At 54.7% G+C, this 57,671-nt stretch carries 45 protein-coding genes and 1 pseudogene; 27 read left to right on the forward strand and 19 right to left on the reverse strand.

The window, feature by feature from the left end:
• Positions 1-103: 103 nt before the first annotated feature.
• Together IAE39_RS00005 and IAE39_RS00010 are read right to left on the reverse strand one after the other, a co-directional pair.
• Positions 104-3,211 carry an autotransporter domain-containing protein gene (locus IAE39_RS00005; protein WP_236548331.1) on the reverse strand — a complete coding sequence of 1,036 codons (3,108 nt, stop codon included), beginning with the start codon at positions 3,209-3,211 and terminating at the stop codon, positions 104-106.
• Positions 3,212-3,651: 440 nt separating this feature from the next.
• Entirely contained in the window at positions 3,652-4,602 is a 951-nt protein-coding gene (locus IAE39_RS00010; RefSeq protein WP_201198282.1) for a LysR family transcriptional regulator, read from the reverse strand.
• Positions 4,603-4,739: 137 nt separating this feature from the next.
• On the opposite strand from IAE39_RS00010, the gene IAE39_RS00015 reads away from it, so the two are divergent.
• Both IAE39_RS00015 and IAE39_RS00020 read left to right on the forward strand, forming a co-directional pair.
• Positions 4,740-5,564: a phytanoyl-CoA dioxygenase family protein gene (locus tag IAE39_RS00015; protein WP_201198284.1), complete on the forward strand. Its 825-nt coding sequence runs from the start codon at positions 4,740-4,742 to the stop codon at positions 5,562-5,564.
• 79 nt (positions 5,565-5,643) lie between these two features.
• The gene (locus tag IAE39_RS00020) at positions 5,644-7,035 is read left to right on the forward strand and encodes an amino acid permease (protein ID WP_201198286.1); all 1,392 of its coding nucleotides are present in this window, start codon (positions 5,644-5,646) and stop codon (positions 7,033-7,035) included.
• Positions 7,036-7,184: 149 nt separating this feature from the next.
• Here the strand turns inward: IAE39_RS00020 and ppnN are convergent, their stop codons facing one another.
• Both ppnN and IAE39_RS00030 read right to left on the reverse strand, forming a co-directional pair.
• On the reverse strand, positions 7,185-8,558 hold the full coding sequence (gene ppnN / locus IAE39_RS00025) for a nucleotide 5'-monophosphate nucleosidase PpnN (RefSeq protein ID WP_201198288.1): 1,374 nt from the start codon (positions 8,556-8,558) through the stop codon (positions 7,185-7,187).
• Between the two features lie 210 nt (positions 8,559-8,768).
• Positions 8,769-9,830 carry a YeiH family protein gene (locus IAE39_RS00030; protein WP_201198290.1) on the reverse strand — a complete coding sequence of 354 codons (1,062 nt, stop codon included), beginning with the start codon at positions 9,828-9,830 and terminating at the stop codon, positions 8,769-8,771.
• A gap of 111 nt (positions 9,831-9,941) precedes the next feature.
• On the opposite strand from IAE39_RS00030, the gene IAE39_RS00035 reads away from it, so the two are divergent.
• Positions 9,942-10,829 carry a LysR family transcriptional regulator gene (locus IAE39_RS00035; RefSeq protein ID WP_201198292.1) on the forward strand — a complete coding sequence of 296 codons (888 nt, stop codon included), beginning with the start codon at positions 9,942-9,944 and terminating at the stop codon, positions 10,827-10,829.
• A 114-nt stretch (positions 10,830-10,943) separates the two neighbouring features.
• On the opposite strand, the gene pncB is transcribed toward IAE39_RS00035, so the two are convergent.
• The 3 genes and pseudogenes from pncB to IAE39_RS00050 all read right to left on the reverse strand — a co-directional run bounded on the left by pncB (position 10,944) and on the right by IAE39_RS00050 (position 15,042).
• On the reverse strand, positions 10,944-12,143 hold the full coding sequence (pncB, locus tag IAE39_RS00040) for a nicotinate phosphoribosyltransferase (RefSeq protein ID WP_201198294.1): 1,200 nt from the start codon (positions 12,141-12,143) through the stop codon (positions 10,944-10,946).
• Positions 12,140-12,478: pseudogene (locus IAE39_RS00045) on the reverse strand (isochorismatase family protein); the annotation flags it as partial. The gene pncB and the pseudogene IAE39_RS00045, both read right to left, overlap by 4 nt.
• A 296-nt stretch (positions 12,479-12,774) precedes the next feature.
• Complete coding sequence (locus IAE39_RS00050) at positions 12,775-15,042, reverse strand: restriction endonuclease (RefSeq protein ID WP_201198296.1); 2,268 nt, start codon at positions 15,040-15,042, stop codon at positions 12,775-12,777.
• Positions 15,043-15,727: 685 nt separating this feature from the next.
• Between IAE39_RS00050 and IAE39_RS00055 the strand changes: the two genes are divergently transcribed.
• On the forward strand, positions 15,728-15,952 hold the full coding sequence (locus tag IAE39_RS00055; RefSeq protein WP_201198298.1) for a hypothetical protein: 225 nt from the start codon (positions 15,728-15,730) through the stop codon (positions 15,950-15,952).
• A gap of 5 nt (positions 15,953-15,957) precedes the next feature.
• On the forward strand, positions 15,958-16,104 hold the full coding sequence (locus tag IAE39_RS00060) for a hypothetical protein (protein ID WP_201198299.1): 147 nt from the start codon (positions 15,958-15,960) through the stop codon (positions 16,102-16,104).
• A 178-nt stretch (positions 16,105-16,282) separates the two neighbouring features.
• Here the strand turns inward: IAE39_RS00060 and IAE39_RS30020 are convergent, their stop codons facing one another.
• The gene (locus IAE39_RS30020; RefSeq protein ID WP_201210073.1) at positions 16,283-17,173 is read right to left on the reverse strand and encodes a tyrosine-type recombinase/integrase; all 891 of its coding nucleotides are present in this window, start codon (positions 17,171-17,173) and stop codon (positions 16,283-16,285) included.
• Positions 17,174-17,958: 785 nt separating this feature from the next.
• Between IAE39_RS30020 and IAE39_RS00070 the strand changes: the two genes are divergently transcribed.
• Together IAE39_RS00070 and IAE39_RS00075 are read left to right on the forward strand one after the other, a co-directional pair.
• Positions 17,959-18,768 (forward strand): hypothetical protein, encoded by an 810-nt coding sequence (locus IAE39_RS00070; RefSeq protein WP_201198303.1) that lies wholly within the window; start codon positions 17,959-17,961, stop codon positions 18,766-18,768.
• Between the two features lie 102 nt (positions 18,769-18,870).
• The gene (locus IAE39_RS00075) at positions 18,871-20,628 is read left to right on the forward strand and encodes a prenyltransferase/squalene oxidase repeat-containing protein (RefSeq protein ID WP_201198305.1); all 1,758 of its coding nucleotides are present in this window, start codon (positions 18,871-18,873) and stop codon (positions 20,626-20,628) included.
• Positions 20,629-20,732: 104 nt separating this feature from the next.
• Here IAE39_RS00075 and IAE39_RS00080 read toward each other — a convergent pair whose 3' ends face one another.
• Together IAE39_RS00080 and IAE39_RS00085 are read right to left on the reverse strand one after the other, a co-directional pair.
• Positions 20,733-21,584: a hypothetical protein gene (locus IAE39_RS00080; RefSeq protein WP_201198307.1), complete on the reverse strand. Its 852-nt coding sequence runs from the start codon at positions 21,582-21,584 to the stop codon at positions 20,733-20,735.
• A 279-nt stretch (positions 21,585-21,863) separates the two neighbouring features.
• Positions 21,864-22,766 carry an FRG domain-containing protein gene (locus tag IAE39_RS00085; RefSeq protein WP_201198309.1) on the reverse strand — a complete coding sequence of 301 codons (903 nt, stop codon included), beginning with the start codon at positions 22,764-22,766 and terminating at the stop codon, positions 21,864-21,866.
• Positions 22,767-23,440: 674 nt separating this feature from the next.
• On the opposite strand from IAE39_RS00085, the gene IAE39_RS00090 reads away from it, so the two are divergent.
• Positions 23,441-24,169 carry a metallophosphoesterase gene (locus IAE39_RS00090; protein WP_201198311.1) on the forward strand — a complete coding sequence of 243 codons (729 nt, stop codon included), beginning with the start codon at positions 23,441-23,443 and terminating at the stop codon, positions 24,167-24,169.
• 138 nt (positions 24,170-24,307) lie between these two features.
• On the opposite strand, the gene IAE39_RS00095 is transcribed toward IAE39_RS00090, so the two are convergent.
• Positions 24,308-24,562, reverse strand: a complete 255-nt coding sequence (locus IAE39_RS00095; RefSeq protein ID WP_201198313.1) for a type B 50S ribosomal protein L31 — start codon at positions 24,560-24,562, stop codon at positions 24,308-24,310.
• 535 nt (positions 24,563-25,097) lie between these two features.
• Between IAE39_RS00095 and IAE39_RS00100 the strand changes: the two genes are divergently transcribed.
• From IAE39_RS00100 to IAE39_RS00110, 3 genes are read left to right on the forward strand one after another with little or no spacing between them, the layout of a single operon-like run.
• On the forward strand, positions 25,098-25,838 hold the full coding sequence (locus IAE39_RS00100) for a metal ABC transporter ATP-binding protein (protein ID WP_201198315.1): 741 nt from the start codon (positions 25,098-25,100) through the stop codon (positions 25,836-25,838).
• The gene (locus tag IAE39_RS00105; RefSeq protein ID WP_201162873.1) at positions 25,835-26,707 is read left to right on the forward strand and encodes a metal ABC transporter permease; all 873 of its coding nucleotides are present in this window, start codon (positions 25,835-25,837) and stop codon (positions 26,705-26,707) included. The genes IAE39_RS00100 and IAE39_RS00105 overlap by 4 nt, the downstream gene beginning before the upstream one ends.
• A gap of 15 nt (positions 26,708-26,722) precedes the next feature.
• Complete coding sequence (locus IAE39_RS00110) at positions 26,723-27,616, forward strand: metal ABC transporter solute-binding protein, Zn/Mn family (RefSeq protein ID WP_201198317.1); 894 nt, start codon at positions 26,723-26,725, stop codon at positions 27,614-27,616.
• 905 nt (positions 27,617-28,521) lie between these two features.
• Here IAE39_RS00110 and IAE39_RS00115 read toward each other — a convergent pair.
• A complete protein-coding gene (locus IAE39_RS00115) occupies positions 28,522-28,998 on the reverse strand; it encodes an XRE family transcriptional regulator (protein ID WP_201162875.1) in 477 nt (158 codons plus the stop codon).
• Between the two features lie 248 nt (positions 28,999-29,246).
• On the opposite strand from IAE39_RS00115, the gene IAE39_RS00120 reads away from it, so the two are divergent.
• Complete coding sequence (locus IAE39_RS00120) at positions 29,247-29,735, forward strand: hypothetical protein (RefSeq protein WP_201162876.1); 489 nt, start codon at positions 29,247-29,249, stop codon at positions 29,733-29,735.
• A 180-nt stretch (positions 29,736-29,915) separates the two neighbouring features.
• Here IAE39_RS00120 and IAE39_RS00125 read toward each other — a convergent pair whose 3' ends face one another.
• Positions 29,916-30,398 carry a helix-turn-helix domain-containing protein gene (locus IAE39_RS00125; RefSeq protein WP_201198319.1) on the reverse strand — a complete coding sequence of 161 codons (483 nt, stop codon included), beginning with the start codon at positions 30,396-30,398 and terminating at the stop codon, positions 29,916-29,918.
• Between the two features lie 299 nt (positions 30,399-30,697).
• On the opposite strand from IAE39_RS00125, the gene IAE39_RS00130 reads away from it, so the two are divergent.
• Complete coding sequence (locus IAE39_RS00130; protein WP_201198321.1) at positions 30,698-31,423, forward strand: metallophosphoesterase; 726 nt, start codon at positions 30,698-30,700, stop codon at positions 31,421-31,423.
• A gap of 723 nt (positions 31,424-32,146) precedes the next feature.
• Entirely contained in the window at positions 32,147-32,584 is a 438-nt protein-coding gene (locus IAE39_RS30025; RefSeq protein WP_442968412.1) for a DUF6957 family protein, read from the forward strand.
• Here the strand turns inward: IAE39_RS30025 and IAE39_RS00135 are convergent.
• Positions 32,494-33,656 (reverse strand): IS3 family transposase gene (locus tag IAE39_RS00135; protein ID WP_201198323.1). Its coding sequence is split into 2 segments (ribosomal slippage): positions 32,494-33,401 and positions 33,401-33,656, totalling 1,164 coding nucleotides; the frame shifts between segments, so codons are not numbered across the junction. The two genes, IAE39_RS30025 and IAE39_RS00135, sit on opposite strands and share 91 nt — an antisense overlap.
• A 1,688-nt stretch (positions 33,657-35,344) precedes the next feature.
• Here IAE39_RS00135 and IAE39_RS00140 point away from each other — a divergent pair.
• The 4 genes from IAE39_RS00140 to IAE39_RS30030 all read left to right on the forward strand — a co-directional run bounded on the left by IAE39_RS00140 (position 35,345) and on the right by IAE39_RS30030 (position 40,163).
• Positions 35,345-35,647 carry a hypothetical protein gene (locus tag IAE39_RS00140; protein ID WP_201198325.1) on the forward strand — a complete coding sequence of 101 codons (303 nt, stop codon included), beginning with the start codon at positions 35,345-35,347 and terminating at the stop codon, positions 35,645-35,647.
• A gap of 253 nt (positions 35,648-35,900) precedes the next feature.
• A complete protein-coding gene (locus IAE39_RS00145; protein WP_201198327.1) occupies positions 35,901-36,926 on the forward strand; it encodes a LacI family DNA-binding transcriptional regulator in 1,026 nt (341 codons plus the stop codon).
• 400 nt (positions 36,927-37,326) lie between these two features.
• Entirely contained in the window at positions 37,327-39,729 is a 2,403-nt protein-coding gene (locus IAE39_RS00150; RefSeq protein ID WP_201198329.1) for a membrane-bound PQQ-dependent dehydrogenase, glucose/quinate/shikimate family, read from the forward strand.
• 89 nt (positions 39,730-39,818) lie between these two features.
• Positions 39,819-40,163 carry a winged helix-turn-helix domain-containing protein gene (locus IAE39_RS30030; RefSeq protein ID WP_201162882.1) on the forward strand — a complete coding sequence of 115 codons (345 nt, stop codon included), beginning with the start codon at positions 39,819-39,821 and terminating at the stop codon, positions 40,161-40,163.
• A gap of 70 nt (positions 40,164-40,233) precedes the next feature.
• On the opposite strand, the gene IAE39_RS00160 is transcribed toward IAE39_RS30030, so the two are convergent.
• Positions 40,234-41,571, reverse strand: coding sequence for a carbohydrate porin (locus IAE39_RS00160; RefSeq protein ID WP_201198331.1), 1,338 nt, complete (start codon positions 41,569-41,571; stop codon positions 40,234-40,236).
• A gap of 913 nt (positions 41,572-42,484) precedes the next feature.
• Here IAE39_RS00160 and IAE39_RS00165 point away from each other — a divergent pair.
• The 4 genes from IAE39_RS00165 to IAE39_RS00180 are packed head-to-tail and all read left to right on the forward strand — an operon-like array spanning position 42,485 to position 47,409.
• The gene (locus tag IAE39_RS00165; RefSeq protein ID WP_442968411.1) at positions 42,485-44,641 is read left to right on the forward strand and encodes a TonB-dependent receptor; all 2,157 of its coding nucleotides are present in this window, start codon (positions 42,485-42,487) and stop codon (positions 44,639-44,641) included.
• 1 nt (position 44,642) lies between these two features.
• Entirely contained in the window at positions 44,643-45,434 is a 792-nt protein-coding gene (locus tag IAE39_RS00170) for an ABC transporter ATP-binding protein (protein ID WP_201198333.1), read from the forward strand.
• Positions 45,435-45,448: 14 nt separating this feature from the next.
• Complete coding sequence (locus IAE39_RS00175; protein WP_201162935.1) at positions 45,449-46,384, forward strand: ABC transporter substrate-binding protein; 936 nt, start codon at positions 45,449-45,451, stop codon at positions 46,382-46,384.
• Positions 46,385-46,386: 2 nt separating this feature from the next.
• Positions 46,387-47,409 carry a FecCD family ABC transporter permease gene (locus IAE39_RS00180; RefSeq protein ID WP_201198335.1) on the forward strand — a complete coding sequence of 341 codons (1,023 nt, stop codon included), beginning with the start codon at positions 46,387-46,389 and terminating at the stop codon, positions 47,407-47,409.
• A 141-nt stretch (positions 47,410-47,550) separates the two neighbouring features.
• Here the strand turns inward: IAE39_RS00180 and IAE39_RS00185 are convergent, their stop codons facing one another.
• Positions 47,551-48,540 carry a GlxA family transcriptional regulator gene (locus IAE39_RS00185; protein ID WP_201162887.1) on the reverse strand — a complete coding sequence of 330 codons (990 nt, stop codon included), beginning with the start codon at positions 48,538-48,540 and terminating at the stop codon, positions 47,551-47,553.
• 129 nt (positions 48,541-48,669) lie between these two features.
• Between IAE39_RS00185 and IAE39_RS00190 the strand changes: the two genes are divergently transcribed.
• Complete coding sequence (locus IAE39_RS00190; RefSeq protein WP_201162888.1) at positions 48,670-49,875, forward strand: S-(hydroxymethyl)glutathione dehydrogenase/class III alcohol dehydrogenase; 1,206 nt, start codon at positions 48,670-48,672, stop codon at positions 49,873-49,875.
• Between the two features lie 865 nt (positions 49,876-50,740).
• Positions 50,741-51,634, forward strand: a complete 894-nt coding sequence (locus IAE39_RS00195; protein ID WP_236404041.1) for a metal ABC transporter solute-binding protein, Zn/Mn family — start codon at positions 50,741-50,743, stop codon at positions 51,632-51,634.
• A gap of 86 nt (positions 51,635-51,720) precedes the next feature.
• Here the strand turns inward: IAE39_RS00195 and IAE39_RS00200 are convergent, their stop codons facing one another.
• Complete coding sequence (locus IAE39_RS00200) at positions 51,721-52,710, reverse strand: GlxA family transcriptional regulator (protein ID WP_201198337.1); 990 nt, start codon at positions 52,708-52,710, stop codon at positions 51,721-51,723.
• Between the two features lie 126 nt (positions 52,711-52,836).
• Here IAE39_RS00200 and IAE39_RS00205 point away from each other — a divergent pair, with 126 nt between their 5' ends.
• Both IAE39_RS00205 and IAE39_RS00210 read left to right on the forward strand, forming a co-directional pair.
• A complete protein-coding gene (locus IAE39_RS00205; protein WP_201162890.1) occupies positions 52,837-53,949 on the forward strand; it encodes an S-(hydroxymethyl)glutathione dehydrogenase/class III alcohol dehydrogenase in 1,113 nt (370 codons plus the stop codon).
• 21 nt (positions 53,950-53,970) lie between these two features.
• Positions 53,971-54,354 (forward strand): VOC family protein, encoded by a 384-nt coding sequence (locus IAE39_RS00210; protein ID WP_201162891.1) that lies wholly within the window; start codon positions 53,971-53,973, stop codon positions 54,352-54,354.
• 93 nt (positions 54,355-54,447) lie between these two features.
• Here the strand turns inward: IAE39_RS00210 and IAE39_RS00215 are convergent, their stop codons facing one another.
• Entirely contained in the window at positions 54,448-55,503 is a 1,056-nt protein-coding gene (locus IAE39_RS00215; protein ID WP_201162892.1) for an aromatic ring-hydroxylating oxygenase subunit alpha, read from the reverse strand.
• Positions 55,504-56,168: 665 nt separating this feature from the next.
• Here IAE39_RS00215 and IAE39_RS00220 point away from each other — a divergent pair.
• Positions 56,169-56,957, forward strand: a complete 789-nt coding sequence (locus IAE39_RS00220; RefSeq protein WP_328822848.1) for an outer membrane protein OmpK — start codon at positions 56,169-56,171, stop codon at positions 56,955-56,957.
• Positions 56,958-56,986: 29 nt separating this feature from the next.
• On the opposite strand, the gene IAE39_RS00225 is transcribed toward IAE39_RS00220, so the two are convergent.
• Positions 56,987-57,649 carry a GntR family transcriptional regulator gene (locus IAE39_RS00225; RefSeq protein ID WP_201162893.1) on the reverse strand — a complete coding sequence of 221 codons (663 nt, stop codon included), beginning with the start codon at positions 57,647-57,649 and terminating at the stop codon, positions 56,987-56,989.
• Positions 57,650-57,671 lie beyond the last annotated feature (22 nt).

The following is a 57,671-nucleotide window of genomic DNA, read 5'->3' on the forward strand; positions in this document are numbered from 1 at the left end:
CTGCACGTTGTAGGAGCGGCTTTAGCCGCGAACACCGGCAAAGCCGGTGCCCTCGATTACACCGCCTGGCGCCGTCAACCGGCACCAGGCCCACTGCAACGGCTCAGAAGCGAACCGTGATACCCGCGTTCACCGAATGGAACCGGGCGTCCGAACCAAACTGCCCCTGATACGACAGCCCCACATCAGTCTGGCGGTTCAGTTGCACCTTCGCGCCCACCTCGGTCATCGCCACGTTACGCGTCTGCGCAATGCCCTGCACCGCGAAGTCCGGGCCACCGGCGAACGACTGAGTGCTGTTCGGGTCCAGGTCACCATAGGCACGACGCCAGCCCAGCGAGCCGAAGAACTGGGTGTCGTGATCGGCCACGCGGGTGCGCGTCGAGGCGCGCATGCCCACGGTGGAGAACCAGGTGTCCTGCTTCTCGCTGGATACGTTCAGCGCCGCAGCACCGCCTTTTTCACGGAAGCTGTCGGCGTCGTACTTCACGTACGAAACGCCCACGAACGGCTCCAGCGCCACTGCACCCAGGCCGATGCGGTACGCCGCTTCGGTACTGGCCTGCAAGGTGTTGGCGTCGCGCTTGCCCTTCAGGTGGTCGTTGAACCCGGCAAAGGCCACGTTGCGTTTGCTGTCCAGCTTGTGCCAGGTGTAGCCGACGTCTGCGCTCAAACGCAGGGCGTCGAGTTGCGCGCCGGTGTACAGGCCCAGGTGATAGTTGTCGCTGTGGCCCTTGGCATCGCGGTCGTCGGCATCGAACTTGGTGCGGCTGTAGCCACCGTACACGCCGGCGCGCCAGTCCGGGTTGATGCTGCCGTCGGCGCCAATCAGCACACCGCCGGTGCGCTGGTGCAAGCCGCTGGAACCGTTGTTGCCGTCCAGTTTCGACCAGTTGCCGAAGGTTTGCGCCCAGGCGCCGCCCTGCGCTTCAGGGGTGGTTGGCATCAGGTTCGAGGCACCCAGCGGCATGCGCACGCTGCTGCTGTCGAACAGGTCGCGCAGGCGGTTACCCAGCACGCCGGACACCACCTGGCTGTTGGCGATCAGCGCGGTGCCGGTGCTGGCGTGGTAGTCGCCGGACAGCTGGTCGATGGCATCGCGGGCGCTATCGGCGTCCAGCACCAGCAGGTTGTTGTACAGGCGCAGCGGTTCGCCGCTTTGCTGCAGCACGCTGAGTGCGCCGGCGGTGTTCCACTGGTTCTCGGTAAGCGCCACGGTCTGGAAGATGCCCGGCGTGCCTGGCCCGCCGGTTTCTGGTGGCTGGACCGGTGGTTGTACCGGGGGCTGCACGGGTGGCTCAACCGGTGGCTGTACCGGTGGCTCGACTGGCGGCTCAACCGGAGGCTGTACCGGTGGCTGGACAGGCGGCTCCACCGGAGGCGTAACCGGCGGTTCTACAGGTGGCTCCACAGGTGGCGTAACCGGTGGCTCCACAGGCGGCTCTACGGGTGGTTCGACCGGTGGCTCAACAGGTGGCTCAACTGGCGGCGTGGTCTTTTGCGCGATGGTCAGGTTCAGTTCGTTGGCCGTGCGCTGCAGGCTGACGTTGAGGAACGCCGAGTTGGTAAACGCTTCGGCATAGGCCGTACCGGCGGCAGCGCCGTCCACCACGCCGCCCTGGGCGGCCAGCAGGGTGTAGGTTTGCCCGGTCTGGTAGCTTTGTGCGTCGTTCAGTGTGGTGACATCGACCCGTGTGCCACGCAGGGTCGCGGTGCCGCTGACATTGACGCGGTCCGAGCCGCCATCGCCGGCAATGTCGGCGGCGTAGCGCGAGCCGGCTGCCATGTCCAGGTCGCCGTTGATCGACAGGGTGCCCAGCGCGCCTTCACCCGGCGACAGGGTACCGCCCGAGGCCACCTGGGTGCTGCCGACCTGGCCGATACCGGCCAGCACACCGCCGTCCAGCACCTGGGCGCGGTTGCTGTAGTTGCCGGAAGCGTCTGTGTGGCCGACGGTGCCGTTGACCACCAGGGTGCCGTTGCCGACGCTCAGCAGCGAGCTGCCGCGCGGGTTGGTCTGGTCGACATCGCCGGCCAGCACCAGGCGCCCGCCACGCACTACCGTACTGCCAGACATCCCGGTCAGGTCGCCGCTCAGGGTGGTGTTGCCGCTGAAGGCATACACACGGCCTGCACCACTGATGGTGTTGCTCAGTTGCAGGTCGCTATCGGTGTGGTTGAAGGCCAGCGCACCGCCGCTGGCGCCGAAGCGGATTGCCGTTTGTGGGTCGAGGCGGCCGGCGGCTTGTACTTCGCCGGCAGTGATGGCGTCGATATCGGTGCGGCTTTCGTCCCTGACCACGCCACCCCCGATGCTGAGGGTACCGCGCCCAGCCGAGTTGACGTTGTCGAGCACGCTGATGTCGATGCCGTCGGTGCTGCTAAGCTCGCCACCGTTGGCCAACACCAGGTTGGTGGTCCTGGTGGTGGTGCCCAAGGTCAGCGCGCGCGTGGCCAGGCGCGTGCCCTCGCCAGACACGCTCACCACGGTATTGCGGCTAAGGTTGACCGAGCCCAGTTCCATCGTGTCGCTGGTCAGCACTGCGCCATCGCTCAGGCTGAGGTCGTAGCGGTTGACGAAGCGGCCGGTATTGTCCCAGCGCGTGTTGGCCCCGGACAGCTCGCTGGTCGAGTTGATGTTCACGCGTTCGCTGGCAAGCTGCCCGCCATCTTTCAAGGTGATGCGCGAGTCGTACCGGAAGGTGCCGGTGGCAGTCACGTTGACCGCATCCACTTTCGAGCCTTCACCGCTTACCAGCAGGTTTGCCCGGGACAGGCTATTGCCGACATTGCCGTTGTCGCTCATCTGCAGGTCGCGCACGAACACTTCGGCGCCGTCGAGCACGTTGAGCGTACCCTGACCGGCGCCACCGACGACGATGGTGTTACCCAGCACGGCATTGGTACGCGGCACCAGCCAGCGGGTGCCTGGGCCCTGGACCGTGACCGTTGCCATGGCTGTAGCGGCTTCGCTGTTGGTAGCCGAGCCACCGATCCGCCCACCTCTGCTGGTCAGTTCGGCGCCGTTGTTGAGGGTGAGGGTGGCGGGGACGCCGTTGCTGGGGCGTAAGGCTACCGTGCCATCGTAGGCGCGATCACTGCTGATGGTGTCTTCACCGCTGTCGAGGATGTAGTCCGCTGCGTGGGCACCCGGCAGCATGGCGAGCGAGATTGCGAACGTGAGTGGGGAAAGTCGGAAAAGGGGATTCATAGCAACTCCAGATACTCCATTAGATGCCACGCAAGTGGCGGCCAGCGCCGGGGGCGATGGCGTTCCATATGTGCAACGGATTAACGCTGGGAGTATCCGGGAGGGCTTTCTGTGATGAGAATAGTACGCATGTGCTAGCTGTTTGCAGAACGTGACGTGGTGCACAGAGTGCGGCGGGCATGGACGGCGGTGCATGGCACCGGCTGCGCCGGTGTTCGCGGCTAAAGCCGCTCCTACAAGAGATCGCGTGAACCGCAGGCTGTGGGGTACTTGTAGGAGCGGGTTTACCCGCGAAGCAGGCGACGCGGTGTATGGCACCGGCTTTGCCGGTGTTCGCGGCTAAAGCCGCTCCTACAAGAGACCGCGTGAACCTGAAGGCTGTGGGGTATGTGTAGGAGCGGGTTTACCCGCGAAGCAGGCGACGCGGTACATGGCACCGGCTACGCCGGTGCTCGCGAAAACCGTGGCCCTGCAGGTAAATTCAGCGGCCCCCCCCCAGCAAGCTCCCGGGCAACCCAACCCTTGAACGCCTCCGCTACCGGCGAGGGATGCATCGCACCTGACTGCGCCAGCACCACCTTCTGCGGCGACACTTCTTCCAGCAAGGGCCGGCACAGCAGCGGGGTACCGTCATAGCAATGGTCCCCAGCAGGCCGGGTACACGACAGGGCTACCCCGTACCCATGCGCAACCAGCCCCCGTTGCATCTCGAAGGTCTGGGTAAATTGCTGCGTACGCGGCTGCAGGTTGTGCGCCCAGAACAGCGACAGAAAATACTCGCGGGTTTGTGCGATGTCCTCAAGTATCAAGCACTCTTGCGCCAGCTCATGCAGCGGTATCACAGCCAGTTGGGCCAGCCGGTGGTCGGTGGCAATCAGCGCGTAAGGCTTCAACTCAGCCAGCACCTGGCGCGGCAGCGAGGGATCAAGGCCGATGTCATACGTCAGCGCCAGCTCGGCTTTACCGGCGCTCAGCTGGCGGTGCACGCCTGCCAGGTCTGTCTCGAACAGCGTGACCTCAACCTCGGGGTACTGCTTGCGAAAGCTTGATAGCAGCCGAGGCGCGTAATAGGGGCCCAGGTCCTGGAAGCAGATAAGCGACAGGTTGCCGCGCAGCGGGCCACGTGGGGTGTCCGCCTGTTGGTTCATGGCAATGGCCAACCCGATGATGTCACGCGCCTGCGCCAACAACCGCGTACCCGCCGATGTCAACTCGAGCCCGCGGCTGACCTGGCGCCGGAACAGCCGCTCGTTCAGTGCCTCTTCCAGCTGTGCAATCGCCACCGATACCGAAGGCTGGGAAACATGCCGGGCCCTCGCGGCAGCACTGATGCTGCCATGCTCGGCCACGGCGACGAAGTACTCCAGTTGCCTGAACGAGAAACCTATCATGTTTTCCTATACTCGGAATTAGGAAATATATTCTTTTCCTATTGGTGCCAGAACGCAATACTCGCTGCGCACCTGCTTGTTCTGCCTGATACCTGGCAGCGGTGCTGTTGCCCAATAAAGAGACTAAAGGGTGCTTTATGAAACAGTCCGTCGAATTCCACTTAAGCGATGAAACCATCGAAGCCTTCCAGCGTGAGGGTGCCGTTTGCGTTCGCGGTTTATTCACGCCAGACGAAGTTGCATTGCTCGAAACCGGTATCGAACAAAATCTCAAAACCCCCAGCGAGCGCGCCAAAGTGGCCAGCCGGCCAGACGACCCAGGCTGGTTCTTCGAAGACTTCTGCAACTGGAGCGATATTTCGGCCTATCGCCAGTTCATCTTCGAAAGCCGCGTGGGTAGCGTTGCCGCGCAACTGATGCACAGCGAAACCGCCCGGCTTTATCACGACCACTTGCTGGTCAAGGAGCCCAACACCCGGCAACGCACGCCCTGGCATCAGGACCAGCCCTACTACAACATCGACGGGCGCCAGAACTGCAGCATGTGGATGCCCATCGACCCCGTTGCCCGTGCGTCCACCCTTGAGTTCGTCGCAGGCTCGCACCTTGGGCCGTGGCTGATGCCGCGCACGTTCCTGGACAGCCAGGCCAAATGGTTCCCGGAAGGCAGCCTGGCCGACTTGCCGGATATCGAGGCCGACCGCAGCGCCTGGAACATCCTTGGCTGGGAACTTTCCCCAGGCGACGCCGTGTTCTTCCACATGCTGACCTTGCACGCCTCTGGCGGCGTCGGTGGCAACCGTCGGCGGCGGGCGTTTTCGGTACGCTTCCTCGGCGACGACATTACCCACGCACCGCGCCAGTGGAACACTTCGCCGCAGTTCCCCGGGCTGGAAACACAGCTGGCCAAGGGTGCCCCCATGAACCACGAACTGTTCCCGGTGCTGTGGCCCCGGGCTTGATGATTGAAAGCATGCGTGCCTGGTAAACCGCACGGCATCGGCGTTGTGCGGACCTGATAATAAGATCAAGAAGGTATCTATGAACGCTCAATCCTCTCACCAGCTCAAGCGTGGTTTGTCTACCCGGCACATTCGTTTCATGGCGTTGGGTTCTGCTATCGGCACCGGGCTGTTCTACGGCTCGGCCTCGGCGATAAAACTGGCCGGGCCTTCGGTGTTGCTGGCCTACCTGATCGGCGGCGCGGCCATCTACATGATGATGCGCGCCCTTGGCGAAATGGCGGTGCATAACCCGGTGTCCGGTTCGTTCGGCCACTATGCCAGCCAATACCTGGGCCGCTACTTCGGCTTTCTGACCGGCTGGAGTTATGCCTTCTCGATGTTGGTGGTGTGCCTTGCAGATGTGACGGCGTTTGGCGTTTACATGGGGCTGTGGTTCCCCGAAACACCGGCATGGATCTGGGTGCTGGGGATCGTGTGCTTTATCGGTGCGCTGAACCTGTGCAGCGTGAAAGTGTTTGGCGAAATGGAGTTCTGGCTGTCATTGCTCAAGGTGACTGCGATCGTTGCGATGATTGTGGCGGGCGCGGCGGTGCTGCTTTTGGGGATCCAGCTGGACAGCGATGCAGGCACCGTTGCCGCGGTTTCCAGCCTGTGGAGCCATGGCGGGTTCTTCCCCAATGGCATCGGCGGAATGATTGCTTCGTTCACCGTGGTCATGTTCGCCTTTGGCGGGGTCGAAATGATCGGCATCACCGCAGGCGAGGCGAAGGACCCCAAGCGCGTGTTGCCCAAGGCGATCAACTCGGTGCCGCTGCGCATCCTGCTGTTCTACATCCTGACCCTGTTCGTGCTCATGGCCATCTACCCGTGGACCGGCATTGGCAGCCACGGTAGCCCGTTCGTGCAGATCTTCAGTGGCCTGGGCATCAGTTCAGCGGCAACCGTGCTGAACATCGTGGTCATTTCTGCCGCGGTGTCGGCCATCAACAGCGATATCTTCAGCGCCGGGCGCATGATGTACGGCATGGCGCAAAACGGCCAGGCGCCTGCGGGCTTCGCCTCACTGTCGCGCTTCGGTGTGCCTTGGATGACGGTTGCCGTGATGGGTGTGGCGCTGCTGTTGGGCGTGGTATTGAACTACCTGGTGCCGGACGATCTGTTCCTGGTGCTGGCGGCTGTCGTTACGTTCTCGATTGTGTGGGTCTGGTTGATGATCCTGTTGTCGCAGGTGGCCATGCGTCGCAGCATGACCAGGGAGGCGGCGGCTGCGCTGGATTATCGTGTGCCACTGTGGCCGGTAGGGCCGGCGTGCGCGATTGCCTTCATGGTGTTCATCTTTGGCGTGCTCGGCTGGTTCCCGGCCAGTCGCACGGCCTTGTATGTCGGGGTGGGCTGGTTGCTGTTGCTTTCCCTGGGGTACTGGTTGTGGGTCCTGCGTGCGCCACGGCAAGTGTCTGCCAGTGCTTGAGGTAGTGAACGGCTAGTGGGTGAACCCGCTCTCATGGCGCTGCACATAACGCCTTGTCAAACCCCTGTAGACCAGCCATCGCGGCACTCAGGCTAACGATGGCCAACCCACAGGGGCATGACGGCGAACTTACATTCGGCAAGGCGCGGTCAGGTTGCTACCTGGTAACAAGGCACGTATGCGGCGCCGCCGGGCAGTTTCATCCGGTGCTGGTCGACGAACGCCTGCAGCAGCCGGCCCAACGGGTCGAGGACGGCGCTGTCGCCGTGGATCTGGTACGGGCCATGTTCTTCGATCAGGCGGATGCCCTTGTCCTTGACGTTGCCGGCGACAATGCCGGAAAACGCCCGTCGCAGGTTGGCCGCCAGTTCATGCGGTGGCAGGTCGCGGCGCAGGTCCAGCTCGGCCATGGCCTGGTGGGTCGGATCGAACGGGCGCTGGAAGCTCTCCTCAATCTTCATCAGCCAGTTGAAGTGGAAGGCATCGTTGCGCTCGCGGCGGAACTGCTTCACTTCCTTCAGCCCTTCGACCATGTGCCGGGCAACTTCGGCCGGGTCGTCGATGATGATTTCGTACAGGCGGTGCGCCGCCTCGCCCAGGGTGGCGCCGACAAAGGCGTGCAGCTGTTGCAGGTACGGCTCGGCACTGCGCGGTCCGGTGAGTACCACCGGGAAGGGCAGGTCGTGGTTGTCCGGGTGCATGAGGATGCCCAGCAGGTAGAGGAATTCCTCTGCCGTACCGGCCCCACCGGGGAAGATGATGATACCGTGGCCGACCCGCACGAAGGCTTCCAGGCGCTTCTCGATGTCCGGCAGGATCACCAGTTCGTTGACGATCGGGTTGGGCGCTTCGGCGGCGATGATGCCCGGCTCGGTCAGGCCCAGGTAGCGGCTGCCATGCATCCGCTGCTTGGCGTGGGCGATGGTGGCGCCTTTCATCGGGCCCTTCATTACGCCCGGGCCGCAGCCGGTACACACGTCCAGCTTGCGCAGGCCCAGCTCGTGGCCGACCTTCTTGGTGTACTGGTACTCTTCGCTGCTGATCGAGTGGCCGCCCCAACACACCACCATTTTCGGCTCCACGCCCGGGCGCAGGGTGCGAGCGTTGCGCAGCAGGTGGAAGACGTAGTCGGTGATGCCCTGGGAGCTTTCCAGGTCGATGCGCTGGCTGGCCAGCTCGCTTTCGGTGTAGACGATGTCGCGCAGGGCGCTGAACAGCATTTCACGGGTGCTGGCGATCATTTCGCCATCGACGAAGGCGTCGGCCGGGGCATTCAGCAGCTCCAGACGTACGCCGCGGTCCTGTTGGTGGATGCGTACCTCGAAGTCCTGATAGGCCTCGAGGATGGTCTTGGCATTGTCGACATGGGCGCCGGTATTGAGGATGGCCAGGGCGCACTGGCGGAACAGGGTGTAGAGGCTACCGGTACCGACTTCACTCAGTTGCTGCACTTCACGTTGTGACAGCGTTTCCAGGCTGCCTTTGGGGCTGACGGATGCATTGATGACATGGCGTTGAGGCATCTAAGTCTTTCCTGTGCGGGTAAAACATCCTTCTTTGACAACACCATACCTAGAAATGTGGACGGCAACGAGGGGGGTGGTGAAAAAGCTTGAGACCGAGTTGGCTGCTTCGCGGGTGAACCCGCTCCTACAAGGACCGCGCTGCCCTCAGGGCTTGCGCTGTACGTGTAGAAGCGGGTTCACCCGCGAAGCAGGCAACTCGGTCTCAAATCATCCCAAAAGGTTTTGCACACCAAGGGTAATCGCCAATCCCCCCCCAACCAGCCACAGGTTGAGAACCGCCCCGGTAGCCAGCGCCCGTGGCCCGGCCTGGCGAATCTGGCTGAAGCGGGTTTCCATGCCCAGTGCGGTCATGGCCATGGTCAGGGCAAAGGTGTCCAGGCTGTTGACCGCCTGGGTCACGCTGCCGGGCAGCACCTGCAGCGAGTTCACCAGCACCAGCGCCAGGAAGCCGAAGGCGAACCAGGGCATGGCAATGCGCCCGTTGCCCTGCGCCTGGCCAGCCTGGCGCGAGCGGCTGATCCACAGGCCCACCACCAGCAGCACCGGCACCAGCAGCATGACCCGGGTCATCTTGACGATGGTGGCGATATGCGTGGCCTCGGGGCTGACGTTGCTGGCCGCGCCGACCACCTGCGCCACTTCGTGGATGGTGCCGCCCAGCAACAGCCCGGCGCCCATGGTGTCCAGGTGCAGCCAGCCGGCGTTGATCGCCAGCGGGTAGAGGAACATCGACAAGGTGCCGAACAGCACCACGCTACCTACCGCCATGGCGCTCTTGTGCGGCGCGCTGCGCAGTGCCGACTCGAACGCCAGCACGGCTGCGGCGCCGCAGATGGCGCTACCGGCGGCAGTCAACAAGGCGGTGTCGCGGTCCAGCTTGAACACTTTCATGCCGCACCACAGGCCGATCAGCAGGGTACTGCCGACTACCAGCAGCGAAACGATGAGGCCTGACCAGCCGACTTCGGCAATTTCCTGCAGGCTGACCCGCAGGCCAAAGAACGCCACGGCAATACGCAATAGGCCGCGAGCAGAAAAGTTGATGCCTGCCGCCCAGCTTGCCGGTACGCCGTCGCGCAGTGCATTGCCATACAGTGCACCGGCGACGATACCGACAATCAGCGGGCTGATGCCGAGGTTGGCGATGGCGGGCATGGCCGCCAGTTGCGTGACCGCCAGCGCGAACAGCGCGACGAACAAGATGCCATTGAGCCGCCCTTTGGTGGAAAGGGTAGGGGCAAAAGCAGGGTTGGACGGAACCGTGGCCATGTGAGTCCTCCGGAAAGGTGTTTCGACAAGACCTACGTTAATCCGGTTATAAGCTTATAAAAAATCGTAATTTAAAATGGCAAATATCCGAATAGCTGATATTTTTCAATCATGACCCCAGAACAGCTGATAACGTTCGCCACGGTTGCCGAGCATGGCAACATCAGCCATGCGGCCCAGGCCCTGCATTTGTCGCAGCCGGCGGTATCCGGCCAGCTCAAGCTGCTGCAGGAGGCGTTTGGCGAGCCCCTTTACCAACGCGCCGGCCGCGGTGTGCGGCTGACGGCGGCTGGCGAGCAATTGCTGGCGCATGCCGAGCGCCTGCGTGAAACCTTCCGCCAGGCCCAGGCGCTGCGCCAGGCCATGCACGGGCTGGAGCGCGGTACCTTGCGTATCGGCGCCAGCACCACGCCGGCCAGCTACCTGTTGCCGTACCTGATCGCCGATTTTCATGGGCGTTATCCGGACGTGGTGGTGACGACCTCGCATGGCAACACGGCGGAGATCGTCGCCGCCCTGGACAGTGTGGATATCGCCCTCATCGAGGGCCCGCCCGGGCAGGAGTTGCCGTTGGGTACCGAGGTGACGGCGTGGCGCGAGGACGAGATCGTGGCGATTGTCCCGTGCGGGCACCCCCTGGCAGGCAGTGAACAGCAGACGCTGGCGTCGCTCGGGGCCTACCCGCTGGTCCTGCGGGAGAGCGGCTCGGGCGTGCGGCAGATCGTCGAGCGGGCGTTTGCCCGGGATGGCGTGGCGATGCGTGTGGCGCTGGAAATTGCCGGGGTGGAGGGGGTGAAGGAGGCGGTGCGGGCCGGGATGGGCATCGGCTTTGTGTCAGCGATGTCGATCCGCCATGAGGACGGGGCGTTGCACCGGTTGCAGGTGGGGCCGCAGGCGTTGGTCAGGCGGTTTTCCATATTGATGCCGCATGCAGCCACGCCGTCGCGGGCGGCGGCGCGGTTTCTTGAATTGTGTGTTGGTATGAAAGAGGTGGGTTGATTGTGCGGGCCTCTTCGCGGGTAAACCCGCTCCCACAGGGATATCACCCCACTTGAAACCTGTGCTGTCCCTGTGGGAGCGGGTTCACCCGCGAAAAGGCCAGCACAGCCACCATCAATGCAACTGAAACACATGCTTCATATAGGCAACAAAGTTCTCATCCCGGCACTGCGTCTTGCCCGGGCTGTCGGAAATCTTCGCCACCGGTGCCCCATTGCAGCCGGTCATCTTGATCACGATGTTCATCGGCTCCACCCCCGGGATATCGCAGGTTAGCCGGGTGCCAATGCCAAAGCTCACGTTGATCCGCTCATGCAGCGCCCGGTACAGCCCCAGCGCCTTGGCAAAATCCAGCCCATCAGAAAAAATCAGGGTTTTGCTCTTCGGGTCGATCCCCAGCCGCTCGTAGTGCGCAATGGCCTTTTCCGCCCAGGCCAGCGGGTCGCCCGAGTCATGCCGCAAACCGTCGAACAGCTTGGCGAAGTACAGGTCGAAATCGCCGAGGAAGGCATTCATGGTGATGCAGTCGGTCAGGGCGATGCCCAGCAGCCCGCGATACTCCCGCACCCAGCATTCAAGTGCGGCGGCCTGGCTATCGACCAGGCGTGGGCCCAGCTGCTGGTGGGCCATGAACCATTCGTGGGCCATGGTGCCGAGCGGCTTGAGCTCGAATTCGCGGGCCAGGTGCACATTGCTGGTGCCGACGAAGCGGCCCGGGAAGTCGTGCTTGAGAATGTGTACCACCTCTTCCTGCACCCGGTAGGAGAAGCGCCGCCGCGTGCCGAAGTCGGCCAGCTGAAAACCGGCCAGTTCATCGGCACTGGCCTGGGCCTTCAGCCAGTCGAGCTTCTGGTACAACCGTTCGCCGACTTGCTCGATCACCACTTCACGGTAGCGGTAGCGGTTACGCACCTCGCTGATGATCGCTAGCAACGGGATTTCGTAGAGAATCACGTGCAACCACGGCCCGCGCACACGGATTGCCAGTTGCCCGGCATCGTCCAGGCCCACCTGCACATAGCGCAGGTTGAAACGGAACAGGCTGAGAAAGCGGATGAAGTCCGGTTTCAGGAACGGGATTTTCTCCAGATAGGCCAACTGGTCATGGGTGACCGTGACCTCAGCCAGTTGCTCTATCTGATAGCGGATTTCTGCCAGGTAAGGGGACAGGTCTTCACCATTGCGGCAACGAAACTCCCATTCCACTTCGGCGTTGGGGTAGTTGTGCAGCACCGCCTGCATCATGGTGATTTTGTAGAAGTCAGTGTCCAGCAGGTTCTGGATGATGCGTGGGCCGAAAACACTTTCGCTCATGGGCGGTCTTCCTTGATCAGGGCAAGCTGGTGGTCGAGCGCGGCTTCGTCGCCGCAGAGGATCACGCCCTCGGCGGCCAAGGCACCACACGCCTCGATGGCACCGGCCTGGGTCAGCGCGCGGCAGGCCGGCAGGTACAGCAGCACCTTAAAGCCAGCCTGGCGCAACTGGCGGGCAGTGGTCTTGACGCAGTAATCCAGGGCCAGGCCGCCGACGATCACCGCGGCTACCTGTTGCACCTTGAGGTACTCGATCACCCCGGTGGAGCGCCGTTCGGCCAGGTCGTGGTAGCAGGCGCCGTAGGGGTGCAGGTCGGGCTCGACGCCTTTCCACACGTTTTGTGGAATGCACCAGGATCAGGCAAATCTCGTCAACGAGTGTGACATCGCCCATTGTACCTCCAGACCCCCGGATTGAAAGGCCTGCAGCCTTTTTCCTGCAATCAGATCGCCGGAGGCTAGCTCCAATCTGTTCTTGCTGGCCAGCCTATGGCATCACCTGGTGCTTGTCTCAAATCCCACCGCCGGTAGGTGCCACGGTCTTGAATCTACCACCTGGCGTTCGTCGAAAATCTGTCCTTCCCGAACAACCTGAAGCTGATCTTGAACCAGCCAAATCTCCCCTTGGTATCTCAACCGTCCCTTGAGAACAACTGATCGATGGTCATCGTTTCCTCCCAGTGCTGAGCCGCTCTTGGAGAGACATATTCTTGCTCGTCGGCTTCAAAGTAGTACATCTGCCGCTCAGGAATATTAAATGCCCCAATTATCTCTTCGATCATGGCGTCTGTCGGCTCAAGCTGCCAGCTTGTATATGTCTCTTTTATGAGGATTGTCAGATTGCTACGCGCAGTGGAGTAGTTGTCACCACCCACAAAAACATCACCGTCATCAAATGCATCCGGAGTCGCGTCGAGCAGTAACTGATGAGCGTAATTTAAGAGGGGGTCACTGGCATCATAGATATCGTTCGCTTCCAGCGTAGCTACTAGCTTACCAAGCTCCTGAAGTTCCTCCCTTCCCATCCCGAATCCGATAACCTTCATGGTGAAAGTGAGAAGGGAGTCAGGGCAAATTAGACTGAGATTTGCGGCCTTTACGACAAGCTCTAGGCACTCTAAGTAATTTTCCGATATCGGGCTGCTCATGATTGAATGTATAACATTCAGGAATTGTTCGGTGTCCTCGTCCGTGATTGTGATGCTTGTTGTCCACCAAGTAGAGCGCGCTCTGTTAGCGTGAAGGTAGAGTCTGGAGATGTATTCCGGGTGGCTCGCCTTGAATTCCAGGCTCTCTTCGTGCGCAAACAAGGAGGTGATCATTTCATCTTTGGCATTGCGCGTGATGAGATCGTTGAGAGACATGTCATTAATTACTTCAATAGCGCTCCGGCTGCGCAGGCTTTTAAATATGTTCGCCAGGTGTCCAAAATTTTTGGCATAACGCTTGATCAAGAAGTCGCCTAGCGATGGGTTGAAGAGCTTGTAATAGACCCTTTCTTTGCTAAGAACCCTAATGATCATAGAGTTTGATAAGTGCTTTACTGCATAAAAAAAATCTCGTTTTCCTTCAAAGCTCGCATGTGCGGGCATATCCAGGCCCCTAGCATACGCGGAGGCAAGATCATCCTCATCTATGCTTGAGTCATTGAAAGCTATGAGTAGCACTAGGAAGCGCCCAAAGTCGTCTAGCTGCGCATCGAAAGGATGTTGCCAAATTTCTTCAGGGTTGGCTAGCATACCCTGTACATAGCTCCAATAGCCTTCAGGAGCTATATCTTCTGAACGCTGAGGGTCAGTGATGAACTGGATAAGCCTAGGGTTAAAATTTCTATGGTGAATAATTTTCCAGTAGCGTTTCTTCATGTAGTATTGATCAATACGTGACGTCGAAAGTCCCGAGTGCCAGATGTGGTTGTACAACATTCTGGCCTTGTCAATGTTAGAGAGGGAATCAATTTTGATTTCCATCTCATTCCTATCAATATGGTTGTGTGTCAGCGTGTCGTTGAGTAACCGCCCTTGGTTCAAAATCGTAGACCTGGACGTGAGTACGAATTTCTTCGTAGCTCTGTCACGGGCGATCCGCTTAATAAATCGGACGATTTGGGTGCCCTCATGGCCCTTCAGTGCGTACAGATAATTTCGACCTAGAAAGTCGTCGAAATAGAAAATTTGTTTTTTCGAAGGGTTGTAAGCCTGCTCAGCTTCTTCGATATCTTTGCTGATACAAACAAGCTCAAAGCCATCGCTCGCGAAAAGCAGAGTCAGCTGTTCTGCCAATGTGGTTTTACCAATGCCCGCTTGGCCTGTGATGATTACCGTGCCAAGCGTCTCCATTAACTCGACCGCTAACTCGAAGTTTTTCGTCTGCACGAAGAGTTTAGATTGCTCGGCGATGTCGTAAAGTATAGCTTCGCTGCGGCCATTGATAGCATTATTGAGCATGCTCTCTAAGACATTTGCGCTGCTGATCCACAGCTTGAAATGCCGACGCTCTACCGCAGGGTGATCTGCAAGAAAATCGTTAAGGTCTTCTCTACCATATACCTCAATCGGGCATGTAGCGCAGCTTTTCAGAGCCTCGATCAGTTCGTCCTTGTTCAACCTCGTTAGTCCATGGGAAACCACGAGAATGTAGCGCTCGGGGTTGAGTGTGGCCACTTTGGGTGCTTCTGAGTTACGAATATGCGTTACAAGCTGAGGCAAAGTTGAGCCAGGGCGGTGCTTGGCCTGAAGAATCCACTCAGCCCCGGAGTCAGTAACGTAGCGTGCGTCAACCCCACCATCCCGGCCAGGCTTGAATCGCTCAAATTTCACACCTTTCTTAGCACTCAGTAGGTCAGCGCAGAGCACTTCGAATTCTTTGTCGTTAAGGCGGGAAAAATCGTGATCGTTCACTCGGGTACTCACTCCATGGTAGAGGGGTAAGATACCACCGCAGAATGAGGTCAGGGGGATGGCTGGATGTCGGGATGAGGCGCAACACCGAAGCTTGGGCTCATCGATAGACCCGGTAGTGTTGATCGGTTTGCCTCACGGGCTAGGCGTGTAGAGGAACTGATTTCAGACGCCCAACAGCTGTCCTGCGATTCTTATCCCTCCTAAGCTGAAGCCACTTTTCGTGTTGGTGAAGCGCAGGGTGGGGAGGGGAGTCGCTTAAAGTAGCGGCCATCTACGCCAGCATCTCGACCAGGCTTAAAGCGCTCGAGACGCACGCCTTCTGCAGCACCGATGAGGTCGGTGCAGAGTACCTCGAATTCTTTGTCGTTCAGACGCGAAAAATCGTAGTCGTTCACTCGGGCACCTACTTTATGACAAGTGAACACGGCATTTTGCCGCTTCGACCAGCGCTCTTAAAGTCAGCCCGCTGCTGACGATGCAAGGGCGTAGCGCTGGTTCGCGTAGTGACGTTCATCTGAAGGGGTTGTGGGTGCGACCCATCACTGCTTTGCTGAAATGATAGGTACGCCGAATCAGTATCTGAGGGCTCAATCATGGCCAGTGACGACCCAAAGGTGACTTCTCCAGCTCTCCCAGCTGCTGGCACCGCCAATCTGCTCGCACATACACCCAGTACGCGGCTTTGGAGCAGGCATACAACGCTGAGGTGGCGTCGCACCTGCTTCAGAAAGCGCTAGAGCGGCAAGGCGTTCAGCAAAGCGCACAGGATGTGCAATCCTGGGCTGCGATCAACAACGCGATCGTCACCAAAGACGTAAATCTTGCGCAGGAGGTTGAGCAGGCGACGCAGCAAGCTGATGCAGTCGTAAATCAGATTCTCAAACCTGCGCCCGTTCACCAGGAGTAACCGTCATGAGTGATTATGAAGATGAGGAGGCAGAAGATGACGTTGATGAGGATCCACGTCCTTCACTCTGTGAGATCTATAACGTGGACAGCGAGGAGGATGCGTTAGACGAGGCCTACGATGATGCCTTAAAGCTGATTGAGAAGCCTTGAGACCAGCTCCGACAGCTGTTTTGCGCTGAGCCAGTTCCTCACCAGCCGCTTTGAACTTCACGCTTGAGCGACGCCATAGATTAACGGGATCAGAGAAGTGAGGCGCTAAAAGCCACCTCGCTTCTCTTAGGGTTGCCTGTCTAGCGACGTAAACAGAACTGGCAATGAAGGCTATGCATCAATGGGACGGATCAGGCAGGGTCTGACTCCGGTGGAAGAGAACCGATCTACGAACGCCATGCATGCCGATTGACCCCTCAAGGCCGGCCTTACTTAAAGTGCTTTGAAAAAGTGAGGCAAGCGTAGCCATGCTAAGTCGACCATCGCCTCGCGAATTCTTGAAAATGTATTCGCCAGTCTTGATGCCCTCTTTCTGAACAAGCTGAGTAAGGGATTTCACCAGGGCAGGGCTGAGTGACATGGGCTGAAGTGGCTGAGCCACAGTTTTGCTCATGTGCACCACAATTGGATTGGCTGCTCTAGCTGATAGAATTTCTGAGGCTCGTAAGCCCTCCAACAACAGCCTCCATGCGCATTGATCTCTGAGGCGCCCGTTCTCCTCAACCACCTCGCGCAACCTAGCGAGCTCTTGAAGCGTGAGGATTCGCCTGCTTGTAATGGCTTCCGGCGTAGATGAATGATGTCTGTATGCATTTGTCGACATGGCCGGTATCTGAGGTGCCTTTACCTGAGTCGCCTGCCCAAGATCACGCTGTAGATACGTCTGAAGCCGCTGAAGCAAGAGAGAAGCCACCAGGGCATTCATCTCAGCTCGCAAGGCACGAGCCCCCGTAGGATGTCCACTAATGGCGATTAGTATGCGCCCCCTAACATCACTGAGGGGAGGGCACTGGGCTGGCACATCATCAGCAGTAGGCAGAACAGAACGCTGGAGATCATGACAGTCCTGATAACCAAGTCCTTTCGCCAAGATTTCGTGGGCCTCCATGAGCCCGAGCTGATCAGCTCCTGGCCAATGCTGCTGAATTCTCTTGGCCGCTCGTTTGAAGGCTCCGTTACGAAGCATGTCAGCTTCAAATATAGGAACGCGCATAGCATTCTCCTCCATCAGAATGTCGGCTGCTTCTGACCTTCGTAGAAAGCATGCGAGTTAACATGCGGGGATGAACTACCTGTGGCTAGTGCCTTTGCGAGCCGACCGCACGATTCAGGAAAATCGATCTGGTCAGTCTATCAGAGCGGTTTGCTTTTAGTGACATTCGGTCTGGAGCATCTGATGCTTTTAGACCTAGATCTAACTGCTGGGAAGCAGGCTCATAAGGCGCTCAAAGCAGGTGAGTACAAATGTACTCTTTTACTCCAAGCCCTACCTGGGACAGGGCGCTTGGCGATGAGGATTATGCGGTGCCGCCGATCGGGCGCCAGGGCCCGCGGCTGCCCAAGAACCAGATCTACAAGTCGTTCAGAGCAGAGGCTGTTCTTTCCACGAAAATTGAGAAGCGTTCTTGAGAGGCGGATCATGCGGTGACGGGGGCGAAGATTATCCTTCGTTTTACGCAAGCCGAATTGGTAGGTCGGTTGCGTTTAGTGCACCGCGCAGGCTCAGGGTCGTTCGTTCTTCAAGCAGTCTTGTCGTCACCGAACTTCAACCTCGCTCAGCCAGCTACGGGAGCTTCGGTCTAGGTTTGCGTTCCTTGTCGGCGTAGGCAGGGTACGAGGCGCTCAAATAAATCCAGCAACCTCGCAATTTTCACACCACAACCTGCCGCGTGTTCGGAGCAGCTCAACATGAGCAGGTACCTATTGGTGCTAAAAAGAAATCCCGATAGGTACGGAAGGCTTTCGGATGAGGCGATAGCCTACACACACGTTCTCCATACAGGTATCACCCAAGTGTCCCAAGCTACCACCGAAGCGGTTCAACGCTCCGAAGCCCTCCTGCGCGAGATGATGGAAGACCTCGAGGCCCGCAATATCTGGCCAAACATGCGCATCATCATCCACGACATGCTCAAACGGCGCATTGAGCTGGGTGGCGTTTACGAAGAGGTCTACGTGGCGCTGGCACAGAAGCCGCGAGCGCTCTATGTGTTCTGGGACGCCTTCCTGCACACTGCCGACGGCTGGAGCCCTGAAAAGATCCGTCAGGCTCGGAAAGCACGTAAGGAATTGGCTGGAGTGAATGCTCGGATCAGCAACCTTGCCGATCAATTGACCGCCCTGCTGGATCGTCGAGATCATCTCCATAACCATTCAGGCTTCAGATCAGGTACCGAGCATCACATCCTCGATTTGATGCACGAAGCGTCAGAACACAATTACCTCTACGAATGCCACGTGAAGGAGAAGCTTGATCAACTCACTCACCAGTATGACCTGAAGTACTGGTCTTCACTGAGCGAGGTCGTACAGGCCATCGGTACTGATGCGGAAATGGCAGAGATCACCGCTAACAGCGACGCCACTGCAGCTGCCACCGAAAGCCGGAAATCTGGACTGTCAGATTTCGTGAAGGCGTTTCTGGCCCGCTTGGATGACTGCCGGGTTAGTAAATATGGCTTTGTACCAGATGACTTCGCGCTTTCAGATAGCAGCGTCGCTTCGCTTATGAACTGTGGTCTTGACCTATCGGTGGATGAGCTGGTGGATGCTGATTTCATGAAGCGTTTTCGGCAACGACAGCGCGATGCCGAGAAGATCTGAGGAGATGTGCTAAGCGGATCCTCCAGGTCTGTAGCTACTTTATGAGCCAGGCATTTTGCTGTGCTAATCTGCCGGCGTGCTCAGTCGCTTGGAGGAATAGGGATGTTCAACCTGCTGGTAGCCGGTCATAGCGAGATGTGGGAGACCCAGCCGTACTCGATGGCGTTGGGCCGATTCAAGGAATATAGCGGTCATCAGGCTGCTGACATCGACCCGACTAGCCCTGAATCCCTGCGTCGCCTTGAAGAAGTGCCTGCACTGCTGATGTACGAGGTGGGCGCTGGTGGCCGCCATTCCCGAACGGTTCGGCACGGGCGGATACGCAACATAGTTCGAAGAGGGAACGATCTCACGTTTGGTTTTGAGCCCGACGAGCAACATGCCTACCTAGACAGATCAAGCGTTTTGAGCATGTCGGATCAACTCGACATTGGCCAATTCGAGCAGCATCGAACTCACTGGGCAGTGAAAGATGGTGATCTTCCCGCTGAATTAATTGCGACCGGCACTCCTGAAAGACTTGCGCGATCAGTGACGGTGGTTGCCGCTGAATATGCCGAAACTCAACGTGACCGCCCTCGTGTTGCCGCTGCGCTGGTAGAAGAATTGGGGGATTTCCCACCGTCTCTAGAGAAGGCAATGGCATTGCTTCCAGCCAGGATTCTTCGTGACCCTACGCCAGAACTCTTTCCGCTTCTTGGCATTGAGCCCCGAACTGCGGAAGGGCGAAGGGCTTTGGAGGCTGTGATACAACGAGACGCAGCAGGGCGAGACCTTCCTGAGGATTGGCAATTCTCCGTCGCTTGGTTTTTGAGCCTATACGGCAGTCCAACCGAGAGAGAGCGGTTTGAGGGAGCATTAGCAGCGTGTGCTCAACAACTGATCGAGCTTGGCGGTGAGGAAGATCGGGGAGGGCGAATCGAAGAAATAGGTTATGCCCTGTGGCGTTGTAGCCAAAGCCGCACCGTGATCGCACATCTGCGCAGAGAGACGGCGGTTCTGACTGACCGACTGATCCGTCGTCAAGATTTGTCTGGTTGTTGGAGGGCAGAGCAGGCTGACCCTGGGAGTGTTCGTGTCACTGCTTACGCAACGGTCGCATTGCAGCGGTTGGGTGATGACCGATACCACGAGGCAATTGGAAGGGCTGTCGCTTGGCTGCTTACTAAAACTCTCCCGGATAGCAATAGCTTTCCTCGAAATGAAGGTGACGAAGAGCCTGATCTAATCAGTACTGTCTTGTCCTTGGAGGCTATCCGAAGATCAGCTCAGGCCGGCGACGTACCGCATTTGCTAGAGGCCGGTGAGTCTTGGGTGCTGTCACAGCAGACAGATTTAGGCGGTTGGGAGGCGGAACCGTGGAACACTCACTTCACTATTGGGGTGGTCTTAACTTACCTTGCCAACAAGACTCAAATGCTTGCGCAAGTGGACGGTTTCTTGTTAATGGCTAGGGATTTTTTCAGGAAGGCAGAAGAGCTGCAGTGGGAAGGTGGGGCAAATAACCGCAGGCTTGCTGCCATTGCGACAGTCCACTCAGTCGAAATGTTTCTCTATGGATTGTTCGAACGACGAGAGGACTTGGCGCTATCAGCATTCAAGGAGAATGGCACTGAAACGCTTGGCCCTAGGGAGGCGATGAGAGCGTTGCAGGATGCACTCCAGCGTATTGGCGTGATAGCAGTACCCCAGCGCCTGCCACACCGCGACCAGCTCAGCTCTCTGATCGGTCGCCGAGATGGAATTATCCACCGGGCTCATGAGGTGAGTGAAGCTGAGCTATCTGATGGTATTCGAGTTGCTCGGAAATTTATAGACAGATTTTCTAAACAATTACTAAATTTGGATTTGCTGCAATAGCCCTAAATGACACTTCATTTTCCTAGCTTTTCGAAATGACTCACGGCCAATTGATGTTCGAGATCATTGGCCGCGTTGGCGTAGGTCGGTCTTCATCGGCAAGGCTAATCAAGAAAGATTCGGCTCCACGACTTTCTACGCATGGTGTCAGATTTTGTGGCAAGCGAAAAGACGAAAAATTCGTATAGATGAGGAATAACGGGCAGTTTCAATTGTTTCCTGTTCTCGTACTCCATAGCCTCGTGCGCGATATAGTTTAGAGCGTTGTACAGTGGCTTGATGAACTGCACGATCTTCCACACCAGGCGCGGGGCGGCTTTTTGTACTATATGCATTCTCCAATAGTAGTCGAAAATTGTCATTGGATGGCCATCGAATCCAAACGTCGGAGAGTAGCCTACCAACCCTGCTCGATCCAGTTGGTACATGAGTTTCTCGGCTGATTTGTTGAGTCTTGCATACCCTATTTCACTGTCTGCGATTTCTGTGCAGATGGAATACCAGTCTCCCAGTGGGCCGGGGTCTTCGGTGGTGTTGTTGAGCTCGCGAAGATTGTAGTAGCGTGATTTGTTCGCAAATCTCTCCAGGAAATCGAGAATTTTTTCCTCAATGCTGTCAGGTTCTGGTGCGATTATTTTCTCACGTCCCCACTTTTTCCTCACGGATAGTGCGTGCAGATACGTCGACTCAATGTTGTGTCCGTATTTCTTGCGTAGCTCATCGTCGGTCGGAGGTTTATAGTTGTTTTCTAACATGTGATTCGTGATTATTACAAGTTTTAATAGTCGTTCTATCCCAATTGTTAATTGGAAGAATGCTGAATAGAAATTGCCTGTTTTCGTTTCGTCGAGATTGGCTTTTAATAGCAGGTCGATTCCTGATAATAGGGATGTTCTAGCTAGAAGCCCCTCTTGCTGTAATAGAGTAAAAGTACGACTGAAACGTAGATCTCGCATAGAATCTATCCTGTGCTAGCAGCGATTGCTTTTGCAGTGAATTAGTTTACGACCCGGCAGCGCCAAGGGGTGTGCGATGCGCGGACAGCGCGGAGTTCGTTGGATTGAAGTTTCAATCCTGAACTGAGCGCCAAATCCGCCGCTGTGGGAGGCATGGATCGAGGCGCCCAAGCTGCTCGCGTGCTACGCCTCGAAACCCCGAGCGCCGCATGCTTGAATGAAGCATTGAAGTTGACGGGGTGGGAGGCGAAGGGCGATTCAGTTCGCGGCACACACTATTTAACGATCGGCTCGTTTAGCTGCCTTTTTGCTACGTGAGCTTGCATATCTCAGGTTAGCGGCGTTTGCTATATCCTTGGCAATTGAGTCGAGGCTGGGGTAAATAAAGCTTTCGTTAATACCTATTCTTGCCAGGCTTGCCAAAATATCTTTTGTAGCCGTATAAGGTATAAAGATCTTTGTGATGAGGTCTTGCAAGGCGGTGTAATAATCAAGCGGTGGAATTTGTGCGCCGTGTAGGGTAAATACACCGCTTTGCGCTCGGATACGAGTGGTCATGTGTGGGGCGGTAATGCAGACCGGGAGCGTTGTGGTGTCCTTGAGCATCGGGTTGATATATTTGTCCCAGTCTTCTGCATCCGAGGCGATATCTATCGTTCTGGCGGTCAATACTGTTTTTTTATTAATTTTCGATGGCTCTATGGAGAAGACGGCGAAGCCTTCATGACTCAGGTGGTCTTCTTCAAAACGCTTACACTCAGCGACCCCATTACCCTTGCGTGTTGGAGCGCCTTGTGCCGCAAAGTACAGGGCGACCAGAGCATTGGTAGACCAGTCAAGCAACCTTGTGGGCAAGCCGTGATGCTGAGCGATAAACATCCATTCGAAGTCGTTCGATGGTTGTTGCTCGAGGAAGGGCCTAGCGAGCTGTTTGAATTCCTGCAGCATTCTTTCAGAGTCCGGGCCCGAGAAAATCCCGCCACTACTGATTCTTACTACCGTGTCGTCAATCTCCTCACCGAGGTGGTCGTGAGATTGATGAATGTTCCGTAGGGCACCAGGCACGAGCTGGTGACTAGCATTAGATTGACCCCGGAACCACAACGAATTGGGTTCGTCGGCCTTCAAACCATCAATGATCTCTACGAATTCTACTAGCGTCCGAGCTGTAAATGTCTTCACGATAGCCTCTTGCTAAGGGAGTTAGAAAATCAGATTTTAAGTGAGGCGCGTATGGTGTGCAGCAATATCCCAGTTAGGTGCGCCAGAACCTGTCGGAGCCAATCCGATTGCTCTTCGACCCCTTCAAAGCTGTGTCGAGTATGGCTGCAGAGCATAAATTGTGCACTTCTTGTTTGGAGGACGATGGCCGAATCAGGCAGATGCCTTTCGTTCGCTCTGACCTAATCGGTTTGCTTCATTTTTTCGCTCCGCCTCTTCGGTGTGTCAGCTCATGGTGTGCAGCTTCTATCACGTAGGGGCGGTGGCTCGTGATCGCTCAAAGCCGAACGCTTGGTCACCTTGAGTGATCCGGTTGGGAGTTCTATAGTCTGTGAATCCGGATTTCATTGAGGCATGCTATCTCCATCGTCCCCGGATGGAGATTGACACAGGAAAACCGGTTGATCGCGGGATGGAGCGCTCCATCAGGTGGTTAACGACTGCCGCGGTCTTATGAGCCGGGGCGAGAGATTGGTGACGTAAGGCTATGAGCCAGCCCGCGGCACTGGCAGCTTCGCTGCATGACTCGTCGCGAGGGGCGGGTTGAAGGCTACCTACTTGTCCTTTCGCGCAAGAGCGATAACGACGAGAGTGGCTGACGGTGCTTAGCCTTCTGGCTGTCGCGTGAGGGATACATGAAAGTTTTAATCTATTCTGATTTGCACCTCGAGTTTCAAGACTTCACGCCCCCCCAGATTGATCCGGATCTGGTGGTGCTGGCAGGAGACATTTCGGTGCGAGGTCAGGGGGTGTTGTGGGCAAATCAAACCTTCACTTGCCCCGTTATTTACGTCTGTGGGAACCACGAGCATTACAAGGGCAACATTGATCGAACGCTCAGCAAAATGCGTGACATGGCTGCGGCGCACGTACATGTCGTGGACAATCAAGTGCTCATTATTGGCAGCACGAGGTTTTTGGTAGGGACGGGGTGGACAGACTACACGGCCACGGGCGATTACAACGCTGCGATGAGGATTGGTGCCGAGTGGATGTCGGATTTCAAGAGAATCAGGATCGGAGAGGGCTACAGGAAGCTTCGCCCCGTCGATCTTATCGCTCGGAACATCGTCGCGCGTGAGTTTTTTGCGGGAGAGCTCTCTAAGCAATTTGAAGGGAGGACAGTCGCTATCACCCATCACTGCCCGATCCAGGAAGTAGCAGGTGAGGGCCATGATGGCCATCTAGGTGCGGCTTATTTCAACCAGTGGCATGACCTAGTCAAGCAAGCTGACATCTGGATATTTGGCCACACGCATCACTCTGTGAATACGGTTGTCTCGGGGTGTCGGCTGATTTCAAACGCACGTGGATATCCAGGTGAGCGCACAGGATTTTCAGCTGATTTCACTATCGACCTCTGAGCTGGGCAGTGAACTATACGTGGAGCGATGTAGGATCAGTCGTCAACAGCCCGACATGGTCAAGCGGGGAGAGCTTGCACATCGGGCTGCGGAACAAATACCAGATGGGGCGGGCGCAGAGCTGCTAGACGATGCGCATTACTTACTGGTGAAGGCTGCGAACCGCTTATTGAAGCCGGCCACACGGCCTTCGGTCTTCGCTTTGCGTTCTTGGCCGGTGTAGACCGGGTGCGAGGCGCTGGAAACGTCGAGGGTCACATAGGGATAGGTTTTCCCATCGCTGTGCTCGTAGGTTTTCTCTGTGTCGATGGTGGAACCAATCAGCCAGAACGCATTGGCAGATACGTCGTGAAAAAGGACGGGGCGGTAGTCGGGATGAATGCCGGGTTTCATGATGGATCCTGCGTAATGATATAAGATAACATTTCAGATAGTGACTCTCATTTCGCAGCTTGTCTAGATCTGAGCCAGGCGGTGATTAAGATCACTGAGGACTTTTCACCCACAGAGTGTCGCTGACAGGGCCCTCAGTACCCTTCCTCCCTAGCCGCGCAGCGTCGCTACTGGCGGTAAGCAGCCTGCAGGCTGGCTGGAGGTTCTGAAACCTCATCTTTCTGAGGTGAGTGGTCGCGTGGGCACCATATATCGTTTTGCTAATCCCTGGCGGTTTCCCTGGCAACCTATTGTTCCGTATCGGTTTTCTCTTCCGTTCTGGGCGTGATGTTTCATCTAAGAAAAAATCCAGGATGCACTGAGAATCGGTAAGTGGTACGTTATAACGTATCAATAAAATCCGAGGATGCCTTCTGACTATGCAAAAAACCTCGTTTAACTCGCTGCTAGCCATGCCGGCGTGGCACCGGCTGGTAGGGGTGGCTGCAGCCTTGGTTCCACTGTGGCTTGCGATAAGCTGGGCGGTGGCTTTGCCATGAATAGTGCAGCGATTCGCGTCGATAAGCTCTCGGTTTCGTACGGAGCTGCACCTGCTATTCGCGAGGTCACTGGGGTGTTTGAGCCCGGTAGCCTGACTGCGATTGCGGGCCCGAATGGAGCTGGTAAGTCAACGCTATTGAAGGCACTGATGGGCGAGATTGCTACCACAGGCTCCGTTGATCTCGGTGTTGTGCAGGCGCCTGACATTGGCTATCTACCCCAGGCATCTGCAATCGATCGAAGCTTCCCAATCACGGTCGCAGATGCGGTCTGTTTGGGTGCCTGGAAACACATCGGCGTGTTCGGCGGGCTCTCAATGAAGGGCACCGCTGCCATGCGTCAGGCACTCCAGGACGTCGGACTGGCTGGTATGGAAAGCCGGCCAATCAGTGATCTATCAGTAGGGCAGTTTCAGCGCGTTTTGTTTGCTCGATTACTGGTTCAGGATGCGCGCGTTATCGTGCTTGATGAGCCGTTCACTGCGGTCGATTCGCGCACCATTCATGACCTGACGCAGCTAATTCTAAGATGGAAGCAGGATGGCAGAACCGTCATAGCGGTGTTGCATGACTTTGATCAGATCAGATCGACCTTCCCACAAACGCTACTGCTATCCCACAGGGTTGTCGCGTGGGGGAGCACTGAGGATGTGCTTACAGAAAACAACTTGAGCAAGGCTCGAGCCCTGGCCGAAGGCTGGGATGTTTCCACTGATCAAGAGCGGCGGGTGGCATGACGGTTATCTCTTTGCTCATATCGCCATTCACTGAATACGGCTTTATGCGACGCGCGTTAGTAGCAACCCTCGCTATCGGTTTGAGCTCGGGCCCTGTGGGCGTCTTGTTAATGCTCAGGCGTATGAGTCTCGTAGGGGATGCCATGAGCCACGCCGTGCTACCTGGCGCTGCAATTGGCTTCATGATTGCTGGCGGACTTTCGCTACCGGCAATGGGGCTGGGCGGCTTGATAGCAGGGTTGAGCGTCGCTCTGCTCTCGGGACTGGTAAGCCGGATTACCTCTCTTCGAGAGGATGCAAGCTTTGCCAGTTTCTACCTCACATCCTTGGCCCTGGGCGTCATGATTGTGTCCTTGCGTGGGTCGAATATTGATCTGCTACATGTCTTGTTTGGCACTATTTTGGCCATTGATAGTCAGGCGCTGTTTCTAGTGGGAGGGATTACATCATTTACCTTGCTTGTGCTCGCTCTCGTATACAGACCACTGATTGTAGAGTGCATTGATCCTGGATTTTTGCGAGCTGTTGGAGGGCGAGGTGCCCTGTATCACTTCATCTTCCTGCTTCTCGTAGTACTCAATTTGGTTGCTGGCTTTCAGACCCTGGGTACATTGATGGCGGTTGGGATGATGATGCTTCCGGCTGCCACAGCTCAACTGTTGTCTAAACGCTTGCCGTCAATGTTGATGATCGCGGCGGCGAGCGCGGCCATTTCCGGGTACGTGGGGTTACTGGTTTCTTACTATTTGAGCGTTGCATCAGGGCCTACCATCATTTTAGTGAATAGCCTGATCTACGTGCTGGCACTCCTATTCGGCCCTCATGGTTTCATGTGGCGAATTGTCCGCCCTATTTCGCGTACCCGGTAATAATAAGGAGACAAAATGCGATTTTCCCGGTCTTTGTTGGCGTTGATCAGCTCTATTGGGCTGCTGGCTGTCACGTTACCAGCCACCGCCAAAACACTGAACGTTGTTGCCAGTTTCACCGTATTGGCCGATGTCGTGAAGAATGTGGGGGGCGATGGTGTGAATGTCACAAGCCTGGTGCCGCCCAATGGGGATCCTCATGATTTCGAGCCATCCCCGAGGGATGCCAGGGCTCTCAAAGAGGCTGATGTCACTTTCCTCAGTGGCTTAGGTTTGGAGAGCTGGTTCGAGAGACTGGCTCGCGCATCAGGTAGCCAGAAGAGCCCGGTAGTAGTTTCGGATGGGATTGAAACTCACACATTTGTTGAGGATGAGAAAACGATCACTGATCCACATGTCTGGAACAGTGCTTCGAACGTAAAGGTGTGGGTAGCTCGCATTGAGTCCGAGCTGAGTAAAGCTGACCCGTCGCAGGCAGAGGTGTTTCATGCCAATGCGCAGCGCTACGTGGGGAAGCTCAATGCTCTGAATCAGCGTATCAGCATGCACCTTGCTGAGATTCCTTTGGATCAGCGTAAGGTACTCACCAGTCATGATGCCTTCGGATACTATGCCAAAGAGTATGGTGTGACGTTCTTGTCCCCACTCGGCTTGTCGACAGAAACTGAAGCTTCTGCAGCAGACGTAGCACAGCTCATCGATCAGATCAAAAGTGAAGATATCAAGGTTTACTTCATCGAAAATTCGAATGACTCCCGGCTAGTTAAGCAGATTGCCAGCGCAACGGGCGCTGTTGCCGGCGGAGAGCTCTACCCTGAGTCGCTTTCTGATGAGAAAGGGCCGGTACCTACTTATCTGAAAATGATGGAGTACAACACGCAGCAAATGGTGAAAGCTTTCAAAAAGTGAGTAGCAGCTGATTAGCTTCCACCTAGGTGAGCGGTACGCGAAGCGTCGCTTAGCTTAGGGGCTCCTAGGCATGAAGGGGGATAGCCCCCGACTGTCTAGTGGGGAGGCGTGTCGTTTTCCTTCACTTGCTGCAGAGGTTGAAGTCACTCAAACGGGCAATGGATTTGCCTCTGCGCTTGGTAAAGCCGGTCTGGATCATCCGCAAATACGGGTGGCCTGGAGGGGAAGGTAGCGTGCCCATGGCAATGTATGAATGAATCTGGATCTGCTTTGATTACTTGTAGCTCTGCGCCAATGAGCGGAAATCAAGAGCCCTCGGATGATGACTCATGAATTATGTAAAATATTGTTACATTCTTTAGGGCCTAAAATATAGCATCGCATGCCTCTTGAAAGATCGTCTCGGTAGAAATAAGATCGACTTGCAGCATCCAATTTTGACTTTATTACTGAGGTGAATCTTATGGCGCTAAAACCAGGCCCAAAGCCTATTGCCAAATCAACCGGTGAAGTGGACAAGCGTCGCCGTGACAATAAAGATACGCCAGGTAACAATCCTGACTTGAAGCCTAGCAAGTCTTCAAAGAAATAGGTTTTCGCTGGCAGAAGCTACTGCAATGGTAGCTTTTGTCGAAGCATTCAGCTTTATAAACTCTGCATTCGACCGAGTTACCTTTTCGCAAAAAATCTAAGTGAGTGCATTTTTCGGCTGCTGTCTGTCCCCACCGGAAGTTTGGGTCGAAAGCTTTCAGGTGTTGCCGTCCGCTTTCGCACTCGAAGCTCATCAACGCTGCACATAGCCTTGTTTGGCACCGCGTGAACCAATCGCTTGAAGACGCTCTTTCTACTGTACGAGCTAGGCCGAGGACGCGTTACCGCCATTTGTCCCTTAGAAATGCGGGACATCAATCTTCGAGTGAATGCCACAGCCGGCCAACAGTTGATTTGGGCATGCCGAGTCTCAAGCTCACGGATTTCTGTGTCTCACCTGCAGCTTTTGCCTGGCGAATAGCCTCTAGCTTGTCAGGGTCAATTTGACGACCTGGTTTCACCCGAGTGACTCTCCCCTGATCAAAGTGCTTTGTGAGACCCTCCCTTGGGCACAGAGCGTCAAGCTTCTTGAACTCAGTGCGCAGGTGGTCAAGCATTTGATCATCAGTCAGCCCATTAGTGAGCGCAGACGCAAGCACCAGTAGCGCGGCAGGATCGATTTCGAGCCTTAGCGCTACGGCCTCTAGCTTGTCGAGGGTAATGCTGGAACGCGCGTTCTCAATATTGTGCAAATGGCGCGCCTCTACGCTGCCGGACATCTGCTCTTGTGTGAACGCTTTAGCGTGTCTGATCCCGCGAACCAGGGCTGCCAGCGCCGGCATCAACGCCATTGTTCTTACCTCGCAAATGCGAGGATGAAGCCACGTTGATCGGTCTCACGCTATGCAATATAGTGCCTCTATCGGGATGTCGATTTGATATCGCGACACAGCCAGAGCAGACCTGAATGCCCATCGCCCGCTGGAGAGTGAGGGTGGGTTTGCTGAAACCACTGGACGTTTTACGAAGGTGAATCGCAGTCCGCACGGACAGGTCAGCTCGAAGCCGATGGCTTTCGAGCACGAAAGGAGAGGTAATTATGTCGGACGCGAGTGTCATGAAAGGCGTGCTTGAGGTCGTCGGCCCTCACAACAATCTACCCGAGGGTAGTGAGTTCACATACCTGCGCTTCAAAGAGCCGGGTGGCGCCGTGCGCATGATGAAAAAAGTAGGGGTAGGGCATTACATCGCGTCCTACCTCAAGCCGGGGCTTGCCGGTGAATTTCACTTTGTGAAGCTTGGCCGACTGGGGTTCATTCTGTACGCCATCAAAACCGAGGCTGGGGAGAAGCTGTACGAGGCCGATGGGTTCAACAGTTGGATCAGGAAGATGCGGATCAGCGGCGGCGTGCTCGCTCTCCTGTTCGTTCCACTTAGCCTGGTGGGTCTGTTGTTCGGGGGGTACTTCGGGATCGTTGTGCCAATCGTGTTCGTGTACGTGATGTGGAAACTGATTGTCGGGTTTCCCAAGGTTCTTAAAGACAGCTATCTACGAGGGCAGCTCGCTGCAAGCGGCTTCATTGTGTAACCCAAGAGTGCTCAACTATTCCGTGAAGGTCAGGATCATCACACGATTTTCACATCAGCTGGGGTAAGGTCACAGAGCTCCTAGCAGATTTCATCCGGCCCGCTCTCCCCATCGCGGGCCTTTTTTTGCCTTGAGAAACGGGCCGCTGATGAAACCTGCCGGCAAGATCCAGGCAAGCAATCAATCCGCATCAGGCGTTCGCCGCCAGAGGTCATGAACCGTTGAGGTGCTCATGCCCAATCTTTTCGCTGTTTGCGTTTGTGTCAGGCCTTCGGCTTTGCACGCCAGAACGTTCTTGAGTTTGGTTTCATCAAACCGCTTGCCGGCAGGCCGCTTTATCAACTCGCCAGCCACAATCTGAGCCTGCAAAAGGTCAGTAATGCCATGCCGGTGGAGCTCGAGGATTTCCTGCTGGGCTCGCTCAAGCATCGCCGACGGTGGCTCGTTGGCTTCTACGCCTTGCGTGAGTGCCATGAGGGCTGTCGGGCTGACGCCCAGCGCGGCGCTGAGAGCATGAAGCTTATCCAGGGTAGGGGTGGCTGCGCCTTTTTCCAGCGTGCTGAGATAGTCAGCACTCACGGCATCCGCCAATTCTTCCTGCTTCAACCCTTTGGCCGCTCGAAGCGCTCGTAAAACGGCTGCCAGTGCCAGCTTAAGACTCATGCGTTATCAGCGCCCAAAGCCAAGCATGTAGCCATGTTGAGTATTCCGGTTCTACATTGTATAGTCTTGCCATTCGGAATATGGGCTGCGTGGTGACTCTTTGCGAGCCGGGTCATTAGTCGGATGCTCAAGCGCTATCAGCGCCCGCCTGGGATGCAGATCAATTTAGATGTAAATCGAGCGCGTGTGGGGATTTGCTCGATCGGGCGGCTACAGGAGAGTGGAGTTGAGGCTGCCGCTTCAAAAGTGAGGTCTTCAATTGTGCTCAAAATCGTTGAGCCAGCGCACAGGAACGGACGATGAAGCTACGTGTTTTCTCTGACTTACACCTTGAGTTCGCGCCTTTCACCCCGCCGCCATGCGACGCTGATATCGTCCTCTTAGCTGGCGATATTGCCAAGGCGCGGGGTGTCCAGTGGGCCGATGAGTCTTTCGACTGCCCAGTGCTCTACGTTGCGGGCAACCACGAGTTCTACGGCGGCCACGTGGAAAATACGCTCAAAAAAATGAAGGCGATCCAGACCCAATATGTCCATGTGCTTGAGAACGAAAGTTTCGTGTTGAACGACACGCGGTTCTTGGGAACAACAGCTTGGACTGACTTTTCAAGCACGGGTGACGTGACCGCGGCTAAGCGCATGGCGCTTGAGTGGATGAATGACTTCAGCGTGATCCGCACGGGCGAAAGCTATCGTCGCCTGACCCCGGGCGATCTTGTACTGCGCAACCTCGTTGCGCGCGAGTGGCTTGAGCAGGAGGTGAAAAAGCCGTTTCCAGGTAAAACAGTGGTCATTACTCATCACTGTCCTGTCAGCAAGGTCGCTGGTGACAAGCTTGATAGCCATCTGACGGCGGCATACACCAACGAATGGGGTGATCTAGTAGACATGGCAGACCTTTGGGTCTTCGGTCATACGCATCGCCGGATCGATACTGTTGTGGGCACGTGCCGAGTCGTCTCGAATCCAAGGGGTTACCCCGGCGAAGCGTGCGGATTCGATCCGTCTTTGGTGATCGAGATCTGATGGCCGACGAGGGTGGATGTGCGTGTGCTCCGGGGTACGCGTGTTACATGATTAAGACCTTCGGTTCCTCACTGGATGCCTGTGAGTTCTACCGACTTCCCAAGGTTGTCCAGAGAGCGATAGAGGCGATTCCGTCAGAGGACATTGTCGGTTTTCTTGCCTGTGCGTTAGAACAGCCTCCGCGAATGACCGGTCTCATCTTCTGCGATCACAGGCATACCTTTCCAGAAGGCCTTCCCATGCGTACCCCCCCAATCGTAAACCGCTTCCACCGGAGGGGTTATCTGGTAGTAGAGGCCGAAACCGGTGGACTGTTTGTCGTAGCGCACTGGTACCACGAGAACGGAGAGCTTGGCCCGTTTTACTCATTGCAATAGCGGTTGAACGCTCGGAGGTTGCACATGTGGATGCCTTGGCGACGGTCGCCTTTGAGCGAATCGGAGCAGATGATCACAGAATCAATCAAGGCGCTTAAAACCCTGGAGGTTCACGAGGGGAGGGTGTCGATCAATCCGTCAGAGGTGCTTGGCCAGCCGGGTTATCTTGAAGCTAGAAGGCACGCCGCGGTGTTCGTAACGCGTCCTCAGAATCATCAGCGGTTCGATACCTGGGGGGATGTAGACACAGTCGGCATGGAGGCGTACATGGATTACATTCGGAATGGCCTTCTTCAGATGCGAGCTGAGGGGATACCTCCAAGGCAAGCACTGCTGCGCGTCGCGGATGCATTCGGATCGTGGGTCTATTCCTGTGAACGATCAATCAAACCGTGACATTTTCAAGCCAGCGCTAAGCTGCGCCGTAACGTCATTTCAGTGGGGCAAGCAAGTGGACGAACATCTCATCTCCGATATTTTGTATGGGCCAGCGCAAAGCCTGAGTGGGTCAGGCCTCAATGATGAGGGTCTCGCGCGCGTTGCTGGAGAGGACTATGCCGGGCAGGAGGTATGCGTCGTCAGGCATTGGCTCTTGCTTGATGTCCTGTTGCCCGAAGGTGAGCAGTCGCAGTTAGAGCGTGAGGGATTGCAAGCAACTGTTCTGTATGCCAACAGTATCGTGTATTGTAGTGGTCAACTCATTCCGGACACAGTTTTGAGTTTTTCTTCCGCTTTTGCCGGAGCCAGCCCATCGTTGAACTGGTGGGGCCGTATCCAGTTGTAATGGCTCATCAGGTACTGGCTGATGTCTCGTTGAGCTTGCTGCCCAGTCAGGTATCCCGTGGTCGGTATCCACTCTGATTTCAAGCTACGAAATACTCGCTCCATCGGCGCGTTATCCCAGCAGTTGCCTCGGCGGCTCATGCTCTGGCGCATGCGGTAGCGCCACAGTCTCTGGCGGAACTGACGGCTGCCATATTGCGACCCCTGGTCGGAGTGGAACAGCAGCCCTTGAGGTTTGCCGCGTTGTTCGTAAGCCACGTCCAGCGCTTTGACCACGAGGTCTGCGTCCGGCTTGTCTGATAGGGCCCAGCCCACTACTCGGCGTGCGTAGAGATCCAAGACAACTGCCAGATAGTGCCATTTGCCCTGCGCCCAAACGTAAGTGATGTCGCCACACCAGACCTGATTTGGCGCTTCGACATCAAACGCACGGTTCAAAATATTCGGAATATCTGGCCGCTCTACCGTCGCCTTTTTGTAGGCGTGTGATCCCGGCTGCTTGCTGACCAGCGCCAGTTCACGCATCAGGCTGCGCACCTTAAACCGCCCGATTTGCTCACCTTCTTCTTGCATCATTGCCTTGATGCTACGGCTGCCGGGCGCACTTCGTCCTCGCGTGAACAGCTCATTCACTCGACTGCGCAATCGCAGTCGCTCAGCGTCCGGAGTTCGTCTTCTATGACGGTGTGCGTAGTAACTTGAGCGAGTGACTTCGAATACCTCGCACAACCAATCAACGGGCTCATGGGCGCTGAACTGGCGGATCAGCGAGTACGCTCGAGATCTTCCGACATCAAGAGCGCGGTAGCCTTTTTTAGTATTGATTTCTCACGTTCAAGGCGCGTGATTCGGGCTTCGAGCTCTTGGATTTTTTGCTGCTCTGGCGTCAACGCCTTGCTGGCGGGCGTGATGCCGCCGCGTTCCTGCTGAAGCTGGTTAACCCATCGGCGCAGGGCCGACTCGACCAAGCCGAGCGAGCGGGCTGCTTCGGCATGACTGTAGCCTTGGTCGAGCACCAAGCAGGCAGCTTCACGCTTGAATTCGGGGGTAAAGGTACGACGTTGGTTGGTCATCAGACACCTCTCTGTGGCGAGCATTCTCGCCTAAATGGGTGTCCGGTTTCATTAGACCACTACATATGACAGTCGCACACACATGCGGGGTGGAAAGGACATCATCTCGGGTTACGAGTCAGAGTCCTACGGTTGGCTCTTTCGAGCTGATGACACCACTTTCATCTTGGCCGGCCCTGGAGGTCGGAAATGCGTCAGCCTGCCAGCCATCACTGCTCTGCGTGACCATGTAGGCCGAGGCAGTTACTGAATGTGGCCTCACCACGCTGGAGGCAACAGCCACTGAAGGATCCTGATGGGTTTCATTGACGCATAGGCTAGCGACGATGAGCGATCCTGGTTCTCCTATGGCGATAGCTCCTGAAATCGCTCGCAACGAGCTCGCTTAAGCCGAGTGCCAACTCCTTACCGACTCATTCTCCTGGCTGACCTAGCGGTATCCATGAGCGACCGCCAACACGCGACCATTGCACTTCTCGACAAGCATGTAGAGGTGATGAGTTGCAGGTATATTGATGGCCTAATGCCCTTTCGGGCTGCCAGTCAGTGTACGTGTGATGAGGGGCGGCATCCGGATGCAAGCGGTTGATCAGGAGGTTTGGCGTATTGCTAATGAGATGGAGTGCCTGGCGCCGGTACTCAGTACCTGGCTAGACAGCTATGTCCGCAAGTCGGGTATGGATGACTTGGTGAGAATGACGCCGGACTGTGTCGGAGAGCGGGCCTATGCGGCGCTGCGTGAGGCGCTGCTGGAGAAGTCGAGGAGGCACGTTTGGTACCACGACCATGGATGGCACATGGAACTGCGTAGGAGGTTGTTGGGCTTCCTCCAGCGAAGACTACAGCGTCAGATCCTGGCAAGCGGTCGGGGGTCAGAAGCGCTCGCTGAAGATCTGTTAGCTCATGATATAGGTGCCTGAGGCTTGGCGGATCTGTCTGTGGGCCGCCTGAGTATCCTGCAGCGCTCCATCGACAAGTACTTCCTCATGGGAATGATGCTTGAGATCCGGATCAGCCCACGCCCCAAACACATCGCGCGATGTCACATCCTTGCCTCCTGACAAATTCCCTTTCAAGACGCGTAGACCGCTTCATCTAGCTCGCCGCCTTGGGGTAGTTTCTGAGAATGTCAGAGTAGGCGCGCCTCTGTGTTGAAAGTCCTAGCGCTCCCGAGCTAGTGGAGGGAGTGCTAAGGCTCAACCTCCTCCACTCGACCACCGCACGCCGCGAATTTCTCGCGATAACCTGAGCGGCAATAATTATCTACCTTGGTGAGGCTTGGTGTAGGCGGGCAAGCATTTGGTGCATTGGAGGTATTGAAGTGCTCGCACTGCTGAGTGGAGCGTGCCTGTGTTTCATGAAGCGAGTCGAAATTGTCTTGCAGTTTTTTGACATCGGCTTCGCACGCACTGACCTTTGCGTCTAGCTTCTTCAAGCAATCCAGGCCTTCGGGAGTGTCTGGGTTGATGTAGCGGTACTGCGTGCAGGCAGCGAGTAGCAACGACAACGACAATGACAGGGTGGCTAATCTAAGCAAATGCTGGCTCCATCAACGTTTACTGTGACCCATGTGACTTCGCTGGATGAGGTCGGTTCAGCAGCGGCACAGATCCTATGTGCTCTATACGGGCGGCCACCGTACTCTGGCAAACTGTCGATCTATCAATCGCGGTCTTTGGAGGAAATTCATGCTGACAGCTTCGGAGCTGCTGATACTGGCGCAGGAGGCACCTCAGAATCTGAGGCGCTGGTCGAGCTTCGTGGCGCAGATTGAATTCGTCTGGCAAAAACCCACTCTGGTAAAAAATGGTGGAAGGTGGCAGGCCCTCTGGTTTGAGATGGAGATCGTCAATGGCCTTGCATTGGCCGAGTGGGAGGAGGAAGGATACCCTAAGCATTGGTCGCACCGTTGGCGTGAAGGGTATGAACAGGATGCGCGAGAGTTGGTTTCGGAACTGCTGCTTCTTATCTGCCCTGAGCCTTCGGCGTAATCCGGTGCAATCAACGGATGTTGAAATCCATCGGCGCGGCAGCCAGCCTGATCGCATCAATGCGGTTCATTGAGCGACAGCTCGAACAAATTCCGAGCAGTAACCAAGATCATAGGTCGGCCATTTCACCGTGACCTGCGTTACGTTTCCGTGAATGAGCACATCCAAAGAGTCGCCGGCACCTGGCTGCGACTTGGTGTCGGAAAGGGCGCTCATACACGGCTTTTAGAAAGCCATCACCAGAGAGTCGCTAGTGCGTAAGAAGGTAACCATCGTTGAAATAGCAGCCGCTGCAGGCGTAAGCGTGAGCACGGCTGGTCGCGTGTTGAATGGCGCGTCCGGCGTGTCGCTGCAGAGACGGCGAAAGGTGCTTGAGGCCGTTCGTGAGCTGGGGGCAAGCCGGCTTCCTGTGCTGCCGGAAGGGCATAGTCTCAAGGTCTTGGTGATCCGCATGGGGCTGGACGATGATCCGTACTTCAAGCGTATGGACATGGCGTTGGATCAAGCTGCAGAGTCGCTTCCCAGCCAGATTGAGCTGGTGCGCCTGACAAACCTCTCGCCATTTGAGCTAAGCGAGCGGCTTAGAAATTTAGATTTTCGTCCGCACGGCGCAATCGTCCTTGCCTTCGACACCCTGGAAGTACGCTACGCCCTTGAACGACTGGGTCGTCAAAAAATTCCTATCGTTACCTTAACCACGGACATCAGGCTCAAGACACCGAGAAGCTTCGTCGGCATTGATAACGAGGCGGCGGGGCGGACGGCTGCTTTGATGATCAGCCGCTTTGTGCACAATCGTGGGAGGGTTCTCATGATTACAGGCTCGCAGGATTATGAGGTTCACCGGCAAAGAACCAAGGGGTTTGAGGACGCCCTGGCGGAGTATGCACCTCACTTGCAGCTTGTGGGGCCGATCGATGTTGCAGACATGAATGATCGAGCTCTTACGGCCACGCGCCAGGCGTTTTCTCGCCAGGTAGCTACCGTGGCTATTTACAACAGCGGCGGTGCGAATGAGGGCATCCGACAGGCCTTGGAGGCGATCGATAGGGTGAGCAATCCTATCTGGATTACGCATGAAGCGAGCCCGCGGCATGTGAAGCTGCTTCGCAGCGGACAAGTTGCGCTGTTGATCGATCAGGATCCTTCTGCCCAAGCGCTAACTGGTCTCCAGCTGATACTGCATGCACACGGTGAGATTGCCGCGGCCCCTCGAGCTCGAATGCCGTTTCGACTTGTTAGCGCAGAAAACTGGAGCGATCTTCCCTTGGTCGACTAAGAAACTAGGTTTTTCCCAGTGAACCCAGCGCGCTTGCCCTAGCATCTTTTAGCTGCAGCATCCGTCCCAGCTGTCTGTGATCACGTAATTCACGTGCGGGTAGTCCATGCCTGAGCTGACAAGTGCTTCAGTAAATTTTTTTTACAATGCCGCTTGGTTTTTGACCGAAATCGGTCAAAAACGCCTTGTCTTTGGGCTGTCTTCTGAAGCGACAGGCTTACCATCTGCATCGCGCCTGCTTCAACTTGTCGCACTCTCGCGATGGGTTTAGCGCAACCCTAATTTATGAGCTTGATATCGCTAATTCTCTGCTTTTTGCGGCGGATGGCATCTGCTCGAGCTCTAATCGGCGCTAATACCTTACACCGGATGTACTGCCGGTTTGTGGATAGGAAAAGAAATGCAGAAATGGTTGATACTGCTGATCCGAGTGGTCGGCGTTTTGCTAGGGCTGGCGGGAGCTGCTTTGGCGGGAGGAGGCTTTTATCTCATCACACTGGGAGGTTCGTGGTTCTACCTTCCTATTGGTCTGCTCATGCTATGCACAGGGTGGCTGACATTGAAGCGTCGGCCCGGAGCATTCTGGCTCGCTTGGCTCATGTTCGTGATCGTTGCTATTTGGGCTTACTGGGAAGTAGGCAGCGATTTCTGGCAGCTTGTTTCTCGCGTCATGATTTTCGGTGTGATTTGCTTGGTGTTGACCGCTCTGGCGCCTCAGCTCAATGCAAGCGAGCAAGGTGGCATCAAGCGTGCTCCGGCCACTATTTTGAGCGTAATAGTTGCCGTTGGTTTGATCTCGACCTTCGCATCCATGTTCCGCCCACACGCACAGGTAGAAGCTCAAGCTGACGCCAAGTTCCCGATTATTCATCCTGAAGCGGGTGATGCAGAGGGCAAAGACTGGCCGGCATGGGGTCGGAACTTGGCAGGCGATAAGTTTGCCCAGTTCGATCAGGTAAACAAGCAGAACGTGAAAGATCTGAAGGTCGCCTGGACGTACAGAACAGGCGATCTGTCGGTCGACGGTTCTGAATACCAGGTAACTCCAATCAAAATCGATGACACCTTGTACCTATGCACTCCCTTGAACAAGGTGATCGCTCTTGATCCGGTGACCGGTGCTGAGCGTTGGCGCTTCGATCCTAAGATGGAGGTCACTCGTGGCAATAAGGGTTGGAAACGATGCCGAGGTGTCAGCTACATCGACCTGGCCCCATCTGCAGGTGCCGACGGCAATTCTCAGCCCACCACTCCACAGCCTGCGGCTTGTGAGAAGCGCATCGTTAGCACAACGAACGATGCTCGACTCTTCGAAGTGGACGCCAAGACTGGTAAGGCGTGCACCGATTTTGGTGACAACGGCTTCGTGAATCTGCTGGACGGTCTGGGTGACACTGCAGCCGGCTCTTACTATCTCACCTCTGCGCCGCTGGTTGCTGATGGAGTGATCATGGTGGGGGGCAAGCTCAACGACAACATGACCGTTGGTGAGGCTTCGGGTGTAGTTCGTGGTTACGACGCGGACACTGGCAAGCTGTTGTGGGCGTGGGATCCTTCCCGCGGTGCCGAGGACAGCAGCCCGCTGCCAGCGGGTGAGGTTTATGCCAAGGAGTCGCCGAATTTCTGGGGTACCGCTTCGTACGATCCGAAGCTGGGCCTGGCATACTTCCCGACCGGCAACCAGACTCCGGACTTCTGGACTGGCAACCGTCACAGCTACTCGGATGAATACAACGACTCGATCGTTGCCATTGAGCTGAAAACAGGCAAAGAACGCTGGCATTTCCGTACGGCTAACACCGACCAGTTTGACTACGATGTATCGTCGCAACCGATCCTGTATGACCTCCCGCTGCCAGATGGCACCGTGCGTCCAGTGGTCATTCAGCTAACCAAGCGTGGTCAGATCTTCGTCTTGGATCGCGCAACAGGCGAGCCAGTTGTACCCGTTACGTACAAGAAAGTACCTACGGATGCTATGCCAGGCATGAAGGTGGCTGACCACCAGCCATACTCCGCACTTTCAGTGGGCGTAGAGCCACTGAAGGAAAAGGACATGTGGGGTGCAACACTGTTCGATCAGATGCTCTGCCGTATCGATTTCCTGAAGATGCGCTGGGAAGGTGAATGGACTCCGCTTTCCGACCAGAAACGAACGCTCATCTGGCCAGGCTACTACGGTGGCTTTAACTGGGGTGGTGGTGCTCTGGATGCGCGTACTGGTACGTTGATCGTCAACGATATTCGTATGGCGATGTGGGGCAAATTCATCAAGCGTGAAGAGGCCAACAAAGCCGGCCTGGTGCCGTCAACCGAAGGTGAATACTCCGAGCAGTTGGGCACTCCGTGGGGTGTTGAGCGCTCGATGTTCCTGTCGCCTCTGGGAACGCCGTGCTTCAAGCCTCCGTTTGGCTCGATGACTGCCATCGATCTCGCGACCCAGAAGGTCAAGTGGCAGGTGCCGATGGGTAGCATTCAAGATGCGCCTATAAAAGGCATCGCCCCGGGCGTGTATCTGCCAATCGGCATGCCAACCCTGGGTGGCCCACTCGTCACGAAAGGTGGCCTGACGTTCTTCCACGGTTCGCTCGACTACTATGTGCGTGCACTGGACAACGATACTGGTGAAGAGCTGTGGCGTGACCGTCTGCCGGTTGGCGGCCAGGGTGTCCCGATGACCTACGTAGGCAATGACGACCAGCAGTATGTCGTGGTTGTTGCTGGTGGGGCCACTCGTACTGGTACCAACAAGAATCGCGGCGATTACGTGATTGCTTACTCCCTGAAGTCGAAAGCTGAATAAGCCCCCAAATACCAAGGTGTCGCAGTCTTTGCATTGTGATGCCTTGGTTACTTTCCGCAGCTCCATGAATGCCACCCCTAGGTTCGAAGATGAACCAGGGCTTGTGGCTGTCTTTGCCAATCACGGGGGAGACATTTGTGCAGTTTCAGGTTTTGGATTTGAATGTCGATCTTGATAAGCGAGAGATTAGCTGTGGGGGCAGCCGTGTGAGGCTCTCCTCCATACCGTTCGGTGTATTGGTTTTGCTAGCAAAGAATTGTGAAAGCATCGTGTCTAGAGAGAAACTTCTGGATGAGGTCTGGGGACTTAAATTTGACCCTGGAACAAAAGTAGTAGATGTGCAATTGACTAGGTTGAGGCGGGAGCTCAAAGATATCGGATGCAGTGCAAAAATTATGAACTCGAGGAGCGCGGGTTTCAAACTCTGCACGTGAGTAGAAAAATTCTGCTGTCGAGGGTCGCTGCGCGAGTGACTCGCGCAGCGAAGGGAAGCTGGGAGGAAAGTTAGAAACTTGACCCTACCTGCAGGCCGATCACTACCGCGTTTTCTACTTCCCTGACGTTTCCAGGGTTACGGATGTATTGGATGTTAGGCATCAAGTGAAGCCAGTTAGTAGCTTGGATTCGATAGTTTAGCTCGGCTTGGTAACTGGTATGCTGCTCTGGGATGTACGAAGGGCTGTCAAAATACACTCCGTTAACCTGGTTCTTGAATTGGGCGTTTTCTAGGTATTGATCGCTAGCGTGTACGCGCGACAGGCCAAGCCCTAGCTGATCAAGCGGGCGGAAATCAAAAGGCCCTTTATACACCAAACTGATATGCATATAGCTATCGACGGGAGTAGTTGCTTGGTCTTGAAAACTAAGGCTTGCTGCAAGCACTAGACCTCGGCTTTGATCGTTGTTCTTGCTGCAGATCTGTTGCTTTGCATTAAGCCACCAGCCGCTGCGACCATCATGGACTCTGTACTGATTCTGAGTGAGCGCTGCTGGTTGACCGTTGACGTCATTGAGTACGTCAGGACGGTTGACCGTATTCTTGAAGTATCCAACACGGTACTCACCAGGTAATTTCCCGATACGTGGTGTCCAGACAAGCTCCACCGGCACCATGGTGCCACTTGTTCCGTGTGTTCGAAGCTTTAAACCGTTGTCGTTGTCCAGGCTCGAGGGATCAACGTTGTAGGCAGCGATTTTGGCGACAAGGTCATCTGCCAATGCATACTGAAGACGAACTGCCCACGAACTGATAGGGCTGTTGTAGATGTCATTGACGTAGTTGCCAGGCTGCGAACCACAAAACGATAAATTTTGGAATGCGCAATCTGCAGTGGCGAACTCATCGCCTACTGTGAAACGCCCGATCTTTACGTTCAGTTTGTTGTCGATCCAGCCTTTCGACAGCCAGAATTGGCTTAGCCGTGTAACACTTCCTCTGCCGTGGATTTCTTGAGTCGCTCCGAAACCACCGACGCGACGGTCGTTAAGAGCATCCTCATCCAGGCCGCGACCATTGCGATTTGATAGACGGATTTCCGCTTCCGCATTTTTCCAGGACAGCAATTCCGAAAGATCTAGCTTTGCACCTGCTGACCACTGATCTGCATAACGGGCGGTATGGTGGGAGGCGCCCCCATGGACATTCGCTGCAATTTCACTCAGGTAGCTGAATTCTAGATCAACACCCTGATCAGCAAGTTCTCCCCGGGAGCCGTTCCAGTCTCCGAGCATCCAAGGCGAAGAGGGCGAGAGTGGTTCATGCGCAAGCGCCTGAGGAGTGTAAAGATTTATTAGGGCAAGAATGCTTAAGGTGGAGGTGGTGAAGGTATGGCGGAGGTACATCCATAGTTCCTATGTTTGGTTTCTGTACGTACACCTAAAGCTTAGAGGACTGCCAGGGTGTTCTGCGATTTTACCAACTGGCGTACTGCAGAAAGGTTAAATTTCTCTGGTTCGTCCTGCGAGAACGTCGGCTAACAAAAAAGTTCGAGTAAATTGTTATTGCAAATAAATTTGGTACGGGTAACGCTATTCAGGCGTTGCCCCCAAGATCTATTAGTCGGGAGCCTCTGTTTTCCGCTGGTTAAGCTGGTGAAATGCTCGGTAAAATTATTGATTGCAATAGCCTCCGCGATACAGGCTAAGGTCGCTGGGGAAGTTAAAAAGCTTGGTCAGTGTTGGAGTGCTTTCGGCGTAGCAATCACTGATGCCAAGACGTATGCATCCTGCATTGGATACAGCCTCTTAATCGTTTTTGAGTAAGGCGCTGCTGGATTCGAACCCGTACGGAATCGGACGCCTTGCTGCTGTAATAGCTCACCACTAGCAGTTCGTCCTCGTAAACCTCCATTTCATCAATCTTGACACGTAGTGCTGATTCGATCTCGGCTAGGCGATCAGGCTCGATGCTGATGCGAAATAAATCTGCTGCGCGCTTGAGGTCAAGCTTGCGAGTCATAATGTTCACGAGTCATCTGGCCTGGGACGTCGTCTTTGCAGAGCACCTTTCTTCAGCAGTTGGCGAAAAGGATGCGTGCGAGAGATCACCCACAGGTGGGAGCGAACGGCGCCGAATAGGACTGAAATGGCCATTAATGATTCCGGTTTGAGGAGGCTTGCGAAGAGCCTTTGAGCTTCTTTCAGTCCAGCGTGGAGGAGGGCTCAAGCGGTGATCGCCCGCATTTCGATTATGGATATGTTATAACGTATCTTTTAGGCCTGTGCGTTCTGACGCTCGGGTTAACCATGAACTCGAATGACATCCATGAACTCCTTAGCATCCACTCCGTTTCTCGTATCTGCGCTATGGCTTGCCATTGCTGACTCAAGTGCTTACGCCGCAGAACCAACCTCGATTTCCCTTCCCGCTAGTACTATTGCTGCTGACCTCATCGCTGATGAGACGCAGATCGGGCTTGATGTGTCTAACACTGCCGGAAGCCGCTTGGGGCTCAGCGCGTTGGAGACGCCAGCGAGTACAACGGTTCTGACGGGGGGGAGCATCAGAAGCCACGGCGACACTACGGTGCAGGATGCTGTCGCGCGCAGTCCTGGCATTACGAGTATAGGTGCGCCCGGCGATGGCGGAACGGCGCTATCTGCCCGCGGCTTCACGGGGCAGGGATCTGTGATGCAGCTTTTTGACGGCACTCGCCTGTACTCGGGAATGGGCTCCTCGACATTCCCCGTCGATACCTGGGCGGTCGAGCGTGTCGACGTGCTCCGAGGCCCTGCCTCGGTTCTTTACGGTGAAGGCGCCACTGGTGCTGTAGTGAATGTCATCCCGAAGAAGCCGTTTGATGGAGAGATCCGGAATCGGCTTCGCCTGGGTTACGGTTCCAACGACAGCCAGCAGGCGGCCTTGGACAGTGGTGGCTCACTAAGCGATACATTCACGTATCGACTGAATCTGAATCAGCTGCGTAGCAATGGATGGATCGATCACGGCGATTCTCAAGGCACATTCATTAGTGGCTCGCTTCGCTGGCAGGTAAACGAGGCGTTCTCGCTTCAGCTATCGCATGATTCGGGTGACCACACCCCGATGAACAATTTCGGTGTGCCCCTCGTTGATGGTCACTACAAGAGCAGTTTGCGATACAAAAACTATAACGTTGGCGGGGCTAAGCAGCATTACGATGACCAGTGGACGCGGCTGACGGCTACCTGGCAGATTTCCGATGCGGTCAGTTCTACCAATGAACTGTATTACCTGAAGTCGCGGCGTCGATGGGCTAACGCGGAAAACTACAATTGGGACACCGATAACCAGCAGCTACTGCGTAGCGGGTTCTACGGTATCAAGCACAATCAGGAGCAGGTTGGCGACCGACAAACCTTCACGATTCAGCACTCCTTATTCGGGCTGAACAGTCAGAGTCTTGTAGGGTTTGATGTCAACCGTATTCGCTTCAAGCTGACCAATAACTCTCCTTACGATGATGTGGTGACAGCTGGCGAGCCGATCGATCTGCACCACCCGAACCGGGACGGATTCCACAGTGCCTCGGAATACCTTCCACTGTCGAAAAGCGTTACCCGCCAAGCGTCGTTCTTTGCAGAAAATCGGACTGAATTGACGGAACGCCTGTCTCTCATCACCGGCTTGCGACGTGATTATGTGGATATCAACCGAGACGACCTGCGAAGCGGCTCGAGCTCCGGAAAAAATCTGATTGGAAATAATTGGAAGGTCGGCATCGTCTATGAGTTAACGCCTGATATGTCCATCTATGGTCAGCAGTCGACCAGCACCGACGGGGTAGGGGGGCTAATCAGCCTGAGCCCGAGCCAGCAACAGTTTGACCTAGCCAAAGCCCGTCAGACCGAGATGGGCTTCAAGCAAATGTTTTGGGATCAAAAGGGGTCTTGGACAGTTGCTGCCTATCACATTGTTAAAAAGAAACTTTTAACCGCAGATCCGCAAGCGCCTGGGTCGTCATTACAGGTGGGTCAGCAGTCGTCGAACGGAGTCGAAGCCAGTCTGGATCTTCAACTGCCCTATGACTGGAAGCTCCAAGCAAATGCCGCTCTGGTAAAGGCGAAGTACGACGATTTTGATCAGGCGGTGAATGGCGTTGCGGTGTCACGCAGCGGCAATCGACCGATTAATGTACCGCGACGCACTGCCAATCTCTGGCTGGATAAGGCGTTTTCGCAGGACTTGAATGCAGGGGCGGGCCTGCGCTATGTCGATGCTCGCTATGCCGACATCGCGAACATGAACAAGCTTCCCTCCTACACCGTCGTCGATGCAGCCGTTTCCTGGAAAGCCTTGAAGAACACAAAATTGGGTCTGCAGCTCAGGAACGTTTTCGACCGAGAGTATGCGAGCACGCAATACAACGAGGGGCAGCAGTGGATCCTGGGTGAGCCTCGCTCCTTCTATCTGACTGCCGACATCGACTTCTAATATGACAGGCGCCCTATTAACTATCAGGGACGTGGGCTGGACATCACCAAGGAGTGGCTCTGGCGTTGAGCCATTCACGCTCAAGAACATCTACATGCGCATCGAGTCAGGCGAATTCGTGGGGCTTATCGGGCCTAACGGAGGAGGAAAGACCAGCTTACTGCGCTGCGCCATGCGCTACAGCAAACCAGAGAGTGGCGTGGTGGGTCTGTCAGGAGATGACCTCTGGGCGCAGTCTGCGCGATGGAGTGCCCAGCGAATTGCTGTCGTTGGGCAAGAGTTTCCTTCAACCTACGGTTTAAGCGTGCGGGAAGTGGTGGCGATGGGGCGCATTCCGTACCAACGGGGATTTCAGAGCGAAAGCACCAGGGATCGGGTAACGGTCAATGATGCGCTCGAGACAATGGGCTTAGTCCACCTCCAGGATCACGACTTTGGGCTGCTCTCCGGTGGAGAAAAACAGCGGACGTTGCTTGCCCGGGCTGTGACTCAAGATCCCCAGGTACTCATCCTGGATGAACCCACCAACCACCTTGATCCCAAGCATCAGGTTGAGTTGCTGGCTCATGTCAAGAAGCTGGGCGTGGCGGTGATCGCGAGTCTTCACGATCTCAATTTAGCCGCGGCGTTTTGCGACCGTCTTTACGTTATCAAGGATGGTCGGATCACTGCCCAAGGACGCCCGTGGGATGTCCTCACGCCAGATAATTTGTTCGAGACCTACGGCGTTGAAGCCTTAGTCGATGCGCATCCCCAAATCGGGACGCCCCGTATTACTTGGAAAATCGTGTGAAACCTATCTTTACGATGGCAGTTTTGCTGGTCAGCTTGTTGGCTTCGATCACTGCCCAAGCGAGTTCATATCCAGTCACCGTTAAAAGCTGCAGCCGAAGCGTCGTCTTCACTCACCCACCTGCGCGGGCGGTCAGCCAGGACGTGAATCTGACAGAAATGATGGTCGCTCTGGGGCTGCAGTCGCACATGGTCGGCTATAGCGGCGTCACGGGCTGGAATAAACCCACCGGCGGATTGATGACCGCCCTCAAGGGATTACCGGAGGTGGCCACGCATTATCCAACCGTGGAAACACTGCTGAACGTGAACGCAGATTTCTTCTTCGCTGGCTGGAACTACGGAATGATGGTCGGAGGTGATGTCACGCCTCAGACGCTGAAGCCTCTAGGTATCCAAGTTTATGAGCTGACTGAATCCTGCTCGCTCATTGAACCAAGTGCTACAGCTAGCTTGGAGCAGGTCTACACCGACCTGGCTAACCTCGGCAAAATCTTTGATGTCGAAGATCGCGCGCAATTGCTGATCACGCAGCTACGCAAGCGTCAGCAGGCGGTTATTCATCGGGTGGTCGGAAAGAAGAAGCCTCGAGTGTTTGTTTATGACAGTGGGGAAGATCGTGCCTTCACTGCGGGCCGACAGGCTATCCCTCAAGCCTTGATTGAGACGGCTGGAGGGCGGAACGTTATGGATGGCATTAGTGCCAGTTGGACGCAGATCGGATGGGAGAGCGTGGTGGAGGCAGACCCGCAATTCATCGTCATTATTGACTACGGTGAGCGAAGCGCGGCGGAGAAGATTCAATTTCTACGTGAGAACCCCGCGTTGCAGTCTATTGAGGCAATTCAAAACAAGCGATTCGTGGTGCTTCCCTACAGTGCCATGACGCCGGGAATTCAGAACCTCGGTGCAATCGAAGCTTTGGCAGCCGCATTTGATGAAGAGCGATGATCATGGCTCCGATCAAGACCCCAGATGCTTACGCCGGGCTCCTTGTATTGCTCGCAAGCCTGATTGTGTTTGTGTGTCTAACGGCGCTCGCTATCGGAGCTGCACCGGTACCGCTCAAGGTCGCGTGGCAGGTTGTTCAAAGTCACCTACTTGGGGCTGAGCCGCTGGATGCCACATCTGGGCAGGATCACATCATCTGGTTGATCAGAGCGCCGAGGGTTGTCCTAGCTGTTCTTGTCGGAGCGGGACTCGCAATGGTTGGTGCTGCTCTCCAAGCTGTTACACGAAACTCTTTGGCGGATCCGCATCTCCTGGGAGCGACTTCCGGTGCAGCACTTGGGGCTGTCGTTGTCGTTATGTACGTAGGGGAGCTATTGGGTCAGTTCACTTTGCCGCTCGCCGCGTTTCTGGGAGCTTCAGCTTCTCTTTTGCTTGTAATGGCAATCGCTCGGAAGCACGGCACTTTCACGAGTGATCGGCTGCTGCTGAGCGGTGTAGCGGTGTCGTTTGTTTTGATGGCCGCGGCTAATCTCCTGTTGTTTCTGGGTGATCATCGTGCGAGTTCATCAGTTCTGTTCTGGATGATGGGTGGGCTTGGTGCGGCTCGCTGGGAGCTATTGTGGCTGCCGCTCTGTGTGATTGTGTTGGGAGGTCTCGCGCTTTGGGCGTGTGGGCGTTCTCTGAATGCGCTTATGGCTGGTGAACAGACGGCTGTCAGTCTGGGCGTGGACGTCCATCGAGTGCGGATTAGTGTATTTGTCATGACCTCGTGCATGACGGGTGTAATGGTGGCACTAAGCGGGTCGATCGGCTTTGTGGGGCTTATGGTTCCTCACATAGCCCGCCGGCTGGTGGGCGCCGAGCATCGACGCCTAATACCGCTCTGCGGGTTGCTCGGCGCTTTGCTTGTGGTGTGTATGGACATCGTCGCCAGGACTGTGATCGCTCCTCAGGACTTGCCAATCGGTGTTGTCTCTGCAGCGATAGGTGGGATGTTCTTTATCGTATTCATCTACCGCAGTTAAGTCTGAGCTTGGCCCGAAAAATGATACATAGCGTGCGTATGCTGCATCGTCGCTACGCTTTCGGGCCCAACCACGCAGAACACCGTTAGCGTTCGGACGTTCGTGCCGTCCCCCGCTTCATCTCATAAGTCCACCAGGCCTTCAGTGCGCTTCATATTGATCGCGGTATGCTTTCGGTGTGACACCTAGGTGCCGCTGAAATACTCTCCTCATGTGTTCTTCTGAGCCGAATCCACATTGTGCGGCGATACGCTTCAAAGCTACGTCTTCATCAGCTAGCAAACGTCGTGCGCGCTCGAGCCTCGCGCGCTCTATGAATTCAGAGGGCGAGCTTTCGGTTTGACGTTGAAAGACCCGCCGCAGGTTGCGAGTGCTCATGTTCGCCTGGGATGCAAGTGTTTCTAGAGTAAGATCCCGGCTAAGGTTTTGAAGAATCCAGATCTGTAATTCTCTTATTCCGGAATGCGGAGTCATCTGGCTACCGAGATGCTGGCTAAACTGAGACTGCCCGCCGGGACGCTTTAGATAGACGACTAGCTCTCGCGCTATGGTTAATGCCAGATCCTGTCCGAGATCCTGCTCTACTAAAGCTAGGCTCAAATCTATAGCCGCCGATACGCCGGCACACGTCCAAATCCGTCCGTTTTGAATGAAAATGGCATCAGCGTTGACATTGATTTCCGGAAATTCGGTAGCGAGCCGGGTAGCAACGCTCCAGTGAGTGGTTGCGTCAAGGCCATCCAGGACACCCGCTTGCGCGAGAAAAAAAGCCCCAGAGCAGACGCCCACGAGCCGATCAATCCGGGATGCTGCGTGTCTGCACCAATCAACGATAGGGCGATGCTGATGTACTGCTGTTGTAATGTCACGGGCGCCAACAATCAGCGCGGTGTTAGGCAGGATTCTGCTCCGCAGAGATTCCGCATCGAGTCTGGCTAACGTGTCGGATTGAATCGAGCCCGCCTCTGGCGCGACTAAGTGGAGGTCGTAAAGGGGAGGCTCGCCGCTCGCTGTCAAATGCGCATTGGCGTAGTCAAACACCGTGAGCGCACCTACAGCTTCGAGGGACTTGAAGCCGGGATAAATGACAATGTGTACGGTGTGGAGGGCCGGTGCATCGGTTAGCCTCATTGGATAGGTTCCTTGGCTGTGGCAATCGGACAGACTTCAAGCGAATGTGGCCAACCTGAGGCGGGTGGTCTTGCAGACGCAATCAGCTGTTGTATCTTTTGATACGTTATAACCTAACGGAGTACAACAATGAAAACACGTGCCGCTATCGCTTGGGGGCCTAATCAGCCACTAGAATTTGAAGAAGTTGACCTTGAGGGCCCAAAAGACGGGGAAGTGCTCGTCCGGATCGTCACGACCAGCCTTTGTCACACGGACGTCTTCACTTTGTCCGGGCGAGATCCTGAAGGGAAATTTCCTTGCATCCTCGGTCACGAGGGGGTGGGTATTGTTGAGGACGTAGGCCGCGGCGTTACGTCCGTGAAGCCAGGCGATCATGTCATTCCGCTGTATACGCCAGAAGATCCAAACTGCCCCTTCATCAAATCTGGTAAGACCAACCTTAGCCAGTCTATTCGAAAGACCCAGGGCGAAGGACTAATGCCTGATGGCACAAGTCGTTTTTCCTATAAGGGACGGACAATTTTCCACTACATGGGTACATCCACATTCAGTGAGTACACCGTTTTGCCCGAAATTGCCGTTGCTAAAATCGATCCTGCAGCTCCGCTGGCCAAGGCTTCGATTATGGGTTGTGCGATTCCGACGGGCATTGGTGCTGTCCGGAACACTGCCAAGGTTCGTCCGGGTGATACCGTTGCTGTATTCGGCCTGGGCGCTGTCGGAATGGCAGTTATCCAAGGAGCTGTTCTCCAAGGGGCGAAACGTATCATCGGCATTGACGTTAACCCCAACAAGTTCCCATTAGCCATGTCTCTTGGAGCGACTGAGTGCGTAAATCCTAGGGACTACAACGAGCCACTTCAAAACGTCATCATTGACATGACGAATGGTGGTGTAGATTTCTCTTTTGAATGCGTGGGTAATGTCGAACTCATGCGAGCCGCGCTTGAATGCTGCCACAAAGGATGGGGAGAAAGTATCATCATCGGCGTGGCCGGCGCTGGAGAAGAAATCGCTACCCGACCGTTCCAATTAGTGACTGGTCGAGTGTGGAAGGGGAGCGCTTTTGGCGGGGTATTGGGTCGGTCTGAGCTTCCAGGCATGGTTGATGAATGGCTTCGTGGTGAGATTAACGTTGATCCATACATCACTCACAATATGGATCATGAAACACTGAACCATGCATTTGACCTTCTGAAGCGTGGTGAGGCGATTCGTTCGGTAATCCATTACCAAGAGCGTGAGACACTTAGCCATGATTTGCCTGGAGTGATCATTGATCGTAACGGGCGCGTGATTCCAAAGCCGGAACTGAAGCATACACCTGCTTGAATATAGAGCGGCCCTGTCTAAGGCAGGGCCGTTCTCGTTGGGTTAGACCTGCTTGTTGTGATGTCGTAATTCTATATATATTAATGATAATTTGAGTCAACCGTATGGCCTGAGTCGGTGAGGGTAATGCAATGAAGCAAATCACAAAAGAGAAGTGTAGCTTGAGACTGACCTCCTTGAATAATCGCCAGTTAGTCGGTGCGGGAGTTTTCTTGGGAGGGTGGTTTCTTATCATAAGCTATCTAGTTATCCATCAGTCGGGTTAAAAAGCGACCGCCACTGAGTCAGTAAATGAAAAGGGATCGAAGCGGCGCGTAAAACCTTTAGTAACCCGCCACCGCTACCTCTAACCCGCAAGAGTGTTCACACTAGAGGTGCGACAGGAAGGCTGAAGGGCAGCGCCATCTCCAGGGGGAATACGCTCATCTCAAACAACTGATGAAAAATAAAGGGATGATGTTTTTTCTATTTTTCCCCTGTGTGAGTATTTTGTACACATAATTTGAATTGCAGGTCATTTCCTAGGTGCGATATGTTGTCTGGCAATATGTCGTCAGAAGAAAGTAAGGTTGAACTTCTGTGAGTGGAGGCTGGTTTATATCGCTTCTATCTCGAAGCTTTAGTTTATTGTGTAGCGATTGCGTGCGTGCTTAATTATAATATTATTTTGCTTCGTCTACTATCGAGTGATTGTGGTGGCTGATAGTGGCGGAAAGTTTGGGGGGGTTGTCTTTGGTTCTACTCAAAGCTAACGAATGTAACGGCGTGTAAGCTTGAGTACTTCAAATTTATATTGGTGGGTATGTGTGGGGCTGTGGTTGATAAGTAAATCTCTTCTAGCATGATGTGAATAGAAGGAAGTGAAATGAGACTGTCTCGTGCTGTGGTTGCACTAATGAGCTCAATTGGTTGGCTGTTCGGTAGTTCAGTGGCATGCGCGAATACGCTTAACGTTGTATCAAGCTTTACCGTACTTGCCGATGTTATCAAAAACGTAGGTGGTGATGGTGTCAAGGTGAGGAGCATTGTCCCTCCAAATGGCGATCCCCACAAATTTGAGCCCTCACCAGCTGACGCAAAATCGCTGAAGGAGGCTGATATCACATTCATCAGCGGCTTAGGATTAGAAAGTTGGTTTGAACGGCTAGCTCTGGCCTCAGGAAATCAAAATCCACCGGTCGTTGTGTCCGAAGGAATTAAGCCAATCACTTTTTCTGAAGGCCGAAAAACGAAAATAGATCCTCATGTATGGAACAGTGTGGCAAATGTTAAACTCTGGGTGACTAAGATTGAGGCGGAGTTAACCAAAGCAGATCCTAATCAAGCGAAGAAATTTAGTGATAATGCGGACTCTTACCTAGCTAAGCTTGATGCTTTAAATCAGCTCATTATCATACAGCTCGCTGAGGTACCACTTGCGCAACGAAGAGTGTTAACGAGTCATGATGCGTTTGGATATTATGCAATGGAATACGGAGTGAGTTTCCTCTCACCTCTGGGCCTTTCCACTGAGATAGAAGCATCCGCGGCTGATATAGCTACGTTGATTGACCAAATTCGACGAGAGGGGGTTAGGGTATATTTCACTGAGAACTCAAATGACTCTCGGCTTGTGTCTCAGATTGCGAATGCCACTGGAGCTAAGACAGGTGGTGTTCTTTACCCGGAATCTCTTTCAGATGAGAATGGCCCCGCATCAAACTATATTAAGCTGATGGAATACAATACGCGACAAATAGTGCGGGCGACTATGCTGTGATTTAGGCACACGGAGTTCTCTCGGCTAATGAGATCTCCGCGTGCGACACAGCGAGCGTTTCTGATGTAAATGGCGCACTGCTTAGGTCACGTTTTTGTAAACCGGTCGCGGTATTCTTTGGGCGTTACTGATAGAAACTTTTTAAAAGCAAGGCGCATATGGTCAGCGCTAGTAAAGCCGCTCATGAACGATACTGTTTTGATGGGCAGGCTTCCACCGCTTAGCAACCGCCTGGCATGATCAATTCTGGCTTGATCTAGGAACTGGGATGGGCACATGCCCACTTCTTTGCTGAATGTTCTGGTGAAATGTCTTGTGCTCATAGCCGAGCGCTCAGCCATAGAGGCTACGGACATTTTGCTATTGAGATTCTCAATTACCCAATTTTGGATTTCACGCATGCTTGTGTTCTGCGTTCTTTGTGAAACTAAATTTGCACTGAACTGTGATTGTCCACCAGGCCGCTTAAGGAAGATTACTAGATCCTGAGCAACTTCAAGTGCTAGCCGATGACCATGATCCTCCTCTACAAACGCTAACGCTAAATCAATCGATGCACTGACCCCTGCAGATGTCCAGAAGTTCGCGTCTCTGATATAGATGGAATCAATATCTAGCTTCACTTCCGGATATTTCTTCGCAAAAGCATCATTCATCCTCCAGTGTGTGGTGGCTCGTCGACCATTCAATAATCCTGTAGCTGCAAGGAAAAATGCGCCAGAACATAGTGCGGCGAAGCGTGGAGTGCTGGGTGCGGCTCGATGGATCCACTCGATAATCGATGGATTTTCGATTACTGCATTCTCGATGTAGTGAGCACCCACGACGAGAATTGAGTGGGCATCGGTAGACATTTCTAGGTCAATTGTCGCATCCAGGGTCATGATTGTATCTGATGGTACAGGGCCGATTTTGCTTGAACGGATAGCGACCCTGTAGCCCGGCGGATAGCCGTAAGACTCCAAAATCCTATTGGCATAGCTGAATACGGTCATTGGGCCGATTGCTTCAAAGGCTTTGAAACCTCGGTAGATAACCAGCTCAATTGACCTGGTCTGGTAGTCGTCTAAGAGCATTTCGTTTTTCTCCCATGTCCCAAATCGACGGCAGTTTGGCCGACATCGACGGAGCTTGTGGACTCAAGATAGTGGGGGAGGGCGTAAGCTGCGATCACAACCTCCCCGTAACCAAAGGTGATGACAATGATAAAATCACGAGCAGCTGTAGCATTTGGGCCCAAGCAGCCACTGGAAATTGTTGAGGTTGACGTCCAGCCTCCGAAAGCCGGTGAGGTGTTGATCCGTGTCGTAGCGACCGGGGTATGTCATACAGATGCGTACACGCTCTCCGGGCAAGATTCCGAAGGGGTCTTCCCTTGCATTCTTGGGCACGAAGGAGGCGGCATCGTCGAGGCTGTGGGCGAAGGCGTGAAAGGCTTGGCCGTGGGCGATCATGTAATTCCCCTTTACACGGCAGAGTGCGGGGAATGTAAGTTCTGCAAATCTGGTAAGACAAACCTCTGCCAAGCGGTACGTGCTACTCAAGGCAAAGGATTGATGCCAGATGGAACCACTCGATTCAGCTACAAAGGAGAGCCGATCTATCACTACATGGGCTGCTCGACATTTTCTGAATATACCGTTCTGCCCGAAATCAGCCTGGCCAAGATCCCGAAAGACGCGCCGCTCGAGAAGGTATGTTTGCTTGGTTGTGGAGTGACTACAGGTATCGGGGCCGTTCTCAACACTGCGAAAGTCGAGAAGGGCGCAACTGTCGCTATCTTCGGGTTGGGCGGAATCGGGTTGGCTGCGGTAATCGGGGCCAAAATGGCAGGTGCTGGTCGTATCATTGCTGTGGATATCAACCCTGCAAAATTTGAAATTGCCCAAGAGCTTGGCGCAACTGACTTCATCAACCCCAAAGAATACGATCGCCCAATCCAAGACGTCATCGTTGAACTTACAGATGGCGGTGTTGACTACTCTTTTGAGTGCATCGGCAATGTTAATCTGATGCGCGCCGCTCTCGAGTGTTGCCATAAGGGTTGGGGCGAGTCGGTTATCATCGGTGTTGCGCCTTCTGGCGCTGAGATTTCGACCAGACCGTTCCAGCTCGTCACCGGTCGTGTATGGCGCGGTTCCGCCTTTGGGGGAGTAAAAGGAAGAACTGAGCTTCCCTCTTACGTCACCAGATCGCAAGCTGGCGACATCCCGCTCGATAAGTTTATTACCCACAATATGGGGCTTGAAAAAATCAATGAAGCATTCGATCTCATGCACGAAGGTAAAAGTATAAGAACAGTGATTCACTTCTAAACAGCAATTTACGAGGTAAGTATGAGCGTGTTTACACATGTGACCGTTGGCACTAACTCTCTTGATAAGGCTAGAGCTTTTTACGATGAGGTTCTGAGCGAGATTGGTCTCCAACGTCTGGCTGATCTCGGAGACAATGGGTCGATTTGGGGCGTTGATAATCCTTCGTTTTTTGTGCTTAAACCCGCGAATGGTCAGCCGGCGACTGTTGGCAACGGAGTGACTATAAGCTTCGAAGCTCCAAGTCGAGCGGCAATCGATGCCTTCCATGCTAGAGCTCTAGAGTTAGGTGGCAAGGATGAAGGCAAGCCAGGTGAGCGCGGTTGGGCTGAAAATGCTTATGCCGCTTACGTACGCGACCTAGACGGTAATAAACTGGCTGTGTACTCATTTAAGAAGCCTTAAAGATTTGGACGTAGCGAGTTTTACGGCCTCTTAGGAGGCCGTCTTTTTTTGCAAAAAATAAGGTGGCGCTATGCGCCACCTTATTTTAGCCAGCTATGTGTAACTACGATCACTTTCGATTACTGGATCTAGAAGAGCGCTTCGGAAGGCTTGAGCCCCTTCCTTGTGAGCTTCCTTCAGCTCGCGAAGCCATTTCCTGTACTGGATAGACACCTTGTCAGCTACTACTGAGACTTCGTCAGCAGGAGCATCCTTGGGCCATTGAGACTCAATCACTGGTTTGTCTTCGGCGAAGACCAGGTCATTAAAGGCAATGTGCAGATAATCAGAATCGTCAGCTTGCTCCCTCGCAAATAACAGGAAGTTCTTGGTCGTAGTATCGTCTATTGGGCACGAAACGTTAAACAGGACATGCAGTGATTTACTTGAGTATTTCGCTACTTCCAGGTTGATAGCGAATGGCATGCTGCAGGTATAGGAAAACGAGCCGATGGGCGCCTGGTTCGGGACGGCCATGTCCTCAGGTGTATCATAAATGAAGCGGAACTGACCGTTGAATCTGTCCATTGGGACGATTGGAGGCTCGGCATTATTTGGGTCAAACAGCGTGCCTGGATGAATAAAAGCGAAGTGTGAGAAGTCAGTGAAATTTTCCCAGCGGCGCTCCGCTGTTGCGTTCCACCAATAAGGTTCTTGGATAACGATTCGCAACCTGGGATCACTTGCAGCACTGAAATAAGGAATTTCAGTGCATGCGTAGCTTGAGTCTAATCTGACCCAAATCAGACCATAGCGCTCTTCACAATCGAATCGCTGCACTTTTGCTCGGTTTGGAATTGGGCTATTGGGACAAGCCGGCACCAGTTTGCAAGCGCCCTCGCTGTCGTACTGCCATCCATGATACGGGCATTGAAGGCGGTCGTTCGCAATTGTACCCAACGAGAGCTTCGCGGATCGATGCGCACACCGATCGTGCATAGCAACATACTCACCACCTAGCTTTGCCACTACCAACTGCTCACTGAGAAGCGTAACGGCCATTGGCCCAAGACTCGAGGGGTGAGCTTTCTCCAGTTCCGTTACGGTACAAACGGGATGCCAAAAGTGGCGGAGATATTCACGGTCATTATTAATGATTGCCTGTTCCATGTATGTAGCCTTTGTGGATGACGTTATTTTGTTAGCAGCTCCCCACGATCGGGTTGCCATGTCTCCTACTTCTACTCACAGAAAGGTTAAACACACTCTATTTATGTGTTGACACCATTCGTATGGCTGGTACGTCAGATCTAAGATCTGGTACACCAGAAAAGGTAGAGCATTTTTTGGAATGCTGTCAACTCCCAGCAGTGCTGGCGGGGAGAATGCTTCTTGATAAGCAGGTCTGAATTAGAGCTTTAACTAAGTAATTTGCCTCGACTAGTAGCAATCTGGAGCTCATTAAAAGGTAGGGGAAGGAAACATTGAGACGTTTACGTTGCACCAATGCGTTACGTTTAGTACGAAGCGTGCACATTTTTCGGGCATTCATAGCCTCTTATTAAAAAGCATTGTGGAATATAAAGTACCAAAGCCATCCTTTTTAATGACTTTTCTGTAGGTGTAATTGATCAAATAGCGCCGTAAGTAACGACGCTAAGTATCAAAATTCAAATTTTATTCGCTAATGCAGGGAATTGTGTTCCCCTGAGTAACAGACTTAAGATGTATACAATTTTAGATGTATAGCTAACGAATCTTGACTAAAGCGTTTGGCGTAATTTTTGCTCTCAGCTGAACCTGACTCGTAGGTCAGGTGATGAGGAGCTCGTCGAGTGAAATCAACAAAAAAATGTTTGGGAATTTTGGCTGCGACCGTGTTGACACCCTCAGCTTACGCTGGAGATATGCTGCTTTGGCATCAAGAGAGCGTCAGCTATCAGTATGGGAAGGATTTCAAGGTAGATCCGAGGCGAATGCAAATCATAACATTCGAGCATACCAGTGGCTGGGCGTGGGGGGACTTCTTCTTCTTCATTGATAATTACTGGTATCCCGGCTCACAAACTGACTATGACGGTCATCACGGAATTTATTCTGAATACTCTCCCCGGTTCTCTCTATCCAAAATGACGGGCAACTCATTTAGTTGGGGTATTGTGAAGGATGTCTTAATTGCGACGACGATTGAATGGGATAATAATCGAAGCAAAGGTCGCGATGATCAAGTTAACTATCTTATAGGGCCAGGCTTCGACTTATCTATCCCTGGGTTTGATTATTTCATGCTGAACTTCTACTACCGGAAGCCGGAAGGCGGGGAGGGGATGGGTGGTTGGCAGGTCACACCCGTTTGGTCGTATACGATACCTGTAGGAAGAAGCGATATTTTAGTCGATGGTTATATCGACTGGGTGATAGGTGATAAGTACGGGCTAAAGCACAACTTTCACTTCAATCCTCAAGTCAAATACGATATCGGGAAGTTGCTGTGGGGGGCGCCGAAGAAGCTCTATGTCGGAGTGGAGTATGACTACTGGTCTAACAAGTATGGGATAGAGAACACGGCGCAGTATAAAACTGACCAGAGCGTCACCAGCGCAATGATCAAGTATCACTTTTAATGTGCTTATGCGGGGGCGTAGCCCCCGCATTAGATCTGAAGTGCAAACTTAAGATTTACGTCAGGCGAGCGCGCGGCGTCGAACTTATACCCTTTGATCACTAGGTTATAATGGGATGCCAGTAGTTCTTTAGCCGCAACAGCATCTTTACGCTCTAAACAGCCAACAAGCTCGGCATGCTCATTACGCAGTTTGCAGTAGTCAAAACCTACACGGTATAGAGCATTGATCAATGCTTCCCGCCGGCGCAGCTGCGCATGAATCTGATCGATTGTGTTATTACCCAGAAAGGAAATCAGCAACGAGTGAAATCCTCGGCCTAGCTTGTCTCCTTCATCAGCAAGCCCGCATTGGTGCGCGGTGTGCTCTTTATGCGTATGGACACGCAGCTCGTCGAGCTGCTGACTTGTAATGCATTGGATGAGCTGATCGATGACACCACTCTCTAGCACAAGCAGCATTTGATAAAGCTCAAAGGCATCATCGAAGGTTGGGCACCAAACGCTGGTCGAGCGCTTAGGCGAAATTTCGACAAGCTTGTCCTGGGATAGGCGGATCAACGCTTGGCGCACAACGGTGCGGCTTACGTTAAAAAGCTCAGCGATCTCACGCTCGTTCAGCTTTGTCCCTGGGGGCAGTCGGCGGTGATAAATGGCGTCTGAAATAGCGGCGACAATTGTCTGGGTCAGCATGATCTACCTTAGCCCTCTCGTT

The organism is Pseudomonas sp. S37 (genome assembly GCF_016658545.1).
GTDB lineage: Bacteria > Pseudomonadota > Gammaproteobacteria > Pseudomonadales > Pseudomonadaceae > Aquipseudomonas.

Excerpts from the sequence above, each read along its gene's own strand:
- IAE39_RS00175 (WP_201162935.1), top strand. The coding sequence starts at position 45,449 with ATGGCAGTTTTGCTGGTCAGCTTGTTGGCTTCGATCACTGCCCAAGCG.
- IAE39_RS00120 (WP_201162876.1), top strand. The coding sequence starts at position 29,247 with ATGTCGGACGCGAGTGTCATGAAAGGCGTGCTTGAGGTCGTCGGCCCT.
- IAE39_RS00130 (WP_201198321.1), top strand. The coding sequence starts at position 30,698 with ATGAAGCTACGTGTTTTCTCTGACTTACACCTTGAGTTCGCGCCTTTC.
- IAE39_RS00140 (WP_201198325.1), top strand. The coding sequence starts at position 35,345 with ATGCTGACAGCTTCGGAGCTGCTGATACTGGCGCAGGAGGCACCTCAG.
- IAE39_RS00090 (WP_201198311.1), top strand. The coding sequence starts at position 23,441 with ATGAAAGTTTTAATCTATTCTGATTTGCACCTCGAGTTTCAAGACTTC.
- IAE39_RS00095 (WP_201198313.1), bottom strand. The coding sequence starts at position 24,562 with ATGAAACCCGGCATTCATCCCGACTACCGCCCCGTCCTTTTTCACGAC.
- IAE39_RS00200 (WP_201198337.1), bottom strand. The coding sequence starts at position 52,710 with ATGCTCTTAGACGACTACCAGACCAGGTCAATTGAGCTGGTTATCTAC.
- IAE39_RS00080 (WP_201198307.1), bottom strand. The coding sequence starts at position 21,584 with ATGCGAGATCTACGTTTCAGTCGTACTTTTACTCTATTACAGCAAGAG.
- IAE39_RS00180 (WP_201198335.1), top strand. The coding sequence starts at position 46,387 with ATGGCTCCGATCAAGACCCCAGATGCTTACGCCGGGCTCCTTGTATTG.
- IAE39_RS00060 (WP_201198299.1), top strand. The coding sequence starts at position 15,958 with ATGAGTGATTATGAAGATGAGGAGGCAGAAGATGACGTTGATGAGGAT.
- IAE39_RS00110 (WP_201198317.1), top strand. The coding sequence starts at position 26,723 with ATGCGATTTTCCCGGTCTTTGTTGGCGTTGATCAGCTCTATTGGGCTG.
- IAE39_RS00160 (WP_201198331.1), bottom strand. The coding sequence starts at position 41,571 with ATGTACCTCCGCCATACCTTCACCACCTCCACCTTAAGCATTCTTGCC.
- IAE39_RS00210 (WP_201162891.1), top strand. The coding sequence starts at position 53,971 with ATGAGCGTGTTTACACATGTGACCGTTGGCACTAACTCTCTTGATAAG.
- IAE39_RS00005 (WP_236548331.1), bottom strand. The coding sequence starts at position 3,211 with ATGAATCCCCTTTTCCGACTTTCCCCACTCACGTTCGCAATCTCGCTC.
- IAE39_RS00125 (WP_201198319.1), bottom strand. The coding sequence starts at position 30,398 with ATGAGTCTTAAGCTGGCACTGGCAGCCGTTTTACGAGCGCTTCGAGCG.
- pncB (WP_201198294.1), bottom strand. The coding sequence starts at position 12,143 with ATGAGCGAAAGTGTTTTCGGCCCACGCATCATCCAGAACCTGCTGGAC.
- IAE39_RS00195 (WP_236404041.1), top strand. The coding sequence starts at position 50,741 with ATGAGACTGTCTCGTGCTGTGGTTGCACTAATGAGCTCAATTGGTTGG.
- IAE39_RS00225 (WP_201162893.1), bottom strand. The coding sequence starts at position 57,649 with ATGCTGACCCAGACAATTGTCGCCGCTATTTCAGACGCCATTTATCAC.
- IAE39_RS00030 (WP_201198290.1), bottom strand. The coding sequence starts at position 9,830 with ATGGCCACGGTTCCGTCCAACCCTGCTTTTGCCCCTACCCTTTCCACC.
- IAE39_RS00035 (WP_201198292.1), top strand. The coding sequence starts at position 9,942 with ATGACCCCAGAACAGCTGATAACGTTCGCCACGGTTGCCGAGCATGGC.
- IAE39_RS00170 (WP_201198333.1), top strand. The coding sequence starts at position 44,643 with ATGACAGGCGCCCTATTAACTATCAGGGACGTGGGCTGGACATCACCA.
- IAE39_RS00190 (WP_201162888.1), top strand. The coding sequence starts at position 48,670 with ATGAAAACACGTGCCGCTATCGCTTGGGGGCCTAATCAGCCACTAGAA.
- IAE39_RS00215 (WP_201162892.1), bottom strand. The coding sequence starts at position 55,503 with ATGGAACAGGCAATCATTAATAATGACCGTGAATATCTCCGCCACTTT.
- IAE39_RS00100 (WP_201198315.1), top strand. The coding sequence starts at position 25,098 with ATGAATAGTGCAGCGATTCGCGTCGATAAGCTCTCGGTTTCGTACGGA.
- ppnN (WP_201198288.1), bottom strand. The coding sequence starts at position 8,558 with ATGCCTCAACGCCATGTCATCAATGCATCCGTCAGCCCCAAAGGCAGC.
- IAE39_RS00115 (WP_201162875.1), bottom strand. The coding sequence starts at position 28,998 with ATGGCGTTGATGCCGGCGCTGGCAGCCCTGGTTCGCGGGATCAGACAC.
- IAE39_RS30025 (WP_442968412.1), top strand. The coding sequence starts at position 32,147 with ATGCATTCGGATCGTGGGTCTATTCCTGTGAACGATCAATCAAACCGT.
- IAE39_RS00075 (WP_201198305.1), top strand. The coding sequence starts at position 18,871 with ATGTTCAACCTGCTGGTAGCCGGTCATAGCGAGATGTGGGAGACCCAG.
- IAE39_RS00150 (WP_201198329.1), top strand. The coding sequence starts at position 37,327 with ATGCAGAAATGGTTGATACTGCTGATCCGAGTGGTCGGCGTTTTGCTA.
- IAE39_RS00165 (WP_442968411.1), top strand. The coding sequence starts at position 42,485 with ATGACATCCATGAACTCCTTAGCATCCACTCCGTTTCTCGTATCTGCG.
- IAE39_RS00185 (WP_201162887.1), bottom strand. The coding sequence starts at position 48,540 with ATGAGGCTAACCGATGCACCGGCCCTCCACACCGTACACATTGTCATT.
- IAE39_RS30020 (WP_201210073.1), bottom strand. The coding sequence starts at position 17,173 with ATGGAGGAGAATGCTATGCGCGTTCCTATATTTGAAGCTGACATGCTT.
- IAE39_RS00010 (WP_201198282.1), bottom strand. The coding sequence starts at position 4,602 with ATGATAGGTTTCTCGTTCAGGCAACTGGAGTACTTCGTCGCCGTGGCC.
- IAE39_RS00015 (WP_201198284.1), top strand. The coding sequence starts at position 4,740 with ATGAAACAGTCCGTCGAATTCCACTTAAGCGATGAAACCATCGAAGCC.
- IAE39_RS30030 (WP_201162882.1), top strand. The coding sequence starts at position 39,819 with ATGAACCAGGGCTTGTGGCTGTCTTTGCCAATCACGGGGGAGACATTT.
- IAE39_RS00020 (WP_201198286.1), top strand. The coding sequence starts at position 5,644 with ATGAACGCTCAATCCTCTCACCAGCTCAAGCGTGGTTTGTCTACCCGG.
- IAE39_RS00105 (WP_201162873.1), top strand. The coding sequence starts at position 25,835 with ATGACGGTTATCTCTTTGCTCATATCGCCATTCACTGAATACGGCTTT.
- IAE39_RS00205 (WP_201162890.1), top strand. The coding sequence starts at position 52,837 with ATGATAAAATCACGAGCAGCTGTAGCATTTGGGCCCAAGCAGCCACTG.